This window comes from Pseudodesulfovibrio sediminis, assembly GCF_020886695.1.
Lineage (GTDB): Bacteria > Desulfobacterota > Desulfovibrionia > Desulfovibrionales > Desulfovibrionaceae > Pseudodesulfovibrio > Pseudodesulfovibrio sediminis.
Map to the genome: position 1 here is coordinate 3,708,021 of NZ_AP024485.1, position 53,492 is coordinate 3,761,512.

The window sequence follows — 53,492 nt, forward strand, 5'->3', positions numbered from 1 at the left end:
CACCAACGACGTGTCCAACGAAATGATGCAGGAGATGTCCACTGACGTCCTGACCGATCCCAAGACCGGCAAGACTGAGATCAACTCCAGCTTCAACCCCATTTACATGATGGCCACTTCCGGTGCTCGTGGTAACCAGGACCAGATGCGTCAGCTTGCTGGTATGCGTGGTCTGATGGCCAAACCTTCCGGTGAAATCATCGAGACTCCGATTACCGCATCCTTCCGCGAAGGTCTGTCGGTTCTGCAGTACTTCATCTCCACTCACGGTGCTCGTAAAGGTCTGGCCGATACTGCGCTCAAGACCGCTAACTCCGGTTACCTGACACGCCGTCTCGTTGACGTTGTTCAGGATGTGACCGTATCCGAGATCGACTGCGGCACAGTGGATGGCCTTGAACTCGGCCACTACACCAAGGGCGGTGAAATCAAGCAGCGCTTGGCAGAACGTGTCCTCGGTCGTGTGACCATGTTCGACACCTATGATGAAAATACCGGTGAGCTGGTTATCCCGGCCAACACCATTATTGATTCCAAGTACGCCAAGAAACTCGATGAGTCCGGCGTCAACACCATCACCATTCGTTCCGGCTTGAGTTGTAAATCCAAGCAGGGCATATGTGCCATGTGTTATGGTCGTGACCTTGCTCGCGGCCACCTGGTCAACGTGGGTGAGACGGTCGGTATTATCGCCGCTCAGTCCATTGGTGAGCCTGGAACCCAGCTGACTATGCGTACCTTCCACATCGGTGGTACCGCATCCAAGGAAATTGAATCCTCGAACATCGAGTCCCAGCATAACGGTCGTGTCGTCACGACTCGTATGCGGACCGTTGTCAACTCCGATGGTCACAAGATGGTCCTTGGTAAGAGCTGTCAGGTCAGCATTGTCGACGAACAGGGTCGTGAGCGCGAGAAATACGTGCTGCCTTCCGGTTCTCGTCTGCTGGTGGATGAAGGTCAGGACGTTAAGAAGGGTACACCTCTGGTTGAATGGGATCCGTACATGGAGCCGTTCATTGTTGACGCCAACGGTGTCATCAAGTTCAAGGATATCATTGAAGGCCAGACCGTACAGGAAGACCGTACCTCCAGAGCGTCCTTTACGATTATGGAGTATCGTACCACCAACTACCGTCCTGCTGTCACCCTGATGGGTGAGGACGGAACTCCGGTCAAGCGGCCCGGCACCGACATCGATGCCAACTTCGCCATGCCGGTCGGTGCCATTCTTATGGTCAAGGACGGAGACACGGTTCAGGCTGGTGACGTTATCGCCCGTAAGCCGCGTGAATCCTCCAAGACCAAGGATATCGTCGGTGGTCTCCCGCGTGTTGCCGAACTCTTCGAAGTCCGCAAGCCCAAGGATATGGGCGTTGTCTCTTCCATTGACGGCATTGTCACCTTTGGTCCTGAGTCCAAGGGTAAACGCAAGGTTATTGTCACTCCGGAAACCGGTGATACCAAGGAATTCCTTATTCCCAAGGGTAAGCATATCACTGTTCAGGAAGCTGACTTCGTCGAAGCCGGTGACCTGCTCACGGAAGGTTCTCCGGAACTGCATGACATCCTGCGTATCAAGGGTGAGAAACACCTGGCTCGTTACCTCGTTGAAGAAATCCAGGACGTGTATCGCTTCCAGGGTGTTAATATCAACGATAAACATATTGAAATCATCGTGCGTCAGATGTTGAAGAAGGTCTCCATCCTTGATCCGGGTTCCACCAGCTTCCTCATGGGAGAGCAGGTCGACAAACTCCGGTTCATGAAGGAGAACAGCAAGATCGTTGCCGAGGGTGGTACTCCCGCCGTGGCTGAAACGCTTGTTCTGGGTATCACCCAGGCATCTCTGTCCACTGATTCCTTCATCTCGGCTGCTTCCTTCCAGGAAACCACCAAGGTCCTGACTGAAGCATCCCTGAAGGGTAAATGCGACTATCTGCGCGGCTTGAAAGAGAATGTCATTGTTGGTCGCCTGGTGCCTGCCGGTACTGGCTTCCGCAAATACACCGACTCCGGAATCGCAGTGCCTGAACAGGCCGAGCGTCCTGACAAGTTCCTGGAGGAGCTTGAGGAAAGTCCGTTGCTGGTGGACATGCCGCAGGAATAGTTGCTTAAGATTATAACTCTCCTCGGAGAGTAAATAACTGATTGAAAAGATTGGAGAGGCATGGCCTCTCCAATCTTTTTGGACCACAGAGGCTAAACTGAGTGTCCATTGACCGACGAAATCACTTGACAACGTCGCTCTTTGTGGATTACTTGCGGTCCTCTTTGCGCAATTTTTGCGCGTGGGTAATCTATTAACTAATGATTGGAGGATGAATGCCCACCATTAACCAGCTGATCCGTAAAGGCCGCCTGGCGCAGCCCAAACGGAAGAAGACCCCGGCCCTGATGGAATGCCCTCAGCGTCGTGGTGTTTGCACCAGGGTTTACACCACCACCCCTAAGAAGCCGAACTCCGCGCTTCGTAAGGTTGCTCGTGTTCGCCTGACCAACGGCATGGAAGTCACCGCTTATATCGGTGGTGAAGGCCATAACCTGCAGGAACACTCCGTGGTTCTGATCCGTGGCGGTCGTGTAAAAGACCTTCCCGGTGTCCGTTACCACATCGTTCGCGGTACTCTCGATACCTCTGGTGTTGATGATCGTCGCCGTGGTCGTTCCAAGTACGGCACCAAGCGCCCGAAATAGGTTAGAGCTTTTTCGTAATGCCCGGGTAGGGACGACAAAGTAGGGCGGAGGCTGCCCGAAATAATGTCCACCCGGATGAAATTCAAGGAGAAAAAAATGCCTCGTAAAGGTCCTGTCCAAAAGAGACAGATCCTGCCGGATCCAGTATACGGCAGCAAACTGATCACTCGCTTCATCAACCGTCTTATGTTGGACGGTAAGAAGTCAACTGCTGAAAGAATTTTCTACCAGGCTATCGAAACCCTGGCTGCCAAGACAAACGAAGAGCCTTTGAAGGCCTTTGAAAAGTGCCTGGACAACATCCGTCCGGCCTTGGAAGTCAAGTCCCGCCGTGTCGGTGGTGCGACCTACCAGGTTCCTCTGGAAGTTCGTCCTGACCGTCAGACCGCTCTGGCCATTCGCTGGCTGATCGGCTACGCACGCGGTCGTGGTGAGAAGGGCATGGTTGCCCGTTTGTCCGGCGAACTTCTGGACGCATTCAATAACCGTGGCGGCGCCGTTAAAAAGCGCGAAGACACCCACAAGATGGCAGAAGCTAACAAAGCTTTTGCTCACTACCGCTGGTAGTCACGGAGAAACGAAGTGCCCAGGAAGATCCCCAGAGATAAACAGCGCAATATTGGTATTATGGCCCACATTGATGCGGGTAAGACTACCACTACAGAGCGCATTTTGTTTTACACCGGTGTATCCCATAAAATCGGTGAAGTTCACGATGGTGAAGCGACCATGGACTGGATGGTTCAGGAGCAGGAGCGTGGTATTACCATTACCTCTGCTGCAACCACCTGCATGTGGCGCGATCATCGCATCAACATCATTGACACACCCGGTCACGTTGACTTCACTATGGAAGTCGAGCGCGCCCTGCGCGTCCTGGACGGCGCTGTAGCCGTCTTTGACTCCGTTGCCGGTGTTGAGCCTCAGTCCGAGACCGTATGGCGTCAGGCGGACCGTTACCGCGTTCCCCGTATGGCCTTTGTCAACAAGATGGACCGCATTGGCGCGGACTTCTTCCGTTGCGTTGACATGATGAAGACCCGCCTTGGCGCGAAAGCCGTGCCCGTTCAGCTGCCCATCGGCGCTGAAGACGAATTCGAAGGCGTTGTCGACCTGATTGAAGGCAAAGCATATATATATGATCATAAAGATCATGGTGCCAGCTTCTCCACCATCGATGTCCCCGCAGAACTGCAGGACAAGTATGAAGAGATGCGCACCGAGATGATCGAAGCCGTTGTTGAAGAAGACGAAGTGCTTCTCGATAAGTACATGGCCGACGAAGCGCTGACTCCTGAGGAGCTGCGTGAAGGCGTTCGCAAGGCGACCACCAACCTTGCCATCTGCCCCGTGCTGTGTGGTACTGCATTCAAGAACAAAGGCGTTCAGCCCCTGCTTGACGCTGTTGTTGATTACATGCCTTCTCCGCTCGACATCGAAATCATGAAGGGTATTGACCCTCACTCCGAGGAAGAGATCGAGTGCCCCTGCGACGACGATAAGCCGCTCGCAGCGCTTGCTTTCAAACTTATGACCGACCCCTTTGTCGGTCACCTGACCTTCCTGCGTATCTACTCCGGTAAGATCGTCAGCGGTGACACTGTCATGAACGCTGCCACCGGCAAGAAAGAGCGCATTGGTCGTCTTCTGAAAATGCACGCCAACAAGCGTGAAGAAATAAAAGAGGCATACGCTGGTGACATCGTCGCTGCCGTCGGCCTCAAATACGTAGCCACCGGTGATACCATGTCCGACCTCAAGCACGCAGTCGTGCTGGAGTCCCTTGATATCCCTGATTCGGTCATCGAAGTGGCTATCGAACCCAAGACTAAGGCTGACCGCGACACCTTGTCCGCCGCTCTGGTCAAGCTTGCCAAGGAAGATCCGTCTTTCCGTGTCAAGACTGACGAAGAGACTGGACAGACCCTGATCGCAGGAATGGGCGAGTTGCACCTCGAAATCATCGTTGACCGTCTTCTCAGGGAGTTCAATGTCAACGCAAACGTGGGTGCACCCCGCGTCGCATATCGAGAGACCATCTCCGCACCGAAAAAGGTTGATGTCAAGCACGCCAAACAGTCTGGTGGTCGTGGTCAGTATGGCCACGTTGTCCTCGAAGTCGAACCCAACCCTGAGAAGGGCTACGAGTTCGAAGACGAAATCAAGGGTGGTGTCATTCCCAAGGAATACATCCCCGCTGTTAGTAAGGGCATTGTCGACGCCATGAAGAATGGTATCGTCGCTGGTTTCCCGGTTGTCGACGTGAAGGTCAAGCTGGTTTACGGCTCCTATCACGAAGTTGACTCCAGCGAACAGGCTTTCTACATCGCCGGTTCTCTGGCAATCAAGGAAGCCTGCCGCAATGCAAAGCCCGTACTGCTTGAGCCGATCATGTCGGTTGAAGTAGTGACTCCCGAGGATTACCTCGGTGATGTCATGGGTGATTTGAATGGCCGTCGTGGCCGCGTGGGTGAAATGGAAGCCCGCGCAGGCGTACAGGTTGTTCGTTCTTTCGTCCCGCTGTCCGAAATGTTCGGGTATGCCACGGATCTTCGTTCGAAGACCCAGGGCAGGGCGACATTCACCATGCAGTTCGACCACTACGAAAAGTTGCCGAACAGCCTGGCTGATGAATTGATGAAAGGTACAGATTAACGTAGAGCCTAGGATTTTCCCTTTGCTTGACAGTGCGGCGTCTGGGATGTACTCATCCCGGTCGCTGCAATGAATAGCGTCCTTTTTTTATTTGAGACGCTGGTAAAGATAAATCCTTTGAGGAGAAAGCACTATGGCTGCTTCGATGGCGAGCGATCGCATCAGAATTAAATTGAGATCATACGATTACCGTATTCTGGACAAGGCTGTCACCGAGATCGTTGACACCGCCCGGAATACCGGTGCGGCAATTGCCGGCCCCGTGCCGCTGCCCACCGATATCCATCGTACAACCATCCAGAAGTCTGTTCACGTTGACAAAAAGTCTCGTGAGCAGTTCGAAATGCGCATTCACAAGCGTCTTCTGGATATTCTTGAACCCACTCAGCAGACTGTTGACGCTCTTGGCAAGCTTTCCTTGCCCGCAGGCGTGGACGTCGAGATCAAGCTCTAGGAGTATAGTTATGGCTAAGACTCTCGGATTGCTTGGCAAGAAGCTGGGCATGACTCGCATATTCAAGGACGATGGTACTGTCTGTCCTGTGACCGTAATCGAGGCTGGTCCTTGCCCGGTCATGCAGATCAAGACCAAGGACAATGAAGGCTACAACGCCCTGCAGCTCGGCTATGATGCCATTGCTGAGCGCAAGGTGAACAAGCCCATGAAAGGCCACATGGCCAAGGCTGGCAAAGAACTCTACCGCACTCTCCGGGAATTTCCCCTTGATGCCGTTGAAGAGTATGAGCTCGGCCAGGAAATCACTGTCGACATTTTTGCCGCTGGTGATAAAGTCAAGGTGACCGGTACCTCCAAGGGTAAAGGTTTCCAGGGTGTCATGAAGCGTCACAACTTCGCTGGCTCCCGCGCCTCCCACGGTGCAGAGAAGGTTCACCGCGTTCCCGGTTCTATCGGTAACGCCACCTTCCCCGGCCGTGTCTGGAAGGGCAAGAAAATGCCCGGTCAGATGGGTAATGCACGTGTGACCTTGAGCAACGTGGAAATCGTCGATGTCAGGCCCGAGGACAATGTCCTCCTGGTCAAGGGCCAAGTGCCCGGCCCCAATAACGGCCTCGTGATGATCCGCAAGAACGGCTAAGAGGTATACGTCATGGCTAAAATCAATATTGTAGATCAGAATAATACGAAAGTGGGCGACTTTGAGTTGGCTCCTGAGGTTTTCGAGGTAGAAATCATGCCCGAGATCCTCAACCACGTTGTTCGCGCTCAGCGTGCTTCGGTACGTCAGGGCACCCACGCCACCAAGAACCGTGCTTTGAAGACCGGCGGCGGTCGCAAGCCCTGGCGCCAGAAAGGCACCGGTCGTGCTCGCGCTGGCTCCGTTCGTTCGCCTCTGTGGCGCGGCGGTGCGACCACCTTTGGTCCCCAGCCCCGCGACTACTCCTTCAAGGTAAACAAGAAGGTCCGCAAGCTGGCCCTGAGAATGGCTCTGTCCTCCCGCGCTTCCGAAGAGAAGCTCACTGTGGTCAATGCCATCAATCTCGACGAGATCAAGACCAAGGCCTTCGCCGCTATTGCTGAAAAGCTCGGCATGACCAAGACCCTGATTGTCGCCAAGAACGCTGACAAGAACCTGGAGCTGTCCGCAAGGAACATGCCCCACATCAAGGTCATCGAAGCCGACAAACTGAATGTTTACGATGTGCTGCTTTACCCTCAGCTGGTAATGCTCGAGGCCGCCGCTCAAGACGTTCAAGAGAGGTTGAAGTAATGGATTATTCGAAAGTACTGCTCCGTCCCGTCGTGTCTGAAAAGGCCAACGAGATCAAAGAGCAATCCAATCACGTCTCTTTTTACGTCCACCCCGATTCCAATAAGGTCGAGGTGAAGAAGGCTGTCGAGACTGCCTTTGACGTCAAGGTAGAGTCCGTGAATATCGTTGCTAAGAAAGCTATGCCGCGCATGAAGTTCGGCCGTGCCACTGGTGGTCGGATTTCCGGCTACAAGAAGGCATACGTCAAGCTTGCCGCAGGCGATAAAATCGAAATCTTCGAAGGAGTGTAACCATGGCAACCCGTAAGCTTAAGCCTACTTCTCCGGGGCGCCGGTTCCAGACCATTTCCGACTTTGCGGAAATCACCCGGTCCACTCCTGAGAAGTCGCTGACCAAGGGCCTGACCAAAAAGGCCGGTCGCAACAACAATGGTCGTGTCACCATGCGCCGTCGCGGCGGTGGTCACAAGACTCTGTACCGTATCGTTGATTTCAAGCGCAACAAGGTTGGCATCACTGCCAAGGTTGCCGAGATCGAATACGATCCGAACCGCAGCGCACGTATCGCTCTTCTGCATTACGCAGACGGCGAAAAGCGTTACATCCTGGCTCCTGTCGGCCTGAATCAGGGCGATACCATCCTCGCTGGCGAGGGTGCAGACATCAAGCCGGGCAACGCCATGGCGCTGTCCCAGGTTCCGACCGGTACCATCGTTCACAACATTGAACTGCAGCCCGGTAAGGGTGGTCAGTTCTGTCGTGCAGCCGGTACCTACGCACAGCTGATTGCTAAAGAGGGTAAATACGCTCTCCTGCGCATGCCTTCCGGTGAGGTCCGCAAGGTCCTGGCCACTTGTTGTGCCACTGTCGGTCAGGTTGGTAATATCCATCATGAGAACATCAAGATCGGTAAGGCCGGACGTAATCGCTGGCTTGGCCGTCGCCCGAAGGTTCGTGGTGTTGCAATGAACCCGATCGATCACCCGCTGGGTGGTGGTGAAGGTCGTAGTTCCGGTGGTCGCCATCCGGTGTCCCCGTGGGGTACCCCGGCCAAGGGTTACAAGACCCGGAACAAGAAGAAGGCTTCTTCGAAGCTCATCGTCAAACGCCGCGGCCAGAAGTAGGAGTATATACTAATGCCTAGATCTCTTAAAAAGGGCCCGTTCCTTGACGGTCACCTGATCAAGAAAATCCAAGTGGCTTCTGAAAATCAGGATCGTCGCGTGATCAAGACTTGGTCGCGCCGTTCCACGATCGTCCCTGAGATGGTCGGTATGACTTTCGCTGTCCATAATGGTCGGAAGTTCATCCCTGTGTTCGTGACTGAAAACATGGTCGGACACAAACTGGGTGAATTTTCCCCCACCCGTACCTACTTCGGCCACATCGCCGATAAAAAGAAGTAGGGTAGGAGGACATCATGGAAGCTAAAGCAGTCGCAAAGTTCATTCGCGTCTCTCCGCGCAAGACCCGTATTGTTGCTGAGAACATCAAAGGCAAGGGCGTCGAAGATGCTCTCAACATTCTCCGGTTCACTCCGAAGAAAGCCGCGAAGATTCTCAGCAAGGTTCTCTACTCCGCCGTTTCCAACGCAGAGCAGATGCCCGGAGTCGATGTCGATTCCCTGATCGTTGACACGATCATGATTAACGAAGGTCCGACCTGGAAACGCATTCAGCCGCGTGCCATGGGCCGCGCTTACCGTATTCGTAAGCGTACCAGCCACATTACCATCGTAGTGAAGGAACAGTAGTATGGGACAGAAAGTACATCCTTACGGTTTTCGTCTGGGGTATAACAAGAACTGGCTGTCCCGCTGGTACAGCAGAAAGGACTATCCTGCATTCGTCCTTCAGGACGACCAGGTTCGCAAGTTCGTTAAGAAAAAATTGTATCAAGCCGGCGTTGCACGTCTCGAAATCGAGCGTGCCGGTGGCAAGATCCGCCTGATCATCCACACCGCGCGTCCCGGTATCGTTATCGGTCGCAAGGGTGTAGAGATAGAAAAGCTGCGTGAAGAATTGCGTAGCAAGTTTCAAACTGAATTCACCATTGAGGTCAACGAGATCCGTCGACCGGAGGTTGAAGCTCAGCTCGTAGCTGAGAACATCGCCCAGCAGCTTGAACGTCGAATTGCCTTCCGCCGTGCCATGAAGCGTACGGTGGGCCTTGCCAGGAAATTCGGCGCCGAGGGTATCAAAGTTGCGTGTGCAGGTCGGCTTGCCGGCGCTGAAATCGCACGTGGCGAGTGGTACCGTGATGGTCGTGTGCCTTTGCACACTCTCCGTGCCGACATTGATTACGGTTTTGCCGAAGCAGCTACTACTTACGGCGTAATCGGAGTCAAGGTCTGGATCTTCAAGGGTGAGATTCTGGACAAAGAGGTAGAACAGTAATGCTTGCTCCAAAACGAGTAAAATTCAGAAAGCGGCAGAAAGGCCGCCTCAGAGGCAAGGCCCAACGGGGTAACAGCGTGTCCTTCGGCGATATCGGCCTGAAGGCACTGGAGCACGGAAAGATCACAAGCCAGCAGATTGAGTCCGCTCGTGTCGCCATCATGCGACACATCAAGCGCGGCGGTAAGGTCTGGATTCGCATCTTCCCTGATTTCCCCGTCACCTCCAAGCCCGCGGAAGTCCGCATGGGTAAGGGTAAAGGCGCACCCGACGGTTGGGTTGCACCGGTGAAACCGGGTCGTATCATGTACGAAGTAAAAGGCGTCGACATCGAGCTCGCCAAGGAAGCCCTGAAACGTGCTTCCTACAAGCTCCCGATCAAGACTGCTATCGTTGTGAAGGAGGGTATATAACATGCTTACTTCCAAGGAACTTCGTGAACTGGATGACGCCAAGCTGAACGAAAAGCTGACGGAAACCCGACACGAGCTGTTTTCCATGCGTTTCAAGCATGCCACAGCTCAGCTCGAGACCACCACAGCTCTCAGCGGCGCCAAAAAGACCATCGCCCGTATCCTGACTATTCAGCGGGAACGACAGGGAGCGTAGAGAAATGGCTGAGTTTAAATACCAAGGCAACAAGCGTGTGCTCACCGGCCTGGTGATCTCCGACAAGGCTGACAAGACAATTGTCGTCCGCGTCGAGACCCTGGTGAAGCATCCGCTGCTGAAGAAGTACATTCGCCGTCGCAAAAAATTCATGGCCCATGATCCGGCTAATGATTGCGGTGTTGGCGATAAGGTGCAGATCGTCGAATCGAGGCCCCTGAGCCGCCGCAAGCGGTGGCATCTGGTACAGATCCTCGAAAAGGCCGTCTAGGGTTAGGAGGAAACATGATACAAGTTGAATCCAATCTTGACGTTGCTGACAACTCTGGAGCCAAGAAGGTCCAGTGCATCAAGGTGCTTGGTGGTTCCAAGCGTCGTTATGCAGGCGTCGGCGATATTATTGTAGTGTCCGTCAAAGAAGCCATGCCCCATTCCAAAGTGAAGAAGGGCTCGGTTATGAAGGCGGTTGTCGTTCGCACCAAGAAGGGCTTCGGTCGTCCCGATGGCTCTTACATAAAGTTCGACAACAATTCCGCTGTGCTGCTCGGCACCGGTGGCGATCCCGTAGGTACCCGTATTTTCGGACCTGTGGCTCGCGAACTCCGTGCAGCCGGTTTCATGAAGATCATATCCCTCGCTCCCGAGGTCCTGTAAGGATTTGATGATGAAGACTAAAATTCGTAAAGACGACAAGGTCATGGTCATCGCCGGGAAAGACAAGGGTAAGATCGGCAAGGTGTTGAAGATTCTCAAGAAGCAGGACAAAGTTCTGGTTGAGAAAGTCAACATGGTTCAGCGCCACACCAAGGCGAACCCCTATGCCCAACAACCCGGCGGAATTATCGAGAAGGAAGCCCCTATCCATGTATCCAATGTGGCTATTGTATGCGACGCATGCACCAAGCCCACGCGGGTAGGGTACAAGAAGACTGAAGATGGAAAGAAGGTCCGCTTCTGCAAGAAGTGCAACGAGACCTTCAAATAGGAATCAGTATGACACGTCTCGAACAAGTATATAATGAAAAGGTCGTCCCCGAGCTCCTCAAGGAGTACGGTTATTCCTCTTCCATGGAGATCCCGAAATTGACGAAGATCTCCCTGAACATCGGCCTCGGTGAAGCTAGCCAGAACAGCAAGCTCATCGAACCCGCTGTTAAGGAATTGACCGCCATCGCTGGCCAGAAGGCCGTTGTCACCCTGGCAAAGAAATCCATCGCGCAGTTTAAATTGCGTGAAGGTATGCCGGTCGGTACTCGCGTAACACTGCGCGGCGATGCAATGTGGGACTTTTATGACAAGCTCGTGAGCTTTGCTCTGCCCCGTGTCCGCGACTTCCGCGGCATTCCCGATCGCGGTTTTGACGGTCGTGGTAACTTCACAATGGGTATCAAGGAACACACCATCTTCCCTGAGCTTGACATCGATAGGGTTGAGTTAGTGAAGGGTATGAACGTGACTGTGTGCACATCTGCCAAGACTGACAAGGAAAGCAAGACTCTGCTTGATCTCCTTGGCATGCCCTTTAAAAAGTAGGAGGACGGAAAGTGGCCAAAACAAGCTTACGTGTTAAGGCACGCCGCAAACCCAAGTTCAAGGTTCGCGCCTACAATCGTTGTCCGATTTGTGGCCGTCCTCGGGCTTTTCTGAGGCGCTACGGCATTTGCCGTATTTGCTTCCGCAACAAGGCTCTCGCTGGGGAACTTCCTGGCGTCCGCAAGGCGAGCTGGTAATTAAGGAGAAATGAAATGGCTGTTGTTGATCCTGTAGCCGACATGTTGACCCGCATCCGGAATGCGTATGGCGCTTATCATACTGATGTCGCCGTACCCACTTCCAAGATGAAATCATCCATTGCGGGTATTCTGAAGGAAGAAGGTTATATCACCGACTACGCTGTCGAGGACAGGGGCATCAGTATTAAGCTCAAGTACGCCGCAGGCAAACCGCTCATTACTGGCTTGAAAAAAGTCAGTAAGCCCGGTCGCCGTGTGTATGTTGGTGCATCTGATATCCCCCGTGTCCAGAACGGCATCGGTATTTGTATCGTGTCCACCTCAAAGGGACTGCTCGAGGGCGCCAAGGCCAAAGAGGCCAATGTTGGCGGCGAGCTGCTCTGCGAAATCTGGTAAAGAGGTTCCATAATGTCTCGTATAGGAAAGAATCCCATCGACATCCCTTCGGGTGTTGAGGTGTCTGTTGGAGCCTCCGAGATCCAGGTTAAGGGCCCTAAGGGGACCTTGAAGACTCCGGTCGATCCGACCGTTGAGTATAAGATCGAGGATGGCAAGGTATATGTCTCTCGCGTTGATGATTCCCGCAATGCGCGTGGTCAGCATGGTCTTCGTAGGACCCTGCTTGCCAACTGCGTTGACGGTGTGACCAAGGGCTTCGAGAAGACCCTGGAAGTCATCGGCGTTGGATATAAAGTATCGGTGCAAGGTAAGAAAGTTGTTCTGGCCGTTGGGTTTTCCCATCCGGTCGAGTTCGACCTGCCTGCCGGTCTCGAAGCCAAGGCGGAAGGCATCAAGCTGACCATCTCCGGCATCGATAAGCAGCTTGTCGGTGAAGTAGCGGCTCAGATCCGCCGCGTACGTCCGCCGGAACCCTACAAGGGTAAGGGCATCAAGTACATCGACGAATATATCCGCCGCAAGGCTGGTAAATCCGGCGCTAAGTAGGGGTATAAGTCATGAGCAAAAGCAAGAATGCACAGAGGCTTCGTCGCAAGCCTCGCATCAGAAAGAAAATATCCGGTACCGAGGCACGGCCTCGCCTGGTCGTCTTCCGTTCCAATCAGCATATCTATGCTCAGTTGGTGGACGACGTGAATGGCGTGACCTTGGCATCCACCAGCACTCAGGTGCTGAACAAGGATGGCGAGTCTCTGAAGGCCAACAAGGATTCCGCTGCCAAGGTCGGCAAGGCTATCGCCGAAGTCGCCCAGGCAAAGAAAATCGAAACTGTTGTCTTCGACCGGAATGGTTACATCTATCACGGCAAGGTCAAAGCTCTTGCCGACGGCGCCCGCGAAGCCGGGCTTAAATTCTAGGTAGCTAGGAAAGAAAAATGGAACAGAATGAAAGTGGATTGATTGAAAAAATCGTCTACCTCAATCGAGTCGCCAAGGTTGTCAAGGGTGGCCGCCGTTTCAGCTTCAGCTGCCTGGTGGTCGTCGGTGATGGTGAAGGTGGAGTCGGATATGGACTGGGAAAGGCCAACGAAGTGCCTGAAGCCATTCGCAAGGCGTCTGAACGCGCCAAGAAGAGCATGATCAATGTTCCTCTGCTGGACGGCACCCTTCCGTATGAGGTTCTGGGACGCTATGGTGCAGGCCGCGTTGTTTTGAAGCCTGCAAGCCGTGGTACCGGTATCATCGCCGGTGGTCCCGTTCGTGCGATCATGGAAGCCGTTGGCGTCCATGACATCCTGACCAAGGCTATTGGCACCAATAATCCGCACAACGTGCTGCGTGCCACTATTGCCGGTCTCGAGTCGCTTCGGAGCGCCGAGGAAGTTTCCGCCCTGCGCGGAGTCCCGGTTTCTACTCCGAGAAAGTAAAGGAGATCGCCGTGATAAAAGTTAAACAGATCAAAAGTAAGATTGCGTGCAAGCCTGATCAGGTTAAAACCCTGGAAGCTTTGGGCCTGCGCAGAATCAATCATGTCAAAGAGCACGATGACAATCCTGTTATCCGCGGCATGATCTATAAGGTCAGGCACCTGGTGGAGGTAGTAGAATAATGAGACTGCATGAACTCTACGCCTTCCCGGAAGAGTACAAGAATCGCAAGCGCATTGGTCGCGGCTCCGGCTCCGGCTGGGGTAAAACCTCTGCCAAGGGTCACAAGGGTCAGAACTCCCGCTCCGGCGGTGGTGTTCGTCCCGGTTTTGAAGGCGGCCAGATGCCTCTGGCTCGTCGTCTGCCCAAGCGCGGATTCAAGAATCCCTTCCGTGAAGAGTACGAAGCTGTGAACGTTGGTCGTTTGCTGGCCATGTTCGAAGGCAAGGAAGAGATCACCCTTAAGGACATGTATGACCGTGGCGTTGTTAAAAATGGCGCTCCCGTCAAAGTCCTTGGTACTGGTGATGTCGCAACGGCTGTGACCATTGAAGCTCATCGCTTCAGCGCGTCTGCTGCCGATAAAATTGCCAAGGCCGGCGGCACTGCCAAGGCCATTGAAGCCTAACTCTATTGGTTCGGAAGGGTACTTAGACGATGTCAGGAGTTGATAACATTGCCCGGTTGCCTGAGCTGCGTAACAAGCTGCTCTGGACGTTCGCACTGCTCGCTGTCTACCGGATGGGCATTCACATCCCTATTCCCGGCGTCGATAGTGCTGCGCTGTCCGAGTTTTTCGCACAGGCGCAAAACACCCTCTTCGGGATATTCGACATGTTCTCAGGTGGTGGACTCAGCAAGATGTCCATCTTTGCCCTGGGGATCATGCCGTACATCTCGGCCTCGATCATCTTGCAGCTTCTGACTGTTGTCAGCCCGGAGCTCAAGCGTCTTCAGAAAGAAGAAGGCGAGGCTGGACGAAAGAAAATAACCCAGTATACCAGATACGGGACCGTACTCATTACCATCGTGCAGGGCTTTGCCATTGCCACCGGTCTTGAGTCCATGAGTTCACCCACGGGTGCACCCATGGTCCTGTTCTCCGGTATCGGGTTCAAATTGATGACTATATTGACCCTGACCGCCGGAACCGTGTTCCTGATGTGGTTGGGGGAACAAATGACTGAAAAGGGAATCGGAAACGGTATCTCCCTGATTATCTACGCCGGTATCATCGCGGGCCTTCCGTCCGCGCTGATCAAGACCGTGCAGTTGATGACTCTGGGTGAAATCTCTCTGTTTATCCTGATCTTCCTCCTGGTTGTGATGGCTGCTACGTTGGCCTTCATCGTCTTTATGGAGCGTGGTCAGCGCAGGATTCCGATTCACTATGCCAAGCGTCAGCATGGTCGGAGAATGATGGGTGGGCAGACTACGCACCTGCCCTTGAAGATTAACACCGCTGGTGTTATCCCTCCCATCTTCGCCTCATCCATACTGATGTTCCCTGCGACACTCGCACAGTTTTCGAACAACGAGTTTCTCAAGGATTTCTCCAGTTTCCTGAGCCCTGATTCCATTGTGTACAATCTTTTGTTCATCGGAATCATCATCTTCTTCTGCTATTTCTATACGGCGATCATGTTTGATCCCAAGGGAATAGCAGAGAACATCCAGAAGCAGGGCGGCTTCATACCGGGCATTCGTCCGGGTAACCGCACTCGTGAGCACATCGATAAAGTGCTGGCCCGCATTACTCTGTGGGGAGCCTTGTATGTGTCTGCGGTGTGTGTGCTGCCAATGGTTCTGATTAGTAAATTCAGTGTCCCGTTTTATTTCGGTGGTACTTCTTTGCTGATCGTGGTCGGCGTGGCCATGGATTTCATGGGCCAGATCGAATCCTATCTGATTTCGCGTCAGTATGAAGGTTTGATGGGGAAAGGTAATAAACTGAAGGGCAGGCGTTAACCTTGAAAAAATTCAGGGGAGTCTTCCTTAAGAACGACAAAGAGATTGGCCTCATGCGTGAGGCCAATCGTATTGTTTCCCGGATTCTCGATGAGCTCGGTGAAAACGTCAAACCAGGCGTTTCCACCATGCACTTCGAGGAGATTTGCAGAGCCAGGTGCAAAGAGTACGATGTACGTCCGGCATTCCTTGGGTACCAGGGTTTTCCCTTTGCGCTTTGTTGTTCTGTCAATGAAGAAATAGTGCACGGCTTTCCTTCCGAAGAGCGAATTATTACGGAAGGAGACATTGTCAGTTTTGATATGGGCGTCGTGTATAATGGTTTTTTTGGTGACTCCGCACGTACTTTTGGTGTAGGGCAAGTTGCTGAAGAGACGCAGAAACTCATGGATGTAACTCGTGAGTCTCTGTATAAAGGTATCGAACAAGCCATACCTGGAAACAACCTGTATGACATCTCCGCGGCAATCCAGTCATATGTCGAAGGGTTTGGCTTTGGAATAGTTCGTCGTTTTGTAGGACACGGGATCGGCAGTCATCTTCATGAAAAGCCAGAGATCCCCAACTTCGTCCCCAAGGGCATGACCGGCATTCCTCTAAAGGCCGGGATGGTGCTTGCCATTGAGCCGATGGTCACGGTTGGGACCCACGAAGTTGATGTTCTTGAGGATAATTGGACAGCAGTAACCAAGGACAGGAAACTGTCTGCTCATTTTGAGCATACCATTGCTGTTACCTCCGGCGGACCAAGGATATTGAGTTTGTCTGATTGATCCCATGGAGATGGGAAATTTAGACTTGCTCTTTACAGGAAAACGCTGTATCAGATACAGCTTCGTTTAAAAGGCCACCCCTGAAAGGGGGCGTTGGCATTATTGTTATTTAGACATTGGAGAATGGTCATGAAAGTCAGACCTTCTGTTAAAAAAATGTGTTCAAAGTGCAAAGTAATCAGGCGCAATGGTGTGCTCCGGGTCATCTGTGAGAACCCCCGCCACAAGCAGCGTCAAGGATAGAGGGAAATAACTATGGCACGTATTGCTGGTGTTGATCTGCCGAAGAATAAGCGCATGGATATTGCGCTGACGTACATTTACGGCATCGGCCGGACCATGGCCCTGAAGATTCTCGCTGATACTAAGGTAGACCTGAACACCAACAGTGACAACCTCACTGCTGATGAAGTTTCTGCCATCCGTACCGAGATTGAAAATAATTACAAAGTTGAGGGTGATCTCCGCCGTGAGATTTCCACCAACATTAAACGCCTGATGGACATTGGTTGCTACCGTGGCCTGCGCCATCGTCGCGGTCTGCCCGTTCGCGGTCAGAAATCCAAGACCAACGCCCGTACCCGTAAGGGTCCCCGCCGTTCCGTCATGGGCCGTAAGAAGAAATAAGTTCGTTTACGCGAATATCGTTTAGGTGCACGTCTGCACCTGGACGTTTTATAAGACTTTTATTCAACGGAGATAAAGGCAATGGCTAAACCCCGTCGATCTGGGAAGAAAAAAGAAAAGAAGAACATTCCCGTCGGTATTGCCCATGTGAAAGCCACGTTCAATAACACGATCGTGACTTTTACCGATGTTAAAGGCAATGTCGTCAGTTGGGCTTCCGCTGGTGCTCATTTTAAGGGCTCCCGCAAGTCTACTCCTTTCGCGGCACAGATGGCTGCTGAATCCGCCGCCAAGCGCGCTCAGGATTCCGGCATGCGTACAGTCGGCATTTACGTCAAGGGCCCTGGCTCCGGACGTGAGGCCGCCATGCGCGCCATCAACAACGCTGGTTTCAAGGTGACCTTCATTCGGGATATCACACCGATTCCCCACAATGGTTGCCGTCCGCCGAAACGCCGCAGGGTCTAATTAAGGAGAATTATCGTGGCAAGATATACACAAGCTAAATGCAAGCTGTGTCGTCGTGAGGGCGAAAAGCTCTTCCTCAAAGGCGACCGTTGCTACACTGATAAGTGCGCTTACGAAAAGCGTCCGTACCCCCCGGGACATTCCGGCCGCATGCGTCACAAGATGAGCGATTACGCCATCCAGTTGCGTGAAAAGCAGAAAGTTCGCCGTATGTACGGCGTGCTCGAAGGCCAGTTCCGTATGTACTACCATCGTGCCGACGGCATGAAGGGCGTCACCGGTCACAACCTGTTGATGCTCCTCGAACGTCGTCTCGACAACGTGATTTACCGCCTTGGCTTTGCCAACTCTCGCAACCAGGCTCGTCAGTTGGTGCTTCATGGCATCTTCAAGCTCAATGGCCGCCGTGTGAACATTCCGTCCATGCAGGTTAAAGCTGAAGACGTCATTGAGGTCCGCGAGGAAGCCCGTAAGATCCCTGTGATCAACGAGGCCCAGGAAGTCATCGCTCGTCGCGGTTGTCCCGAATGGCTGGAAAGCGACGGTGCCAACTTCAAGGGCACGGTTAAGGCCATGCCGAGCCGGGACGATATCCAGTTCCCGATCAACGAGCAGCTTATTGTCGAATTGTACTCCAAGTAAATAGGGGACTTCATGCTTATTGAGAACGGCGACAAACTCATCAACACCCGAAATTGGAGCGAACTGGTCAAGCCCGAGAAACTCGTGCGCGATCCCAAGTCCTCCGAAATGTACGGTAAATTCATCTGCGAACCTTTGGAACGCGGCTTTGCCACTACCATTGGCAATGCCATGCGCCGGGTTCTTCTTTCCTCCATGCAGGGGTGTGCCATCGTGTCCGCCACCATTGAGGGAGTGCAGCATGAGTTTACCACCGTACCGGGCGTGCTTGAGGACATGACCGAGGTCGTGTTGAACCTGAAGCAGGTTCGCATGGCAATGACCACGGACGAGCCTCAGCGCTTGGTCCTTGAAGCCAACAAGAAAGGCCAGGTCACCGCTGGCATGATCCAGGAAAATCAGAACGTCACCGTTCTGAACAAGGATCAGCTGATTGCCACACTGACTGAACCTCGCTCCATGAAGATGGAGTTGGAAGTTCGCATGGGCAAGGGCTATGTTCCTGCCGACATGCACGAAGGACTGACCGACGAAATCGGCTCCATGGTCCTCGACGCCAGCTACTCCCCCGTTAAGAAAGTCGCATACTCCGTCGAACAGGCGCGTGTGGGACAGATGACAAACTACGACAAGCTCATCCTCGAAGTGTGGACAGACGGTTCCGTCTCTCCCGAGGATGCCTGTGCATACAGCGCCAAGATCCTGAAAGATCAGCTTTCGGTGTTCATCAATTTCGATGAGCTTTCTTCCGAGACCGCAGAGGAAAAGGAAGATGCCATTGATTTGAACCCCAACCTCTTCAAGTCCATTGATGAACTCGAACTTTCCGTTCGTGCCACCAACTGCTTGAAGGCCGCCAACATCCAGTTGGTTGGTGAGCTGGTTCAGCGCACCGAACAGGCCATGCTCAAGACCAAGAACTTTGGTCGCAAGTCCCTTGACGAAATTCGTCGGGTCTTGGATGCCATGTCCCTCAAGTTCGGTATGACCGTTGAGGATTTTGACAAGAAATACCAGGAATGGTTGAAGAGGAAAGAGAAAAATGAGGCATAGAAAGTCAGGTCGCAAACTGAATCGGACCAATACTCACCGTGCCGCCATGTTCAAGAACATGGCCCGCGCGCTCATGACTTACGAGCAGATTCGCACCACTGAACCCAAGGCAAAAGAACTGCGTCGTATCATCGACAAGCTCATCACCTTGGCTCTGCGCAATGATCTCCATGCACGCCGTCAGGCTTACAAGGTCCTTGGCAGCCATCAGATGGTTCAGCGTCTCTTCGATGAAATCGGTCCTCGCTTTGAGGGCGGCACTGGCGGGTACACCCGCATTATCAAGCTGTCCCAGCCGCGTAAGGGCGATTGTGCACCCATGGTCATCATTGAGCTGACCAAGCTTGCAGCCGAAGCGCCTGCTGAAGAAGCACCTAAGTCTGAAGAAGCATAATTATTAAGAGGGCAGGCCATATGCTTGCCCTCTTTTTTCCTTGTTATTATTGAGATTATCAATGGGAGTAATAGGATGGATTTGAGAAAGCTGGAAGCATTTTGCAAGGTGTATGAGTTGCAGAGCTTTTCCAAAGCTGGTGACATGATGTTTCTTTCTCAGCCGACTATTAGTTCACATGTGGCGAATCTGGAAGAAGAGCTCGGCGTCAAGCTCTTTGATCGACTCGGTCGGTCAGTTATGCCTACTCAGGCCGGAAACGTCCTTTATGGCCGTGCCATGGTCATATTCGAGAATCTGAACAGCGCCAAAGCTTCCATCGAGGAACTCCGAGACCGTGTTGTCGGGGATCTTCAGATAGGGTGTTCCACGATTCCTTCCCACAGCATCTTGCCCCGCCTCGTTTCCGAGTTTTCTGTTAGCTACCCGGAAGTGAGTTTTACCGTCCATACTGGTGATACTTCAGAAGTCGTGAAACGGGTACTCAACGGTGACTGGCCGGTGGGCATAGTTGGTCTTGATCCGGAAGATAGTGACTTACAGAGCTATCTTATTGCAGAGGATGAAACCATGGTGGTGGCTTCGCCTTCCGCTCCATGGTTGATGGATACCGACCAGGAGCTGGCCCTTGAAGCAGTGTTGGCGTTACCGTGGATCATGCGGGAGAGAGGATCGGCGACTCGCATGGCTCTTGAAAGCGCATTGGTCAAAACCGGCAGTTCCTCTCGTTCTCTCAAGGTGCGGTGTCAGGTTGAAGGCACTTGTGAAAGCCTTTCTCACGCGCTCAATGGTGTGGGTGTGTGTTTTATATCAAGACTTGTTGCAGATGACTATCTTGAGCGTGGCAAGCTCGTGCAACTGAAAGTGCCCGAACTCGAAGGGCGCAGAAAATTCTATCTTATCCACCATCGTGGGCGCTATATGTTCCCTGCACTCAAAGCGTTTGTCGAGTTCAACAAATAGTCGTTGATCAAGGTATAAAGATGAGTTCAGGGATGCGCTCTATGAGTCCGCTTTCCTTGAGGTGCCGGTAAAATACGAGCATGCCTTCTTTTTCTTCAGGCCCGAGATCGTAGACAAGTCCTTTGAAATAGGAACTCATTTCCTCGTCAGTCATGCAGCTTTTCTCTGCGGCCATAGAGCAGATTTGAGCCATGTTGGCTGTTCCCCACTCTTTGCCCTTAATCAATTTCTTTGCGGCATCCATCAGCTTTTCTTTGTGCTCTTCCCAGCTCTTGCGTTGTACCAGCCAGACGCCGAATATAAAGGGCAGTCCTGTCAGTTCTCTCCAGGCTTCTCCTAGGTCTATCCTGTGAGGGTATTCCGGGTGATACCGTAGATTGAGCGCTTCGTCACCAATGGCCAGGATCGCATCCGGTCGATCGCCGTTTTGCAGCGCGAAGGATGCGCTGCCGATACTGTAATCGGTCGTGATGTTCCAGTGTTGGGATTGCAGGACGGATAACAGCGCTGCAGAGGTGTGTGTTTGAGAACTGACCAGAATGGTTTTTCCCTCAAGCTCTTCCACGGGAAAGCGGCTCAGCAGCAGAACACTTTGTACGGGTCCCCGGCTACCGATGGCGATGTCTGGGACAAGATAGTATTTTTCTGCATGTCGGGCGTATTCGATGGATGATGCTGCAGAAATATCCAGTTTGCCTTCATCCATCAGTATATTCAATTTGGAAGGCGGTCCGGAAACCACTTCGAAATCGTTTTCGATTATTCCGGATTCAAGCGGGTGATATATGGGCAGGACATTGAGGTATCCGATTCTGCCAAGACGTATAGCCATTAGTCGTTCTCCAGCAGCGTGTAATCCATGGTGCGTTGTCTGGGCACGAAACCGGCCGCGTGTACCAGCCGGTGTATTTCTTCGCGGGTGAGCCTGAAAGCGACACCAGCGGCTTTGACCACGTTCTCTTCAATCATGGTAGACCCAAAATCATTGCCGCCGAAATAGAGGGCGAGTTGGGCGATTTTCGGCCCCATGGTGACCCAGGAAACCTGGATATTGTCCACATTGTCCAGCACCAGTCGAGATACGGCAAGGGTGCGGAGATATTCCACGCTTGTTAGTTTGCGGCAATGCGGCAGCTGCGTGTAGTCCGGTTGGAATGTCCATGGAATAAACGCCGTGAACCCACCGGTGCGATCCTGTGTGTTGCGTACGGAAAAGAGATGCTCCAGTCGTTGGGCGGGTGTCTCTGCGTGGCCAAACATCATTGTGGCGGTCGTGCGCAGCCCCAAGTGGTGGGCTTCTTCCATGACGCCAAGCCATTGACCGGCAGGACATTTATTAGGGGCTACAGCGGAACGGACCTCGTCCACCAGGATTTCCGCACCACCACCAGGGATGGAGTCCAATCCGGCCTTGTGCAGCCGCTCGATAACTTCTGCGGTAGGAATGCCTTCCTTTTCGCTCCAGAAAACGATCTCGGGCGGAGAGAACGCGTGGATGTGGACCGTGTAGTTCTGCTTGATGTAGCGGAGCATATCCTCATACCAGGAGAGCGGTAGGTCCGGGTGGTGTCCGCCCTGCATGAGGATTTGTGTTCCGCCAAGATCAAGCGTTTCCTGAATTTTTTGGCCTATTTCTTCATAGGTCAGTACGTAGCCGCCTTCTTCGTCCAGCCCCTTGTAGAACGCGCAGAATTTGCAGCAGCAAACACAGATATTGGAATAGTTGATGTTCCGATCCACGACATAGGTCACGTTTGGGTCAGGATGCTTTGCCAATCTGACCTGGTGTGCGAGGTGACCCAGATCATGGAAATCTGCTTTGGTGTAAAGCTCCATCGCCTCATCGAAATCAATGCGGCCACCGTCAAGAATCTTTTGGGAAATGATGTTGATTGCCATGATTATACCTCGTTGAAGAAGCCGTCGCGTTCAACGGGGGTGCATCCGCACCCTGTGATCATTTCTTCAAGCTCGATGCGCGTCATGCCTTGTTCAGAGGTGGCTCCGGCTTCATGCCCGATCTTTTCTTCAACGACCGTGCCGTCAAAATCGTCCGCGCCGAACTTGAGGGCGGCCTGTGCCTGCTTCACACCGAGCATGACCCAGTACGCCTTGATGTGCGGGATGTTGTCGAGCATGAGGCGGGAAATGGCGATGGTGCGCAATTCTTCCAGTCCGGTAAGGGGATTCTCGATGCTCAATTGGCTGTTTTCGGTCAGGAAGGGGAGGGGGATGAAGCAGGTGTAGCCGCCGCCACGGTCCTGGGATTCACGCAGGCGGACTAGATGATCGACACGGTCTTCCATGGTCTCTATATGGCCGAAGAGCATGGTGCAGTTGGTCTTCATATCCAGCGCGTGGGCTTCTTCGTGTACCGCCAGCCATTCTTCGGCTGTTGACTTGCGCGGGCAGAGTTGCTCGCGAATGGATTGATTGAAAATTTCGGCTCCGCCGCCGGGGAGCATGTCCAGTCCTGCCGTCTTGAGGCGGGAGAGTACATCCTTTGTTGTCGTTTTTTCCAGTCGTGCGAAATGGGCGATCTCGACCGCAGTGAAGCATTTGAGAATGACGTCCGGATAGCGTTCCTTTATAGCGGACAGGATGTCCTCGAAGTAGGCGAGGGGGAGCTTGGGATGACAGCCGCCAACGATGTGCACTTCACGGGGTGTCAGAGCGGCTCCGTCGAGCTTGACCATGACGTCTTCCTTTGACAACACGAAACCGCCGTCCTGGCCTTCTTCGCGCTGATAGGCGCAGAAGACACATCCGTTGATGCAGATATTGGTGTAATTGACGTGCTGGTTGACCACATAAAACGCCTTGTCCCCGTGCAAGCGGATACGCATCTGATGCGCCAGTGCGCCTACGGCCAAAGGTTCGGGACATTCGAACAGGCGCAGGCCATCCTCGAAGGAGAGTCGCTCGCCGTTTTCTACTTTGGCCCGAACGCCACCAAGGCCCATATTCTTGAAGTAATCGCTTTTGAAAATTTGCATATATGTCTCCCTGTTACGGGGTATACCCGGCGAGCTTGCGCTTTGTGGCGGGTTTCGCTAATTCAGCAAGTGGTCACCATGTATATGGGGGGTTGTACACCCTGTCAACACGGTGTGGAAAACAACCTGCCAAGTGAGTAAAAATGTCTCGAACAACGACTCTCGGATATTCCCCCTGCCCCAATGATACGTATATATTTCATGCCCTGGCCACAGGGCTTGTCCAATGGCCCGGTGAGCTGCATGTCACGCTTGTGGACGTGGAAGAACTGAACGGGAAGGCTTCACGTGGAGAGCTTGATGTGGTGAAGGTCTCCGTGGCTGCCGCAGCCGACATCCTTGATGAGTATGTCCTGCTCCGGGCTGGCGGTGCCATGGGCTTTGGCGTGGGGCCGATTCTGGTGGCAGGAAAGGAGTGTGCCCTGGCCGATCTTGACGGCGCAACAGTGGCCATTCCTGGGCGCAAAACCACGGCAAATCTGCTTTTCGGGCTGGCCTGCCGCGAAGCCGGAATTTCGGTCAAGCTGAAAGAGATGGTTTTTGACGAGATCATGCAGGCTGTGGAGGCGGGAGAAGTGGCCGCAGGTGTGCTTATTCATGAGGGGCGCTTTACCTATCAGGAGCAGGGATTGTTTCGTGTGCTTGATCTGGGCGCCTGGTGGGAAGAGCATACCGGCCAGCCCATTCCACTCGGGGCCATTGCCATCAAGCGCGCTCTGGGAGAGGATACAGCCCGGGCCATGAACGAGGCCATTCGGGCGAGTCTGACGATTGCACGGGATAATCCGACCATAGGTGCGGGGTATATCAAGGAACACGCGCAGGAGATGGATGATGACGTCATCAAGACGCACATCAAGACCTTTGTCACGGATTACAGCATGGACGTGGGCGAGGGCGGGATGGCTGCCGTGAAGCGCCTGCTGTCCGAAGCCGGCTGTACCCGGAATGATATTTTCATTGCCCTTTAAGCGGTCACTTTCTTCTTTGAGGATTTCTCCTGGCTGACGTAGACGCCGATGATGACCAGAATGCTCGCGGCGTACTGAATCCAGTTGAGGCGCTCGTTGAGCAGTAGCCAGCCCAATGCCAGTGTGATGACCGGAATGAGGTTGATGAAGGATGAGGCCTGTCCTGTCGGAATCTTGGACATGCCGTAGTTGTAGAGCCCGTATGCCAGGATGGTTACGAAGACCCCCAGATAGAGAATCGTGGCGATGCCCGTCAAATCAAAGGAAGTAGGAAGGGTGGTTGAGGGCAGGAAGAGCAGCGGGAAAAAGAATATGGCTCCCACAAAAGCCTGAATCATTGTCAGGAACCAGGAGCTGTAGCGGGGCATGAGTCTTTTCATGGCGATCATGTATCCGCAGGCACAGATCATGGCCATGAATTCCAGAAAATTACCGAGCAGCGGATTGGACGCTGTTTCCGTTGATTCTGCCGCAACAGACAGTATTATTGCGCCGGCTATTGCCAGAGAGAAGCCTGTTACGGTGCGGCGGGTCAGCTGCTCCTTCAAAATGAAACGGGCGGCCACGGCGACCATGAGCGGGAGCAGGGCGCAGATCATGCCAGCCTGCGAAGCGTCTGTCTTGGTCAGCGCCAGTGCTTCAAAAACAAAATAGAATCCTGGTTCGCAGATTCCCATGAACAGCAGCAGCTTCCAGTCCCCAGGACGGTAATCAATATTCTTGAACCGTTTGAAGACCAGCAGAAAACATACTGATGCCACGAACATGCGACCAAAGATGACCACCATGGGGTCAAATCTCTGGAAGGCGAATTTCAGGGCGATGAAAGAACTCGCCCAGAGTGTGACCGCAGCCCAGAGGGCGATAAATGCCCTTGTCTTATCTTGCTCAACTTCCACTGATTACACCTCATAGTAATTCAGGCATTGGATAGCATTCTTCATACTGGTTGGGAACGGGGGTGATCATCATATCTTTGGATGATCTCCATCAGAAGAGTAAGGGGAGAAAAGAGAAAAGGGCGCTGTGATATACAGCGCCCTTTTCCTTATATGCTAAAAAAACTCTTGCTTAGTGGGGGCAGACGGCGAGGACATTGACAGGTTTGAAACCGTTGTCCGGATCTTCTGCATAGCGGCAACCCAGGTGGGAATCTTCACGCTTATGTATGATATCATCTTCGGAACCGAGATAATGGGCGCAGTTGTTGTTATTGCAGATCAGGATGACATTCCAGCCGGTTTCCGGCGGAGCGAGCCATGCGCCCATGATTTTGCCGCAGTGCGGACATTCTCTGTCAGGCAATTCAGTAACAATGCCAGCGTATTCATGAATAACCATTGATATCTCCTTGGGTACGGAGGCTCAGCCCCCGAGTGTGTTCAGTGTCATGAAAGATAATTCCGCATTGGCCCACGTCAAGGGGCCGCGTGATTATTTTTCAGGTGCCGGGGGCAGGTTGCGAAGGAATTTGAAAAGGGTGCGCGAATCCTTGGCTGGTTTCCCCTTGGCTTTGGCCCTGCGTACACTCAGGGTAAGCTGACGCAGTCGTTGCCCTTCTTCCGGGTACTGGTCGAACAGTTCCTGCAACAAGTCGTCGTCGCCGTCCACCAGTCTGTCTCGCAGGGCTTCAAGGCGATGGAATTCAGCGGTATTGATGGAGTGTCCCGCTTCAGCTGCTTCAACTATTTCACGTACATGTCCAGTGTTAAAGGTACGCATGAGCTTGCCTACATATTGCAGGTGTCTGCGCTTGGCTTCGTGTTTGGAGATGGTCTTGATGCGGAGAAGAGCTTCCTCCACTTCGGGCGGCAGGCCGGCTTCCTTGACCACGGTATCGCCAAGAGCGGCGAGAGCCAGTCCGAGTTTTTGCAACTCGGCGCTGTCCTTTTTCATTCTGGTACGACTTGGACGGTCATCGACCTCGTCGAATTCTTCGGGGCGGTAATTGCGTTTCTTCTTGCTCATTATTTGTTCAGCTGTGCTGCTGACAGGTCGTTTTCAAGGTCAGTGTAAATTGTCTGGACACCCGTTGTCATGGCTTCAATGAGAGCCTGCGGATTCGGAGTGTCAAAGCCGATGCGCTGGGTGTATGTGTTGGAGAAAACAATGACATTGTTTGCCGTGGATTCGTCCACGACAAAAAATTGCATCTCCACGATTGCGGCTGGTGTGTTGCCGGTATAGTCGCCATAGAGCGAGTTGACAACCCCTTCCAGGGTCAGTCCGGGGACCACCATGCTCCCCGGCTCGATGATGTGCGAGAACAGCCCTGATTCATTGAGCCATTTTTTCAGTTCGGTGGTGAGCATATTGCTCGGGGGCACGAAGAACATGCTGTAGAAATCCGATTCGATACGCCCCTGGGGTTGGCGGTAGATCAACTCACGGGTGTTATAGAGGTCCGAGATCGACAGACGTCTGACCTTGAGCACAAAGTCGTAGCTCTGGGGGGCGGGGGCGGCAGTACGTACAGGGGTGATCTGGTAATACTTCTTGTCCAGAGGCTTGCCGCCCAGCTTGACGCAGGCGGTGGTCACCAGAGACACGGCCAGTAAGAGGAGAAGGATATGGTGGCGTTTCATTGTGATAAACTCCGTTTATTTCTCTTCAGCTTTTGGCGGTTTCGGGGGCGCGCCGAAAAGCATGCCTGAGGGGTAGCGTTTGGCATCTCCAGACAGCTCCTTGACGTTTTGCATGACCTGACGGGTGTCTTCAAGGATAGAGCGGATATTCGCTTCTTCTGATGCAGCAAGTCCGTTCAACCTATTGACAAGATTGTGTATTTTTGCAACAGCGGCCGTCATGTTGCCTGACGCCTCGGAGATGTTCTCCAAGGTGGGGGCGATCTCGTTCATGGCAGCGTCCATACGGGGGTCGGACAGGGTCTTGCTCAGCACTGCGGAGGCCTGTCTGAAGCTTTCGAGCGCCTTCCTCGCTTCGGCGGCCGCTGCGATGAGGTCGTCGGCGGAATCCGTTGTGATCCGATTGATCGATGTTATTGCCCCGGCTGTTTCCGGTATGATGCGGGCCGTGGCCGGATCAGCCAGCAGCGTGTCCATGCGTTTCAACACGGAGTGGGTTTCATCCAGAATGTCCAGCATCCGGTCGCCCGCACGTTGACCGCCCTCGGTCTGCATGATGTCGTTGAGTGTGCCCACGATTGATTTGACGTCGGCGATGATGGACTCAATGTCTTCCTGTTTCAGGCTGCCGATGGTCTTACTGATCTTTGCAATGGCGCCTTCCACGCGGCTCATGGTGCTGGCAGTGGACGGAACATAGGTATATTCGGGTTTCCATGTAATGGACAGCGGTTTGCTGCTTGCGGGGTCTTCATACACGATATTCAGAAAGAGCTGGCCGGTCAGCCCCAGGGAAGTGGGACGGACCCGAAGGCCGCGGGTCACCTGACTGTGCAGGTTCTTTCTGAATTCCTTTTCAGGGATATCGTCAAAGAGGTCCGGGTTGATGTCACATTTGACATAGACGTAGCGGGCCTCACCGCCTTGCGCTTCCTCATATTCGTTGGACACGAAATTGATCACCGACACACGGCCGATATTGACTCCCCGGAGTTTGACGGGTGACCCCACAGCCAGACCGTTGATGGATTCGTCAAAGTAGGTTTCCAGGCCGTAGGTGGTTTCAAAGTATCGTCCGGCGCCCAGAATGATGATCACAGCAATGAGCATGCTGGCACCGACGATGATGAAGACACCTAATTTGAAATAGTCGTTTTTTCGTATCATCCGTATCCTCAGTTTCCTTTGGAGTCCTGATCGGTCATAGGGATTTTCAGTGACGGTTGACGGTGGAAGAAGCGTTTGACAAACAGGTTTTCCGAAGTATCCCGGAGGTGTTTTGGATCACCTTCCGCCACAATGGATTTAACGTCTTTGTCGAGCATGATAACCCGGTCTGCCGTTTTGTAAATGGATTCCAGTTCATGGGTGACGATGACGAAGGTAATGCCCAGATTTCGTGACAGTTCAAGTATGAGTTCGTCAAGTTCGGCACTGGAAATGGGATCAAGACCGGCTCCCGGTTCGTCCAGAAACAGGATGCCCGGATCAAGGGCCATGGCACGGGCAATGGCGGCCCTTTTTTTCATGCCGCCCGATAATGCCGCCGGCATCTGGTAGGCCGCGGCTTCAAGATTGACCATGGCGAGTTTTGATTTGGCCACGATCTCCATGGCCTCACGGGGGAGGGAGGTGAACTCCTCAAGGGGGAGCAGAATGTTTTGTAGCAGTGACATGGAGCCGAAAAGCGCCCCCATCTGATACATGACGCCAAACTTGCGAATGATGGCGTTTCGTTCATCTCCGGTCGCTGACGTCAGCTCGTCGTCACCATACCAGACTTCACCGGCCATGGGGTGGATGAGGCCGATCATGTTTTTCAGCAGGGTGGATTTGCCGCAGCCCGATCCGCCCAGAATGATGAAGACCTCGCCTTTCTTGATATCGAAACTGACATTGTCCACGATGACGTTGTCATCGTACCCGCAGGTAAGGTTGCGGACGCTGATAACGGTTTTCGGCGTGTTCATGATCTTCACCTATATTCCCAGATAGTAGAAGGCCATGGCGAATAGGCCGTCCGCAAAGGCGATGAGGATGATGCCGGAAACAACCGCGCTGGTGGTGGACAGGCCCACGGCGCTGGCTCCGGTCCGGGTCTGCATGCCGCGCAGGCAGCCCACTCCGGCCACGAGAAAACTGAACACGAGAGCCTTTGCCATTCCTCCCCAGAAATCGCTGAAGCTGAGATAGGCAAAGACGCGGGAGGTGAATGTCACCAGCGGGTATCCCAGCGAGAGCATGACCACGGCACCACCCACCAATGATGCCAGGTTGAAGAACATGGTCATCATGGGAATGACCATCATGGTTGACAGGAGCTTGGGCACGACCAGAAATTTCATGGGCGAAAGGCCCATTGTGGTCAGCGCGTCCAGCTCTTCATTGATTTTCATGGTGCCGATTTCTGCGGCAAAAGCCGAACCGGACCGGGCAGCCAGCAGAATGGAGGTCACCAGCGGGCCCATTTCCCGGAACATGACCAGTCCGAGCATGTTGGGCACGAATATTTCGCCGCCGAAACGTTGCAGGCTGATGGCAGACTGAAATGACATGATGAGTCCCATCAGAAAGCCGATGAGAATAATGATGAACAGGGAATCTACACCAACGTTGAGACAGGAAAGAACTACGTCCTTCCAGCGGACCTGTCCCGGTCGGAGAAGCGCCTGAACCAGGAGGGCAGAGGATTCGCCCACAAAGGTGATCATTTCGCGGAGGCCCCACCACAGCTCTCCCGTGGCTTTGCCTATGGCGACAGCGATGCCTCGGCGTTCTTTCTTTTTGTGACTCCAGGAGGGCAGCTCCTTGTCCCAGGTCAGGTTGACGAGTTTCTGATCTTCGTCCCTGAGGTTGTGCAGTGTCAGCTCGCTGCCGGATTGAAGGGCCAGCTGTTTGAGCTTGTGGAGCAGGGCAACACCGGCACCATCAATATACGTAATGGCTGACAGGTCGGCTGCTATGGAACGGACACTGTTCGGCCGCAATGCGTGAACTGCCTTTTCCCAGACGGCAGAGGTGCCCTGGGCATCCAGGCGACCGGCAAAGGCCATGACGAGTCCGCCATCCGTATTCGAGATGGTGACAGCGGTTTTTGATTGTTGGTCAGGTTGTCCAGTCATGCGATTGTGCCGGTTCCCATTGGAAGTCAAAATGCGTTTTATTCGTAATAATATCTGAGGATTTGAGAAATGGAAAGGTTGATATTCTCATTTGGCATTTGATCGGCTGAGAGAACTGTTGACATGGAAAGAAAAGAATATTATTCCTTTTAAGCATGAATAACAGAAAAATCGACAATCTTGATCTGGAAATCCTGAATATACTTCAGGTTGATGGCAAGGTCTCCAACGCCGAGATCGCCCGCAAGGTGGGTAAAGCCCCCTCCGCCGTGCTGGAACGTGTCCGCAAGCTGAAGCAGAGCGGCATCATCAAGGGGTACGAGTGTATTGTTGATCACAAAGCGCTCGGCAGTGGCTTGACCGCATTCACTTCCATTCGCGTGGAAGAGGGCGTCGGCGCCACCGAAGTCGGTCAGCGATTGGCCGAATTTCCCGAAGTGCTTGAAGTCCATTACACCGCCGGTCGTGATTCCTACCTGGTCAAAGTGCGCGTGGAAGATACGGAAGCGCTGCAGGCGACGCTGGCCAAGTTTGGCACGTTGGGACCTGTTCGCGACACGAATTCCACTATTGTACTGACCACAGTCAAGGAATCCAGAGTTATTCCGCTACCCGGTGACGATAAATAGCTATACCTTAAGGAGACTCAGATGACCACTGACATTTCCTCCCTGGATCCGAGAATCATTGCTCGGGGCAGGGAGTTCTTCAAGTCTATTTCCGGCGAATCACCCTCCATCTTCAATAAAGGATGGTGGACTGGCAAGGTGATGGACTGGTCCATGAAGAACGAAGACTTCAAAATACAGATGTTTCGTTTTGTTGACGTGTTGCCCTGTCTCAACACTTCTGAATCTCTTTCTCGGCATATTGAAGAATATTTCGCCACCGATGACGCCAATATCCCGGATGTGCTCAAATGGGGAGCGACCAAGACCAAGATTGGCGGCGGGCTTGTTGCCAAGGTCCTGAACAAGACCATCCGCTCCAACATTGAATCCATGGCGCGACAGTTCATTATCGGTCAGGTTTCCAAGGAAGCGGTCAAGGGCATCAAGAAACTCAGGAAAGACGGCTTTGCTTTTGTGCTCGATCTTCTGGGGGAGGCCACGGTCTCCGAGGCGGAATCCGCTGCCTATCAGGCAGGCTACCTTGAAGTGCTCGAAGCCATCCAGAAGGAACTTGGAAAGTGGAAACCGCTTGAAGGCGGCTCCGGCGATCTGGATTGGGGCCATGCTCCCAAGGTCAATGTGGCCGTGAAGCCGACGGCCTTCTATTCGCAATCCAAGTCAGTGGATCTGGATGGTACGGCCTCAGGCATGATGGAGCGGATCGAACCCATCTACAAGAAGGTCATGGAGATGGGCGGGTTCATGTGCATCGACATGGAGTCGCTCAAGTACAAGGATGCCACCATTGAATTGTACAAACGGCTGCGCACCAAGTATCCCGACTATCCGCATCTCGGTATTGTTTTTCAGGCGTATCTGCGTTGCGTGGACGATGATGTTCGCGGTCTCCTTGATTGGTCTCGAGAAAAGGGGCTTCCCATATCCATTCGTCTGGTCAAGGGAGCGTACTGGGATTACGAAACCGTCATGGCCAAGCAGAACGACTGGCCCGTGCCTGTCTGGACCCACAAGCCCGAGTCCGACATCGCCTTTGAGCGTGTGGCCAAAATGATTCTTGAGAATGCCGACATCTGCCATTTTGCGTGTGCTTCGCACAATATCCGCTCCATCTCAGCCGTCATGGAGACCGCTTCCGAGCTGAATGTGCCGGAAGAGCGGTACGAGTTCCAGGTTCTCTATGGTATGGCCGAACCCGTGCGCAAGGGCCTCAAGAATGTTGCCAAGCGCGTGCGTCTCTATTGCCCTTACGGCGACTTGCTGCCCGGCATGGGGTATCTTGTCCGTCGCCTGTTGGAGAATACGGCCAACGAATCGTTCCTGAAGCAGACTTTCGCCGATGAAGCCGATATGGATGTCCTTTTGGAGAATCCGGAAGTGACCCTGCGTCGGCAGTTGGAAGAGAAATGCGTCACCCCCGAGCCTGAGCAGAGGGATGGCCTTTCCCGTTTCTCCAACTTCCCGGTTGTCGATTTTACCCTTGAGTCCGAACGCAATGCATTCCCTGCATCCATTGCCAAGATCCGCAGTCGGATGGGCGGTGAAGTGCCATTGTTCATCAACGGCAAGGAAGTGCGTACCGATGTTCACCTTGACTCCTACAACCCGGCGGACCCGTCCGAAATTATCGGTTCGGTCTGTCAGGCCGGTGTAGCCGAGGCGGACATGGCCATTGACGCCGCATCCGAGGCCTACCTTTCCTGGCGGGATGTTCCGCCCAGGGAGCGTGCCGAGGTCCTGCTCAAAGCCTCCCAGTACCTCAAGGACAATATTCATGATTTGTCTGCTACACAGGTTTTGGAAGTGGGCAAGCAGTGGGATCAGGCCCACGCGGATATCGCCGAGGCCATTGATTTCCTTGAATACTACGCCCGCGAGATGATTCGTCTGGGCAACCCCCGCCGTATGGGACGTGCTCCCGGCGAGATGAGCCAACTCTTCTATCAGGGCAAGGGCGTGGCCGCTGTCATCGCTCCCTGGAACTTTCCGCTGGCGATCTCCGTGGGTATGGTCTCAGCCGCCATCGTGTCCGGTTGCCCCGTGGTCTACAAACCAGCGGGCATATCCTCCTGCGTTGGCTACGGACTGGTCGAAATGTGGAAGGCCGCAGGGCTGCCCGACGGCGTGTTCAACTACTGCCCCGGTAAAGGGTCGGTCATTGGCGATCATATCGTTGACCATCCGAAGGTTTCCGTCATCGCGTTCACCGGTTCCATGGAAGTCGGTCTGCGCATTCAGGAACGCGCTGCCAAGGTGCATCCCGGCCAGCAGCAGTGCAAGAAGGTCATCGCGGAGATGGGCGGCAAGAACGGGACCATCATCGACGATGATGCCGATCTTGATGAAGCCGTGCTCGGCGTGTTGTACGCAGCCTTTGGATTTCAGGGCCAGAAATGCTCTGCCTGTTCCCGCGTCATCGTGCTCGATGCCATTTATGATCGGTTTATTGAGCGTCTGACCGAAGCCGCCAAATCCGTGAAGCTTGGCCCTTCGGAGAATCCCTCCAACTACATGGGACCGGTGGTGGACAAGGCCGCTCAGGAAAATGTGCTGCGCTATCTCGAAATTGCCGAGAGTGAAGGGAACGTGCTGGTCAAGCACGAGGTTTCCGCGGATCTCAAGGCCACTGGCGGGTGTTATGTGCCACTGACCATTGTGGACGGTATCACCAAGGAACACCGCATCGCGCAAGAGGAAGTCTTCGGGCCGATTCTGTCTGTCATGCGGGCCAAGGATATGGACGAGGCGCTCGATATTGCCAACTCCACCCGGTTCGCGTTGACCGGAGCCATTTATTCCCGCTCCCCGCGCAATCTGGAACGGGCCTTCAATGAGTTCAGAGTGGGTAACCTGTACCTGAACAAGCCCTCCGTGGGCGCATTGGTCGAACGTCACGCATTCGGTGGCTTCAAGATGTCCGGTGTCGGCTCCAAATCCGGCGGTCCCGATTATCTGTTGCAGTTCTTGGATCCGCGTCTGGTCTGTGAGAACACCATGCGCCGTGGCTTCACTCCCATCGAGGAAGATGACGAGTGGGTCAGCTAGAACGCTACTCTCAATAATAAAAGGCCCGGCAGATTCGTCCTGCCGGGCCTTTTTTTGTGAGCAATGGGAAAGTGATTAGATATACAATGTCATTGCGTGCCATTCGGCTCCGCCATGATCTGAGGCGGAGAGGCCGTCATCAAGGAATCCGTGCCGGGAATAGTAGGGGAGCAGGTCTTTCTTGCACAGCAGTTTGATCGTGGACTTGCCGAGTTCGCGGGCCTGTTCGATGAAGTTGCTCATGAGTTTGTCCGCAATGCCCTGGCGTTGATAATTGGGGTGTACGGACAGGGAAAAAATAACGATATGTCGGCCATCAGGATCGTGACCGATGAGCTTCTTGAACTCTTCATCCGAGATGTCTTCTTTGTCAGTGGAGCCTGAATTGACCTGTCCAACCACGTCCCCGTCCAGTTCGGCTACGAGAAATCCTTCGGGATATTCCTCAATACGATTCTGCAGAGAGCTTGTCCATGCGGCTTCGCAAGGGGGGAAACAGTTGGCCTCAATTGTGTGACATGCGGTCAGGTCTTCGGGTTCAACAGTACGAATGATCAAGTTGTTCATGTTAATCCAATTCTATCCCTTCAAGGGTTGATTCAAGTTGTTCCCAGTTCTCATAGGCGATTTCAAGGTCAGACTCAAGGCTTTCAAGGCGCTTTTGGTCGTCAGCCATTACCTCGCCGGAGTTTTTGAAATAATCCGGGGCGGCCATTCTGGTTTGCAGCTCTTCAAGGTCTGTTTCAAGGCTTTCGATGAGAAGCGGTATTTTTTTGAGTTCGGCCTGCTTTTTTTCCAGCTCGAACTTTTCCTTGTAGCTGAGTTTCTGTTTTGCCGGTTTTTTCGGTTTGGCTTCAGGTTTGGCCTTACAGGCTTTGGTTGTTGGCGCCGGAGTGTTCGGACGCTGGCGAATCCAGTCATCATACCCGCCTACGTATTCAGCAACCCACCCATTGCCTTCAAAACCGAAAGTGGAGGTGACCACGTTGTTCAGGAAGGCTCGATCATGACTGACCAGCAGCAGGGTGCCGGGATAGTCCATGAGCAGTTCCTCAAGGAGATCGAGGGTCTCGACATCCAGATCGTTGGTTGGTTCGTCCATGACCAGAACATTGGAAGGGCGAGTGAACAGCCGTGCCAGGAGCAGGCGGTTGCGTTCGCCGCCCGAGAGGACGGAGACGGGCACCTTGGCTCTGTCCGGGGTGAACAGGAAATTTTTCAGGTGACTCATGACATGGAGCTGGTTGCCGTTGATGGTGACGAAGTCGTTGCCGTCAGCCACATTGTGCCGGGCTGATTGAGTCTCATCCAGTTGTTCGCGCAACTGATCGAAATAACTGATTTGCAGGTTCACGCCGTGCCGTATGGAGCCGGATTGTGGCTCCAGTTCTCCCAACAGAATCTTGAGCAGGGTGGTCTTGCCCACGCCATTGGGACCGATCAGGCCCACCTTGTCACCACGCATGACCGCTGCGGAAAAATCGGAGATGAGCGGGGTGTCGTCGAACCCGAAACAGATGTCCGTGGCTTCCACCACCAGTTTGCCCGTACGGTCCGCATCCTGAATGACCATCTTGACCGAGCCGGTCCGATCCCGCCGAGCCTGGCGTTCCTTCCGCATCTGGCGCAGGTCGCGGACCCGGCCCATGTTGCGGGTACGTCGGGCCTTGATGCCCCGGCGAATCCAGGCTTCTTCTTCCGCCAGTTTTCTGTCGAAATTGTGGTTCTGCTTGGCCTCGGCTTCAAGCACTGCGTCCTTGCGTTCCAGGTACGTGCTGTAATCGCAATCCCAGCTATAGAGCTTGCCTCGGTCCAGCTCGATGATGCGTGTGGCCAAGCGTTTGAGGAAGGCGCGGTCATGGGTGACGAAAAGCAGGGTCGTATTCTGTCGCAGGAGAAAATCTTCCAGCCATGAGATGGAGTCGATGTCCAGATGGTTGGTCGGTTCATCCAGAATGAGCAGGTCCGGGTCACTCACCAGGGCGCGGGCCAGGAGCGCACGGCGCTTGGTGCCGCCGGACAGGGAGGAGAAGGATTCGTCGCCATCCAGCTTGAGGTGGGAGAGCACGGTCTCGATGGTCTGGTGATGAGGCCAGCCTCCGGCATCTTCCAGGGCATGCTGGGCGCGTTCCAGGTTGGTGACCTGAGCGTCGTCCGGGTCAATTGATTCGGCCAGCGCCCGGGATGCATCGTGGTAGGCTGACAGGTTTCGTCCTACAGCGCCCAACCCCTGTGCCGCGATATCGTACACCGAACCGTCGAGGTTCTGGGGCACTTCCTGCGGGAGCATGGCCACCTTGGAGCCTCGGGCATAGTCGATACTCCCTTCATCCGGTTTGGTTATGCCTTCGATGATGGAGAGCAGCGTGGATTTTCCCTCGCCGTTTCTGCCTAGTAGGCAGACCCGTTCACCCGGTTCGATTTGCATGGAAATACCGTCCAGCAGAATTGTTCCGGTGAAGTTTATGGATATGTCGTGCAGGGAAACAACGGCCATTTCTGATCCTCAAAGAAAAGGGAGCTGGCGGACCAACCCCCGAATTCATTCAATACATATGAAAGTTACTTGCAGACGTTTTGAAAAGCCTGATGTCGTTCGTCGTAGGGAGGGAAGCCGAAGAAAGCAGAGCCGGACACGAGAATGTCCACGCCTGCCGCCGTCAACTCGGCAGCATTGTCCAGAGTGACGCCACCGTCGATCTGGATGAGCGTGTCGGCCTTGGCTTCAGTGATCATTGCACGCAGTTCCTTGACCTTGTCCAGGCAGAACGGGATGAACTTCTGGCCGCCAAAACCCGGATTCACGGACATGATAAGGACCATGTACAATTGCGGAATCAGGTATTTGATACTCTCAAGAGGCGTGTGCGGGTTGAGTGCCACGACTGGTTTGGCTCCGGTCTCGGCGATTTGGGCACAAACACGTTCCAGATGATCACAGGTTTCAGCATGTACGCAGATGAGGTCTGCGCCAGCGTCGGCAAAATCCTGAATGTATCGGCCAGGCTCCTTGATCATCAGGTGACAGTCGAAAAAGAGATTCGACTTTGCGCGCATGGCTTTGATGATGGGAGGGCCAAAGGTGATGTTGGGCACAAACATGCCATCCATGATGTCCAGATGGACCCATTCAAGGCCGGCAGCTTCCAGCGCTTTCAACTCGGATTCCATGTTGGTGAAATCCGAAGAAAGCATGGAGGGGGATAGAATCATAATGTCAACTCCGCTTCGTCAATTGTGATAGAGGAGGTGTACCCGCTAGTGAGCGTGATCGCAAGTCTTTCGCGTTGACCAAGGCAGAGGATCATACGGACTGTTTTCTTTTTGTGTGAAATGCTCTATAATTCTTGGTATGCGTTGTATTATCAAAATATCACCAGCAATATTGTGGACTTGTCTTGGCCTTATGGGGGTGCTGACGGCGGTCCCGGTTCAGTCTGATGACATCCGTTTTTATGCCGGCAGCCTTGCCCCGATGATACAGTTGGAGCCTGACGGGAAGATTACGGGTTTTTCTGTGGATTTGTTGAAGGAAGTGCTGGCTGAAGCCGGGGAGACTTTTTCGGAAGACATCATTTTGAAAACGAACTGGGGGCGGGCCGTTCATGATGTGGAAGTAACGCCCGGTACTGCATTACTTGCTCTCACTCTCTTGCCGGATCGCCAAGACAGGTTCAAATGGGTCGGGCCTATCAATGAGATACAGATTGGGGTGTTCGGTCGAAAAGCGGATAATCTGGTCATTCGTCATACAGACGATCTGTTCAAGTATCGTATCGCAATGGTACGCAACACGGCTCCCATGCTCATGTTGGTCAATAGTCTCCCCGGGATAGAAGAGCATATTGTGAAGGTCAGCAGTATCAGAACCCAGCTCAGAATACTCCATGCCGGAAGGGTGGACCTGATAATTCAGGCGGTGAAGGCAAGCCGACATCTGATGCAGGAAGAGGGACTGGAGACAGAGGAATTTTCATTGCTGTATCTGGTTGAACCGACGCGCTTGTACTATGGGTTCAACAAGACGACCGATGACGAGTATATCACCCGGTTGCAGGCTGCGTTAGACCGTCTGAAGCGCAAGGCCGTGGATGGGAGGAGTCGGTATGACCGGATCAGAGCGAAGTATTTTTCGGATGAAAATGCGACCCTGGGACCTGTCCAGTCTGATGGGGACTAGGCTCTTTGAGGCGTACTCAGGGCTGGTCGGCAATCAGCCGTTCCGCCGTGTAGCCCAGCAAGCCGCCGAGGACCAGGGCAAAGACCAGAAGTTGAAGTATGCCGCCGGGATTGTTCGGGTAGGTCAGGATTGCGCGCGGAATTGCGGTGATCAGGCCGATAAGCATGCCTGATGCCCAGCTATTCAATGCGTACCGGGTATATGAGATAATGATGCCGAGTCCCAGCCAGTTGATCAGGGTGGCAATGATTGTCTGCCAGGTCACCGTTGTGAACGCCATGGGAATGGCGTCCAGAATGCCTGCTGCAAGACCAAGCAGAAGTACCTTGAAAATCTTGTGCATAGGTACTCCTGCCAGTCCTGCCATTATTTGTCCATCTTGAAGTCGACTTTGATCTTGAACAGCTTGTCCGCAGGCAGGTTCAGCACCTTGATGCCTGTGGCCTCGGTGATGGATGCGAGGATGGCCTCCACTGCGTCCATGTCCGGGGCGATGAGCGCGAACCAGATGTTGAATTCGTTTTCACGCAGATAATTGTGCGTGACGCCATCGTGCTTGTTCACTTCGGCCACGAACTCGTCGATCTTGTCGTCCGGAACGGATGCCGCACACAGGGTGGACTGCCATCCCAAAGCCTTGGACGTGAAGTTGGCGCCCATGCGTCGGATCAGTCCTGATTTCTTCAGGTCGCGCACGCGCTCCAGCACTTCGTCTTCGGAAAGCCCCACCTGCTTGCCGACTTCCTCATACGGGCGGGAAGCCAGGGGGAAGTGGGACTGAATGATATCCAGAATCTGCTTGTCGTAGGAATCCATACTTACTTCTTTGGCTTTTTCTTCGGCTCGTAGGAGCAGAGTGGTTCTTCCTTGAGATAATGGCCCTTCATGGTCTGGGCACGCGCACGGCAGCCGCCGCAGACTTTTTCGTATTCGCAGTGGCCGCATTTGCCGTCGTAGACATCCGGGTTACGCAGATTGAGAAATTCCTGGGAATGTTTCCAGATCTCGGGGAACGGCGTTTCACGCACCTGGCCCGAATCGAGTTCGAGGTAACCGCACGGCTGTACCTGACCACGATGGGAGATGAAGCAGAAACCGATGCCGCCGAGGCAGCCGCGACTGACAGCATCAAGACCGAAGTTGGCAAAGTCGACAGGCGTGCCGTCTTCCTTGGCGCGTTGGCGGAGGATGCGGTGGTAGTGCGGTGCGCAGGTGGCTTTGAGCTGCATGTCAGTGGTTTGGCGGAAATCATAGAACCAGTTGAGTACGTCTTCGTATTCGTTGGCGGTGATGACTTCGGTGCCGAGTTCCACGGCGCGTCCAGTGGGAACGAGCAGGAAAATGTGCCAGGCAGAAGCGCCGAGTTTTTCGCACAGGTCAAAAATGTTCTTGAACAAATGGAGATTGTTCTTGGTGACCGTGGTGTTGATCTGGAACTCGATGCCCACGTCTTTCAAATATTGAATGCCGCGCATGGAGGCGTCGAACGCCCCGATTTCGCCGCGGAATTCATCGTGCTGGGCCGCTTCGGGGGCGTCGATGGAGATGGAACATCGTTCGATGCCAGCGTCTTTCATCTTTTGCGCGGTTTCGGGCGTGATGAGCGTTCCATTGGGGGCCATGACACAACGTAACCCTTTGGCCTTGGCATAGGCGATGAGTTCGTAGACGTCGTGGCGCATCATGGGTTCACCACCGGTGAAGATGATGATCGGGCTGCCCACGTTCGGGAAAGTGTCGATGAGGGCCTTTGCCTCCTCGGTGGAAAGCTCGCCTTCATACGGCTCCGGGTGTGCCTCTGCCCGGCAGTGTTTGCAGGCGAGGTTGCAGGAACGGGTCACTTCCCATGCGATGAGTCGGCATATGGGTGTGACGCCGTCGTCGAGATATTTCTTGGGCGCATGCTCGGCACCGGGGTGCATTTTGCCATGGGGGTGTCCGCCGGGATGTCCTGCGGGCTTGCCTCCGGGATGTGCGCCGGGATGACCTTCGGGGGGACAGCCACCAGGGTGGCCTTTGGGATGTTCGCTCATATTATTTCAATACCTTGAGTACGTCTTCAGTGAAGTAAGTGAGAATGAGATCTGCCCCGGCACGCTTGAACCCGGCCAGAGACTCCATGACCACTCCCATCTCGTCAATCCAGTCGTTCTGGGCGGCGGCCTTGATCATCGAATATTCGCCGCTGACCTGATAGACGGCCACGGGAGTGTCGAAAGTATCGCGCACCATGCGGACAATGTCGAGATACGGCTGGCCGGGCTTGACCATGAGGATATCCGCGCCTTCTTCGAGATCGGCCACGGCTTCGCGCATGGCTTCACGGACATTGGGCGGGTCCATCTGGTAGGTCTTGCGGTCTCCGAACTGGGGTGCGGACTCCGCGGCCTCGCGGAAGGGACCATAGAATGCGGAAGCGTATTTCACCGCATAGGACATGATCGGGGTGTTGATGAACCCTTCCTCGTCCAGAGCAGCGCGGATGGCGGCCACGCGGCCATCCATCATGTCGGACGGGGCGACCATGTCGGCTCCTGCCCGGGCCTGGGCCACGGCAGCCTTGGCCAGTAAATTCAGGGTGGGATCGTTCTGAACGTATTCGTTCTTCACCAATCCGCAATGGCCGTGGGAGGTGTATTCGCACAGACAGGTGTCGGCTATGACCACCAGCTCGGGCCAGGTGTCCTTGAGCAGGCGAATGGCCTTCTGGACAATGCCCTTGTCATCATAGGCTCCGGAACCAACATCGTCCTTTTCAGCAGGAATACCGAAAAGGATACAGGCCTTGAGACCGTCGGCAACGGCTTCACCGACCTTGATTTTCAGTTGCTTCAGGGAGAGTTGGTACTGGCCGGGCATGGAGGAAATTTCCTTCTTGAAGGAATCATCATCCGTTTCAACCACAAAATAGGGCATGATCAAATCGTTTGCAGTGACAGCGTTCTCACGAACCAGCTCGCGCATGGCCAGGGAGCTTCTCAAACGACGACCACGAAAAAAATCAGAGGGGATCATATCTTCTCCAGAAATAGAAATCTCAATTTGAATACTTCTATACCCGTTTTCTTGGGTCGCGCAAATGCGAGCAGGGTGAGCGCATGCACAGCGTCGACGCCGAAGGCGGGGCGACAAAAGTTCTGGAAGGCTTCCGGGGGATCTCTTTCAAAAGATCCCCCGGAAGCCTGAGGCATTCTTGTCTTACAGCTTCTCGCCGGTGATTTCTTCGTCGGTGAGATAGCAGGCTGGGTCTTGTGCCCAGAAGTCATCGTAGTAGGCTTCGGCGCGGGCGCGGAAGTTACCGCCGCAGATGTTCAGGAAGCGACACTTGGCGCAACGGCCGCCAACGTGAGGACGCTTGTCCTTGAGTTTGTGCAGCAGTTCGATGTTCGGGTCGGTCCAGATTTCGGAGAACGGGCGTTCCAGCACGTTGCCGAAGGTGTGGTGACGCATGAACTGATCAGCGTGCACCTTGCCGTCCCAGGAGATACAGCCGATGCCGCGTCCGGTGGAGTTGCCCTCGTTCATCTTGAGCAGCTCAAGCACTTCCTTGGCGCGTTCGGGGTCTTCCTTGAGCAGGCGATAGTAGACGTGCGGGCCGTCAGCATGGTTGTCGACGGTCAGGACTTCCTTGGGCAGTCCCTTGTCGAACAACGCGCGGGTACGATCCATGATCAGATCGACGACATCGCGGGTCTCCTGATGATTCAGGTCTTCCTTGATCAGCTCGGAACCACGGCCGGAGTAGACCAGGTGGTAGAAACAGATACGGGGAATGTCCATGTCCTCGATGAGATCGAAGAGGTGGGGAACTTCAACAGCGTTGCGCTTGTTGATGGTGAAACGCAGGCCGACTTTGAGTCCCTCGGCCAGGCAGTTCTCAACGCCTTTGAGCGCCTGCTTGTAGGAGCCGGACACGCCACGGAATTTGTCGTGGACCTCTTCGTTGCCGTCGATGGAAATACCGACGTAGGAGAGACCGACTTCCTTCAGCTCCCGAGCCTTGGATTTGGTGATGAGTGTGCCGTTGGTGGAAATGACAGCACGCATACCCTTGGAGGTTGCGTACTTTGCCAGGTCGACCAGGTCCTCGCGGACCAGTGGCTCGCCACCGGAGAACAGCATGACAGGTGCGCCGAACTGGGCGAGATCATCGATCATTACCTTGGCTTGTTCGTTGGAAATGGGGTCTTTGTGGTCGCTGGGATCAACCGCATGGGCGTAACAATGTACACACTTGAGGTTGCAACGTTGTGTCATGTTCCAGACAACGACGGGCTTTTTGTCCTTGGAGAATTGAAGAAGGTGGGACGGCAGCTGCCCGGATTCGCGGTTGTAACGCAATGCGTCGGATGATTCGACAGCACCACAGTAAAGTTTCGAAATTCCTATCATTTAATAAACCTCTCAGATGAAATGAAGGTTTCAGGTGGCACACATGTTTGCACGTAAAAAAAGCGAAAAAAAAAGGGCCGGAAAGACCCTTGATCGCGCTTCCGAATGGGAAGATAAGAATTATACCCAAAAAGTCAAGAAGTCATTGTTCAGCTTACTCTGCCAGACGTATTTCAACACGTCTGTTTTTGCGTTGTTCTTCGTCGGTCAGCCCCTTGTTCAGGGGGCGGGTTCTCCCGTATCCCATGGTTTTTACGTGGGCCGGGTTCACTGACCATTTACTGACAAGGTACGCCTTGACCGCCTCGGCACGACGTTTGGACAAGGCCAGATTATATTCGTCATTGCCCTTGGTGTCCGTGTGGCCGCCGATGACGATGGATTTGCCTTTGAGCTCATCGGAGTTCAGCGCCTGCCCCAGAGAATCCAGAAGCGGGTATGACTGTTCCTGGATGGTTGCCTTGTCAAAATCGAACAGGACATCCAGATTCACACCACGCGCGTTTGTCCCCAGGGTTTGTTCAGGGGGGAGGTCCCGCTCCGAATTCATGGCCGCATTGCGCGGAGCGTTCATGGAGGATGTGGAGTCGCCAGCGAGTTCACTCTTGATTTCAGCTTCGGTCTCAACTGTTTTGAAATGGGCAAACGGTGACGGCAGCCATGCGGCGACGGGTATGGTCATATCCTTGGCAATCGCGCGAATGATCTTGTTGAATCCGCTCTCGCTGAGGCGGTATTCATGTCTGAAATAGATGTAGTCATCGGGCATCTTGTCTTCAATCCTGCCGGATTGCATCATGGTCCAGATGAGCTGCCCGCTGCCGGTAGAGTAAATGTCGAGCTGGATGGTGATGGCTGTGTCATCGAGGGTGTGCCCTGCATAGAAGTAGGGCACCTTGCCCAGAATCAACACGTCGGCCCCGCGTCTGCGAGCGGTGTCCATGGCTGTCTCAAGCCCCTGATAGCGGTCGTTGGTCCCGAATTCCATGGTCGGGAAAAGGCGCTCTTCGGTCCAGACATTGAAAAATATCTGCCCGAACGAGTTGGACAGAGCCGCGTGATCCGGAGTGCGCTGCTGAATGACAAAGGGGTGAAAGTAGGCTGTCAGCGGGGTGTACTGTTTGCCTTTGGGGTGAACGGAAACCTGCAGTGGCGATTTCCTGACAGGAGAGTTGGAGTACACGACAGTCTGATCCGTGAGTGACGGATCAACGTATGCACACGCAGGCAGTATGAGTAACAGAGCGAAAATTAATGCTTTTTTCATGACAGTCACCGGCTAAGTGTTACAACCGATCCGATGGTCGCGCCAAGTCCGTGACGCGGTCGGATTGTACTGAGCAGTTAAAAGCAATATGTATGCCGGAAAACCTACTGTATTGTCTGGGTCGGCGCAGGGGCTGATTCTATGGATTCCAGGAGTTGTTCGCGGGACTCCTTGAGGCCCTGGCGCAGGAGCAGTCGTTTACCCGTGGTGAGTCGTTTGAATTCTGGACGGTCAACCAGTTTTGACAGGCGGTCCATCTCTACCAATACATTACGGATGAGCTTCTGAATGTCCCGTTCGCGCGGGTTCAACTGTGCGGCGAGGACGGCCAGGTCACGTATCTCCCCGGCCATCTTCTTGAAGGTGTAAGGATCGACTTGCTTCGCAAGCTTTCTTTGTGCCTTGAACGCCTCAATCTTTTCCTTAAGCCATCCGAACATAGAGTGCTCCTACATGGTCGCCAACTGGGATTGCATCATCAGGATGGAAACAATGGCAAGGAGCAGGAATGGGACGATCATGACCGGGATGACCTTGGTATACGAGATCTTGTGAATATGCTTCATGCCGATGGCTGTGAGGACAAGACTCCAGATGCCGCTCAGTAATGCGACGCCCATGTATACCGTTGAGTTGAGCATGGGGATAATGGCGAGTATCGCCGGTGTATAAGCATAGGAAAAGGCCCGGAAAGTGCCTTCGAACCCCTTGTTGTTGCTGCGGATAAGGGTCAGGAGCAGAGAGTAGAGACCTGCCATGGCATAGGTCAGAACGGCGACTGCGGCCGGAGTAAGCAGTAGCTCGAAAATGCCGGATGTCAGGTCATAGGGGACCGGGACAAAGCCTTCAGAGGAAGGCATAAGGCTTATGGACAACCCGGCGCTGCCGTAGCCGAATTGAACTACGGCCTGGACCATGCCCACCAGTATGGCGTAGGTTAGCGGTTTGGCAACGCCGCCGCCAACGGGCATGACCGAGAAGAACACACGGGGTGAAAACAGGACCAGTTTGATGGTCATGAACAGGCCATGGAAGAAACCATAGCGGTCCAATTGTTCAAAGGGGGGTGGTACCTGCATTTGCGACAGGCCCATGTCATCTTCATCCGTACCGTCGTCATCAAACTGTGCCGGGTCCGGGAAATCCTCGTTGAATTCTCCTGTCCAGCCTTCCACGGGCTGTTGGTCGTCCGCTTGTTGAGACTCATAAGATTCGTAAACAGCAGGCTTTTCCTGAGCAGGAGGTGTGTACGCCGGTCGTTCCGGCTCGGAAGGGTGTGAGACCGAAGCTTCCGATGCTGGCGGATTGTCTACTGTGCTGCGTTCCTCGGGAGGACGCATGCGGTCCAGTCGTTCCCACAGTCCTTCATCGGTTTGCTTTTCTTCGCTCAGCGTATTGATGAGCGGGAGTTGTGCCTGTGCCTGACTGTCGGTCTCTTCTTTGGACGCCGTGGCAGGTGCGGGAGCGGTGTCGGGTTCTGGTGCAGCGACGGACTCGGGGGTAGGCTCCACAGGGTCTTCAATGACGAACTCTTCTTCCGGCAGTTCGCGAAATTTGAATTTCGTCTGGCATTTCGGACAGGTGGCTACCATTGACCGAGCGGGTATCTTGGTTTCGTCCACTTCACGGGCGAATTTACATTCAGGACATATTATCTGCATTGTCGATCCTTGAAAGGCATGATTATTGTTAGCAAGTGGTCGTAGCTATTTTGTACGCAACAATCAAGTTGTCTGCAAACATGTGTACAGTTATGCGGGATTATTTTCCAGCAGAAGCATCTGCAGGGACCCCATGATGAAAGAGGCTTCGGCCAGCAGTTGGCGGGAGATAGAAGGGTAATCCTCATTCAACACATGGTGCACCCCTTCTCCTGCTTCATCAAATCGCTTGAGCTTGGCTGCCAGTTTTTCCGGCGTCTTGCGCAGTCGGCTGTAATGCAGGATCGGGGCATCCAGAAGCAGGGCGGTGCGGCCTTCGATACCGGCCAGCCGTTCGTGGACAGGGCGTTCATAGCGCACGGTCTCCCGATTGCGGAAGAGACGGAGCTGTAGGTCTGGCCACAATCCATAGCCCACCTTGCACCCGGATTCGTCGGGGTAGAACGTCATGCGCGGAAAATAGCACGCCTCCAGTCTTTTTACGAGCATGCAGGCCGTGAACAGGCCCCACACGTCCTCGCTGAACATTTCGTCTCCATCCAGAGAGAGGACCCAGTCGCCGGAACAGGCGTCAAGCATCCGGTTGCGTTGGGAGGCGAAGTCATCGAGAGGGTGGGCCATGTTGGTGATGGGGGCGGCGCAGGAAAATTCTTTGTCCGGTATTTCTTCACTGTCCCAGACCACGACGATCTCTTTTATCCAGTCCGGGAATTGGCTGAAAAATGTATCCAGCTCCGGCTCGTTCGGGTTCAGGATTACCCCGACAGACAGATCCGGAGCCTGGACGCCGACATGGCTCAGGTAGGAGCTGTTGATGGCCTGATGCGGTTTTGCGCTCATGAAGAGCCGTTGGAGCGACTGGAAATGCTTGCGGTCTTCGTCGGTCAGGGAGGGATTGAGGACAAGCGTGGCATTGTCCGGAGTGACCCCGTCCAGGGCAAGCAGATAGAGCTGTGCCCACAAAGAGATATCCCCGATGACAGAGGTGTTGCCGTCGCTCTCTGCCCATGCCGGATTGTCCTGCAAAAAGCCACGTATGGCATCCAGGTTGGTTTCACAGATGATGATGGTGGACGCTGGCAACGCCTCGGCCAGCGCCAGGGCATGCTCACCGTTGCCCAGCCCGAAGAGGACGACTTTCTCAGAGCAGCTTTTAGCCACAATCTTGAGCGTGCGGTCCACAAAGGCGAGGATGTCGTCTGATGCTGAAGGGGCGGGCTTTGGCGCGTCGTTGTCTTTGAAAGCAAAGGCAAGGACAGCGTTGGTATATTCGGTGGTCAGGGTACTCATTGCATGATTCCTTTATGGTGGAGAAGGTCTTCGTATACCGCCTCAAGTCGGCGGGTAATGGTTTGCGCCCGGTAGAGTCGGCTGGCTTTTTCCTGTCCGGCCACACCCATTCGGCGGGCTTCTTCGGGGTGGGAAAAAATATATTTCAGCGCGTTGGCGTATTCTTCAGCGGTTCGTGCGATCAATCCAGTGACCGCATGTTCGACCAGTTCGAGTTGGGCGTTATCCTTGAGGCCTTCAGAGGGATGGGTGATCACCGGCAGCCCGCAGGCCATGGCCTCGGCAATGACCAGTCCGAAGGATTCACCGGTGTCGTTTGCGTGGGCCAATACCGAAACTCCATTCAGAAATTCAGCGATCTCGCCGTCAGTCTGCACGGGATCGTGAAAGCACACGTTTTTGGAAAGGTCGTTTTCATGAACATACTCCATGGCCTCGGGAATACCGCCGATGATGTGATATCTGAAGTTCGGGATATCACGGACAAGTTGGGGCAGGAAATTCAGGGCAAGGGGTGACCATTTCCCTGGATCGGCCCGGGATATGCGTCCGGCGATGGGCAATGAAAAATCGCGCTCGGGGAGTGCGTGGTCTTTGAAAAAATCCGTATCCACAGGATTGTAGAGGAAGCCGTACCGATCAGGGTTCGCAGTGGCGCCGGTGGTGGTGGCGAAGCGTTCCAGACAGAAGCGGGACACGAACAGCGTACGGTCAATGACAGAGGCTGACGGACTGGGGTCATGGCGGCCGAAGACATTGGTCTCGACAACCACGGGGATGCGGGCGCGCTTTATGGTCGTGAGCATTTTTGGTTCGGCCCATCCTGCACGGTGAATATGGACTATCCGGGGCCTGAAACGGTCGAGGACATCAAGCAGGTCCATGCCGATATAGGTCTCAATGCCGAGGGCGCGGATTTGCGCACCGCGTTCACCGTCTTGCGGACTGTATACTGCTGGCGAGAACCGTTTTTGATCAAGGTTGGCAACGAGCAGTTGCATTACCTTTTCAGTGCCGCCAAGGCCTAGCGAATTGGCTATGTGGAGAACTCGGACAGGGGATTCAACCATGGATGAAGGGTGACATATGCTCATCCCGTTGTAAACCTGTGCGGTCATTCTGAAAGAAGAAAACCGGCCCCGTATGGGGCCGGTTTTCTTACCTGTTGGCGTTGGTATATGCGTTGGCTGCGCGGAGTTTGGCTGCGTTGGCGCCTGTGCGGATTTTAAGCGGCGGCTGTGGTGCCGGAGTGGCTGGTTGACTGGGTTGCGCGGATTCAGCACCCTTTGGCGTGGCCGTTTTGGGTGGGGCGCTTGGTTCCGGCGTGGTCTCCTGCATTGTCGGGGCAGGCGGCGTTATCGGCGGAGCAACCGGGCGAGGTGGAATCGGTGCCGTTTGCTTCACGGTTTGCGTCGGCGCTTTCTTCCCGTCATGGATGGGAACGATCTGGGCATAGGCCGAACGAAGCCCGTCCAGAATCTGGATGACTTCATCGATCATCTTGTTGTCCAGACGGATGTTGGCCTTGATCAGCTGGTTGTTGCAAAACATGTAGAGCTGCCCCAGTTTGGGCGTGATCTCTCCGCCTTTGTCTTTGTTCAGGCATTCAGCCAGCTCATGGACGATGGCCATGGCCTTGGAAATATAGATACCCTTTTTGGCGAAGTCTTTGTTGTCAATTTCGATTTTTGCCCGTTTGAGAAACTTGATCGCTGCTTCGTAAAGCATGATCAGGAGTTCACCCTGGGTAGTGGTCTCGACCTGGGTCGCCAAATACGCCCTTGCTGGGTTGGCCATTAATATATCCTCCTCGTTCTATCCTACGAAGACAGTTGTGCTATTGAAGAATCCAGCTGTCCCTGTGTAAGCTGGTATTGACCAAGCAGTGCGTCAAGACGTGCAAATTTGAGTCGCAAATTCTGTTCCATTTTTTCAATTCGCTTCTCTTCATACTTAATCTTGGTGTCAATGGAATCCATGATGTCTCTGTAGTTGTCCTGCAGGACAGCCAGAGGGCCACCTTCGTGTGTGATTTCACTATACGGCTTGGTCAGCTCGCTGAGTTCATCAATCATCTCACCGGTTTTACCGGTCTTGATGCTAATTTCTCCGCTGTGTGTCCCGGCTGTTGTGTTGTCCAGACGGATTGCCATACCAGTAGCTTCACCGGTTAGGCCAGTGATTTCCCAGCCCGAAATAGATGCTTCTTCTCCATTGATGGTCGCACTTGTTATCTGTGTGCCATCGCTCACAATTTCCACCTCGTATAGACCGGCCTTCGTGGTCCCTTCAATGGAGGACTTGTAGGTAAAGTCTGGAGAAGCGCTTTCTCCAATGGCTTGGGCGGAAAAGAGTTCGGCGACTCCAGTAGGATCATCACTGATCGCCTCGGCAAGCTTTTCATAATCAATTGTCAAAAGGCCGTACGTGGGAGAACCGTCCTCGGCATCGGTTAGAATGCCCAACTGTGATAAACTTGCGTATTTGTCGCCCAAGAGGGTGTCCTGGTCATATGGCTTAAAGCCAAGCCCGATTTCAGCTGTGATATTCTTCAGCTTCTGAGACACCATATCGACACCATAGTTGCCGGTCAGAACAGCGCCTTCGCCTTCATCATTGACTTTGGTCATGGCGATGACCTGTGCACGTACCATGTTGATCGCCTGAACTATGCTCGTGACATTGTCCTGCATGGACTGTTGGTCCGTGGTGATTGTCAGGCTGACAGTTTCACCGGGGCTGGCGTCCTTTAGGTTCAGCGTCAGTCCTTCGATCACATCGTCGACAGTGTTGGATGATCGTTCGATCCAGCCTGCATTGGAAGCTGGGAAGCCGTTTACCCGGACCTGAGAGTTCTGTGCATTCTGGGTCTCGGTAAAATCACCTGATCCGAAAATGATGGAACCGGCATTTGAGATGACCACTTGATTGTCTGCACCCTGATCCATGCCGTTGATTTGCAAATGGTATACTGAGCCATCGAAAATTGTGCTGGCCCGGATGTGTTCTTTGGAATCCGGGTGATTGTTAATTATGTGGACGAAACCTTCAAGGGTCGTTCCGGCTGCAATATCATTCAGGGTATAGCTTGTGCCACCATAAGAAAAGGTGAACGAAGTGTCGGCAGAGGTGACGGATGAGGTCAGTGAGTTGGCCCCGGAAGTCGTGATGAGTACATCGTTGGTGGCCAGTTGTCCGATTTCAAGTGTGTGGCTCGCTTCCTGAGCCTTAGCATTACCTGTAGCCAGGACCAGATCCGTGTTGGAACTTGATACAGCCTTGGTCATGAATTCGTTGACGGAGTCGTAGTTCTGCAAGGTGGTCTTCAAGGTGAGCATCTGGGTGTTCAGTTCCTTGAAGTACTCATTCTTGAGTTCCCAGGAGGCTTTCCAGTTCTCCAGGCGCACTACACGGTTCTGCTCAACCTTGACGAGGCCGTCAATGAGTGAGTTGAAGTCGGTTCCGTTACCGAGGCCTGCGAAGTTGATCGCGCCAGATGTATACGTGCTATCAGACATGGCTTTTCCTACTTATCGGAATATTTTTCCCTATACATTAGGTCGCCATTGTACTTGCAATCCTGGTGCCACAGAGGAGCAAGTCATACCCTCCTGAAAACAAAGGGCCGGACTCCATTGAGGAGTCCGGCCCGAACTGTCGCTATAAAGCGATGCGATTCATGACTAACCGATGAGGGACAGAGCCATTCTCGGCAGGGAGTTGGCCTGGGCCAGCATGGAAACTGCGGCCTGCGTCATGATCTGGTTGCGGACGAACTCGGTCATCTCGGTGGCGACGTCAACGTCGGAGATACGAGATTCAGCGGCCTGAACGTTTTCAGCCTGGATTTCCAGAACCGAAACGGTGTTTTCAAGCCTGTTCTGCAAGGAACCGAGGTTGGCGCGAATCTTATCCTTGGAAATGATCGCGGTGTTCAGAACATCCAGGGATGTCTGTGCCAACTGCTGGGTCGAGATCGAAGCACCTGCGCCGGTACCTGCGCCGAGGCCAACGCCGAGGGCAGAAGCGGTCGAGTTGTTGATCTGGACGTAGTAGTAGTCTTCCGCAGAGTCGTTACCGGTACCGAAGTGAACCTTCAGCTTACCTGTGGCCTTGAGGCCGGAACCATCATGTGTGGAGCCGGACAATGCGCCGTTGAGCAGGTAAATGCCGTTGAAGTCGGTCGAGTTGGCGATACGGGTGATTTCCGAAGCCATGGCCTGATACTCGGAGTCGATGATCAGACGCTGGTCAGAGTTATAGGTACCCGTGGAGGCCTGCATGGCCAGTTCCTTCATACGGATGAGCTTTTCATCGATAACGCCGAGTGCGCCGTCAGCCGTCTGAATGAGGGAGATAGCGTCGTTTGCGTTACGGATGCCCTGATGCAGGGATGAAATGTCAGCGCGCATGAGCTCTCGGACGGCCAGACCAGCTGCGTCGTCAGAAGCTTGTGTGATGCGCAGACCCGAAGACAGACGACGGGTCGATGATTCCAGGGCGCCGAACGAAGTACTCAGGTTGCGAGATGCGTTCATTGCCATCAAGTTGTTGTTAATAACCAGTGCCATAATTTCCTCCTTGAAATTGTTGCGGCTTCCATGCCTAAAGTTTATGCGCCCAGCGTTTTGATTTTGCCGGGTAAACTTTTCGCTTGTTGATCTACTCATCGTCAGACTGGCGAAAAACTTTAGGGCCTATGAACGTTTTTTATTGTTTGCAAAACAAGGGGGATGGGGCGTGAAACAGCGTGCCGCATTTCCATAAATGGCGCGGTTTTTCATGCTATCGAGCAAGCAGGGAGAAAGTGATGGGACGAGCTTTTGAAAAAAGAAATAAAATCAGGGCGTAGGAGAGGCGATGTTTATGACTGGCGCATGACGTCCAGAAGATGGCGCAGCCGGAGTTCGTATGTGTGTTCAGCGAGGATGCGTTTTCGTGCGGCGTGCGCAATGGCCTGCCGTGCCGTCTTGTTTCGCAGAAATTTATCGATGAGTTCGGGAATCTCGTCGATTTTTTCAAAGACAACAGCCTCTGTTTGCAGATCAAAGAGATGTTCCATCTCCTTTCTGTAATCGGTAATCAGAAAGCCCCCGCATGCCGGGACGTCAAAGACGCGCTGATTGACCGCGCCCACCATCTGACGGCTGGTGCAGTTGAAGTTGACTTTGGAGGCCGGATAGAAGGCCGGAAGCTCCATGTAATAGTCCAGCCGGGAGATGGCGTTCCAGCCGTGTGCCGGGAGCAGGTGTTTCCAGCCCCGGTCGCCGACAATGGTGGGCGAGAACGGGAGGGTCTTTTCAACGCAGGCCAGTCTGTATTGCCGTGTGGCTTCCCAGGTGAGCAACGACTCGCAAGCCAGCCGGTTTTCCATGGTGGGCAGCGCGTTGAGTGCGGCGAACCAGTCGGGATGGTGCTGTTCAAGGTATCGGGCGACCAGGGTTTCCCCTGAACTGCCATAGGCGCGGGCCACGGCCGCATAGTCTCGGGCCAGCTCGGCAGGGAGCGCGGCCTGCGACAGGCTGTCGGCCACAGGTCTGGTCATTGAGTTGCCCACGAAGGAAACATCGCAATTCCACTGCGTGGACACTTTTCCGGGAGTGAAGCTCTTGGGATCAGTGGCCAGCGGCAGATAGTGGATGCGGGAAAATCCTTTGGCCCGTATGGTGTCGATATTTCCTGCGTCAAAGGTGAAGATGGTCGTGTTATCCGTGCCGGGGTGGGCGTAGTCAAAGAGAATCAGATGAGGATTGTCCACGAACCAGGAGGCCAGGGGGAGACCCAGGTCGTCCAGAAGCCCGGCCAGTTTACCTTGGCGATCCAGTCCGAAATGGTTGACCGTGAGCACGAAATCCGGCTTGAAATCGATGATCGCCTTGAGAATGGCTTCGATGAACTCCTGACTTCCTTTTTCTCGGTTATCCAATGAGATCGCCCTGTGTTCAATGCCCATGCCGTCCAGAGCGGCGAGAATCTCGTGGCATAAAAAATACCTCGAATCAAAGAACAGCACCCGCGGAAGGGCATGCTGAAATTTGGGGTAGTGAGTCTGACTCCAGAAGTCCGGCCTTGGTGCTGCTTTGATGGTGTCGTTCAGTGCGCCGTAGTAGTCGCGGTCTAGTCTGAGGTAGAGTGGAAAGATCACTGGCGCCAGTGAGAGGTCGCCATTGGCGGCCTGAAAATCATGGATACGCGTGAGTGCGTCGCGTGGGTTTGCGTCGTCGACCCAGAGCAGGTTCGGAGATTGAGTGCATCTGGTTTTGACTGTGGTAACGTCAAGGATCGAGGTTTCCCGATCCACGACAATAACCGGAAGGCCTCGTTGCAGCAGGGCTTCCAGGCATATGCCCAGTCCCGATCCCATAAGCACCGGTATGGTGTCGTCTGCGATTTCCGTTGCCATGGCTGCTTCGCGGTCAGCCCCTTTGCGGCCCCACAGGTGCCAGGTCTTGCCCAGGATGTGAATACGGACATCTGAAAGAGGACCGTTGAGAATGGGTTCTGCTGTGTAGGGGGTATGGACCATGGGTTCAATCTGTACTGCAAACAGGACAGGTCAGGCAAGGCGTCTTTCTTATATATGATATGTACGGCTACGGCAGGCTGGGGAATGGTGGGTCGGCGTAGTGCGACATCCTGTGTGTTGCGACGCCGGGGATCGCCGTATCCAGTGAAGGTCCGGGGTCAGGCAGATGCAGGGGCGCATTGTCAAAGAGTGCCGGTTGCAGCGTCCGGCAGAGTTCGCTGGCGCGGGATGCGGCTTCTTCCATCATGCCCGCGAGTGTGGCTGTCTGTGCTTTCCCGGTCATTGGATGGGTG

The 53,492-nt window shown here is 53.9% G+C and carries 66 protein-coding genes (2 of these 66 cut by a window edge); 38 read left to right on the forward strand and 28 right to left on the reverse strand.

Features of this window, described 5'->3' with window-relative positions; translation table 11 throughout:
• From rpoC to SRBAKS_RS17645, 34 genes are all read left to right on the forward strand, one after another.
• Positions 1-2,110: the 3' portion of a DNA-directed RNA polymerase subunit beta' gene (rpoC, locus tag SRBAKS_RS17480; RefSeq protein ID WP_229592191.1), read on the forward strand. Its footprint begins 2,045 nt before the window's first position; the window shows 2,110 of its 4,155 coding nt (coding positions 2,046-4,155); its start codon lies off the left edge, out of view; its stop codon occupies positions 2,108-2,110.
• A 215-nt stretch (positions 2,111-2,325) separates the two neighbouring features.
• Complete coding sequence (gene rpsL, locus SRBAKS_RS17485; protein WP_229592193.1) at positions 2,326-2,697, forward strand: 30S ribosomal protein S12; 372 nt, start codon at positions 2,326-2,328, stop codon at positions 2,695-2,697.
• A 96-nt stretch (positions 2,698-2,793) separates the two neighbouring features.
• Positions 2,794-3,264: a 30S ribosomal protein S7 gene (gene rpsG / locus SRBAKS_RS17490; RefSeq protein WP_229592195.1), complete on the forward strand. Its 471-nt coding sequence runs from the start codon at positions 2,794-2,796 to the stop codon at positions 3,262-3,264.
• A 15-nt stretch (positions 3,265-3,279) separates the two neighbouring features.
• On the forward strand, positions 3,280-5,352 hold the full coding sequence (fusA, locus tag SRBAKS_RS17495; protein WP_283816498.1) for an elongation factor G: 2,073 nt from the start codon (positions 3,280-3,282) through the stop codon (positions 5,350-5,352).
• A gap of 133 nt (positions 5,353-5,485) precedes the next feature.
• Positions 5,486-5,806 carry a 30S ribosomal protein S10 gene (gene rpsJ, locus SRBAKS_RS17500; RefSeq protein ID WP_229592197.1) on the forward strand — a complete coding sequence of 107 codons (321 nt, stop codon included), beginning with the start codon at positions 5,486-5,488 and terminating at the stop codon, positions 5,804-5,806.
• A 10-nt stretch (positions 5,807-5,816) separates the two neighbouring features.
• A complete protein-coding gene (gene rplC, locus SRBAKS_RS17505) occupies positions 5,817-6,449 on the forward strand; it encodes a 50S ribosomal protein L3 (protein ID WP_229592199.1) in 633 nt (210 codons plus the stop codon).
• 12 nt (positions 6,450-6,461) lie between these two features.
• Complete coding sequence (gene rplD / locus SRBAKS_RS17510; RefSeq protein ID WP_229592201.1) at positions 6,462-7,082, forward strand: 50S ribosomal protein L4; 621 nt, start codon at positions 6,462-6,464, stop codon at positions 7,080-7,082.
• Positions 7,082-7,375 carry a 50S ribosomal protein L23 gene (rplW, locus tag SRBAKS_RS17515; RefSeq protein WP_229592203.1) on the forward strand — a complete coding sequence of 98 codons (294 nt, stop codon included), beginning with the start codon at positions 7,082-7,084 and terminating at the stop codon, positions 7,373-7,375. The genes rplD and rplW overlap by 1 nt, the downstream gene beginning before the upstream one ends.
• Before the next feature lie 2 nt (positions 7,376-7,377).
• Positions 7,378-8,208 (forward strand): 50S ribosomal protein L2, encoded by an 831-nt coding sequence (gene rplB / locus SRBAKS_RS17520; RefSeq protein ID WP_229592205.1) that lies wholly within the window; start codon positions 7,378-7,380, stop codon positions 8,206-8,208.
• Positions 8,209-8,220: 12 nt separating this feature from the next.
• Positions 8,221-8,490 carry a 30S ribosomal protein S19 gene (rpsS, locus tag SRBAKS_RS17525; RefSeq protein WP_229592207.1) on the forward strand — a complete coding sequence of 90 codons (270 nt, stop codon included), beginning with the start codon at positions 8,221-8,223 and terminating at the stop codon, positions 8,488-8,490.
• A 14-nt stretch (positions 8,491-8,504) separates the two neighbouring features.
• On the forward strand, positions 8,505-8,837 hold the full coding sequence (gene rplV, locus SRBAKS_RS17530) for a 50S ribosomal protein L22 (protein WP_229592209.1): 333 nt from the start codon (positions 8,505-8,507) through the stop codon (positions 8,835-8,837).
• Position 8,838: 1 nt separating this feature from the next.
• Positions 8,839-9,480 (forward strand): 30S ribosomal protein S3, encoded by a 642-nt coding sequence (rpsC, locus tag SRBAKS_RS17535; protein ID WP_229592211.1) that lies wholly within the window; start codon positions 8,839-8,841, stop codon positions 9,478-9,480.
• Positions 9,480-9,893, forward strand: coding sequence for a 50S ribosomal protein L16 (rplP, locus tag SRBAKS_RS17540; RefSeq protein ID WP_229592213.1), 414 nt, complete (start codon positions 9,480-9,482; stop codon positions 9,891-9,893). Before rpsC ends, rplP begins: the two co-directional genes overlap by 1 nt.
• Before the next feature lies 1 nt (position 9,894).
• Positions 9,895-10,089: a 50S ribosomal protein L29 gene (rpmC, locus tag SRBAKS_RS17545; RefSeq protein WP_229592215.1), complete on the forward strand. Its 195-nt coding sequence runs from the start codon at positions 9,895-9,897 to the stop codon at positions 10,087-10,089.
• Between the two features lie 4 nt (positions 10,090-10,093).
• Positions 10,094-10,360 (forward strand): 30S ribosomal protein S17, encoded by a 267-nt coding sequence (rpsQ, locus tag SRBAKS_RS17550; RefSeq protein ID WP_229592217.1) that lies wholly within the window; start codon positions 10,094-10,096, stop codon positions 10,358-10,360.
• A 14-nt stretch (positions 10,361-10,374) separates the two neighbouring features.
• Positions 10,375-10,743 carry a 50S ribosomal protein L14 gene (rplN, locus tag SRBAKS_RS17555; RefSeq protein WP_229592219.1) on the forward strand — a complete coding sequence of 123 codons (369 nt, stop codon included), beginning with the start codon at positions 10,375-10,377 and terminating at the stop codon, positions 10,741-10,743.
• A 7-nt stretch (positions 10,744-10,750) separates the two neighbouring features.
• Positions 10,751-11,074, forward strand: coding sequence for a 50S ribosomal protein L24 (rplX, locus tag SRBAKS_RS17560; protein WP_163808123.1), 324 nt, complete (start codon positions 10,751-10,753; stop codon positions 11,072-11,074).
• 8 nt (positions 11,075-11,082) lie between these two features.
• Positions 11,083-11,622 carry a 50S ribosomal protein L5 gene (gene rplE, locus SRBAKS_RS17565; RefSeq protein WP_229592221.1) on the forward strand — a complete coding sequence of 180 codons (540 nt, stop codon included), beginning with the start codon at positions 11,083-11,085 and terminating at the stop codon, positions 11,620-11,622.
• Between the two features lie 11 nt (positions 11,623-11,633).
• Positions 11,634-11,819 (forward strand): type Z 30S ribosomal protein S14, encoded by a 186-nt coding sequence (locus SRBAKS_RS17570; RefSeq protein WP_229592223.1) that lies wholly within the window; start codon positions 11,634-11,636, stop codon positions 11,817-11,819.
• Positions 11,820-11,834: 15 nt separating this feature from the next.
• Complete coding sequence (rpsH, locus tag SRBAKS_RS17575; protein ID WP_229592225.1) at positions 11,835-12,218, forward strand: 30S ribosomal protein S8; 384 nt, start codon at positions 11,835-11,837, stop codon at positions 12,216-12,218.
• A gap of 12 nt (positions 12,219-12,230) precedes the next feature.
• The gene (gene rplF / locus SRBAKS_RS17580; protein ID WP_229592227.1) at positions 12,231-12,767 is read left to right on the forward strand and encodes a 50S ribosomal protein L6; all 537 of its coding nucleotides are present in this window, start codon (positions 12,231-12,233) and stop codon (positions 12,765-12,767) included.
• Positions 12,768-12,778: 11 nt separating this feature from the next.
• A complete protein-coding gene (gene rplR, locus SRBAKS_RS17585; RefSeq protein WP_229592229.1) occupies positions 12,779-13,138 on the forward strand; it encodes a 50S ribosomal protein L18 in 360 nt (119 codons plus the stop codon).
• A 17-nt stretch (positions 13,139-13,155) separates the two neighbouring features.
• Complete coding sequence (gene rpsE / locus SRBAKS_RS17590; protein ID WP_229592231.1) at positions 13,156-13,647, forward strand: 30S ribosomal protein S5; 492 nt, start codon at positions 13,156-13,158, stop codon at positions 13,645-13,647.
• Positions 13,648-13,658: 11 nt separating this feature from the next.
• The gene (gene rpmD, locus SRBAKS_RS17595; protein WP_229592233.1) at positions 13,659-13,829 is read left to right on the forward strand and encodes a 50S ribosomal protein L30; all 171 of its coding nucleotides are present in this window, start codon (positions 13,659-13,661) and stop codon (positions 13,827-13,829) included.
• Positions 13,829-14,275, forward strand: coding sequence for a 50S ribosomal protein L15 (rplO, locus tag SRBAKS_RS17600; RefSeq protein WP_229592235.1), 447 nt, complete (start codon positions 13,829-13,831; stop codon positions 14,273-14,275). Before rpmD ends, rplO begins: the two co-directional genes overlap by 1 nt.
• A 29-nt stretch (positions 14,276-14,304) precedes the next feature.
• A complete protein-coding gene (gene secY / locus SRBAKS_RS17605) occupies positions 14,305-15,615 on the forward strand; it encodes a preprotein translocase subunit SecY (RefSeq protein ID WP_229592237.1) in 1,311 nt (436 codons plus the stop codon).
• 2 nt (positions 15,616-15,617) lie between these two features.
• On the forward strand, positions 15,618-16,388 hold the full coding sequence (gene map, locus SRBAKS_RS17610) for a type I methionyl aminopeptidase (protein ID WP_229592239.1): 771 nt from the start codon (positions 15,618-15,620) through the stop codon (positions 16,386-16,388).
• Positions 16,389-16,517: 129 nt separating this feature from the next.
• Complete coding sequence (rpmJ, locus tag SRBAKS_RS17615; protein ID WP_014324049.1) at positions 16,518-16,631, forward strand: 50S ribosomal protein L36; 114 nt, start codon at positions 16,518-16,520, stop codon at positions 16,629-16,631.
• Between the two features lie 12 nt (positions 16,632-16,643).
• Entirely contained in the window at positions 16,644-17,015 is a 372-nt protein-coding gene (rpsM, locus tag SRBAKS_RS17620) for a 30S ribosomal protein S13 (protein WP_229592241.1), read from the forward strand.
• Between the two features lie 81 nt (positions 17,016-17,096).
• Entirely contained in the window at positions 17,097-17,483 is a 387-nt protein-coding gene (gene rpsK, locus SRBAKS_RS17625; RefSeq protein ID WP_229592243.1) for a 30S ribosomal protein S11, read from the forward strand.
• A gap of 15 nt (positions 17,484-17,498) precedes the next feature.
• Positions 17,499-18,125 (forward strand): 30S ribosomal protein S4, encoded by a 627-nt coding sequence (rpsD, locus tag SRBAKS_RS17630; protein WP_229592246.1) that lies wholly within the window; start codon positions 17,499-17,501, stop codon positions 18,123-18,125.
• Between the two features lie 12 nt (positions 18,126-18,137).
• Positions 18,138-19,178, forward strand: coding sequence for a DNA-directed RNA polymerase subunit alpha (locus tag SRBAKS_RS17635; protein WP_229592248.1), 1,041 nt, complete (start codon positions 18,138-18,140; stop codon positions 19,176-19,178).
• The gene (gene rplQ / locus SRBAKS_RS17640; protein WP_229592250.1) at positions 19,168-19,572 is read left to right on the forward strand and encodes a 50S ribosomal protein L17; all 405 of its coding nucleotides are present in this window, start codon (positions 19,168-19,170) and stop codon (positions 19,570-19,572) included. Before SRBAKS_RS17635 ends, rplQ begins: the two co-directional genes overlap by 11 nt.
• A gap of 75 nt (positions 19,573-19,647) precedes the next feature.
• A complete protein-coding gene (locus SRBAKS_RS17645; protein ID WP_229592252.1) occupies positions 19,648-20,535 on the forward strand; it encodes a selenium metabolism-associated LysR family transcriptional regulator in 888 nt (295 codons plus the stop codon).
• 7 nt (positions 20,536-20,542) lie between these two features.
• On the opposite strand, the gene SRBAKS_RS17650 is transcribed toward SRBAKS_RS17645, so the two are convergent.
• Genes SRBAKS_RS17650 through mqnE form a run of 3 tightly spaced genes read right to left on the reverse strand, consistent with a single transcriptional unit; the run spans position 20,543 to position 23,531 of the window.
• Positions 20,543-21,367 (reverse strand): menaquinone biosynthetic enzyme MqnA/MqnD family protein, encoded by an 825-nt coding sequence (locus SRBAKS_RS17650; protein ID WP_229592254.1) that lies wholly within the window; start codon positions 21,365-21,367, stop codon positions 20,543-20,545.
• Complete coding sequence (mqnC, locus tag SRBAKS_RS17655; RefSeq protein ID WP_229592256.1) at positions 21,367-22,434, reverse strand: cyclic dehypoxanthinyl futalosine synthase; 1,068 nt, start codon at positions 22,432-22,434, stop codon at positions 21,367-21,369. Before mqnC ends, SRBAKS_RS17650 begins: the two co-directional genes overlap by 1 nt.
• Before the next feature lie 2 nt (positions 22,435-22,436).
• Positions 22,437-23,531, reverse strand: a complete 1,095-nt coding sequence (gene mqnE / locus SRBAKS_RS17660) for an aminofutalosine synthase MqnE (protein WP_229592258.1) — start codon at positions 23,529-23,531, stop codon at positions 22,437-22,439.
• A 143-nt stretch (positions 23,532-23,674) separates the two neighbouring features.
• On the opposite strand from mqnE, the gene SRBAKS_RS17665 reads away from it, so the two are divergent.
• Positions 23,675-24,502: a 1,4-dihydroxy-6-naphtoate synthase gene (locus SRBAKS_RS17665; RefSeq protein WP_229592260.1), complete on the forward strand. Its 828-nt coding sequence runs from the start codon at positions 23,675-23,677 to the stop codon at positions 24,500-24,502.
• On the opposite strand, the gene SRBAKS_RS17670 is transcribed toward SRBAKS_RS17665, so the two are convergent.
• From SRBAKS_RS17670 to SRBAKS_RS17700, 7 genes are all read right to left on the reverse strand, one after another.
• The gene (locus tag SRBAKS_RS17670; protein ID WP_229592262.1) at positions 24,499-25,401 is read right to left on the reverse strand and encodes a DMT family transporter; all 903 of its coding nucleotides are present in this window, start codon (positions 25,399-25,401) and stop codon (positions 24,499-24,501) included. The genes SRBAKS_RS17665 and SRBAKS_RS17670 overlap by 4 nt on opposite strands.
• A gap of 172 nt (positions 25,402-25,573) precedes the next feature.
• The gene (locus tag SRBAKS_RS17675) at positions 25,574-25,843 is read right to left on the reverse strand and encodes a hypothetical protein (protein ID WP_229592264.1); all 270 of its coding nucleotides are present in this window, start codon (positions 25,841-25,843) and stop codon (positions 25,574-25,576) included.
• Between the two features lie 93 nt (positions 25,844-25,936).
• Positions 25,937-26,470 carry a ribosome biogenesis factor YjgA gene (yjgA, locus tag SRBAKS_RS17680; RefSeq protein WP_229592266.1) on the reverse strand — a complete coding sequence of 178 codons (534 nt, stop codon included), beginning with the start codon at positions 26,468-26,470 and terminating at the stop codon, positions 25,937-25,939.
• A complete protein-coding gene (locus SRBAKS_RS17685) occupies positions 26,470-27,087 on the reverse strand; it encodes an ABC-type transport auxiliary lipoprotein family protein (RefSeq protein WP_229592268.1) in 618 nt (205 codons plus the stop codon). The genes yjgA and SRBAKS_RS17685 overlap by 1 nt, the downstream gene beginning before the upstream one ends.
• A gap of 15 nt (positions 27,088-27,102) precedes the next feature.
• Entirely contained in the window at positions 27,103-28,254 is a 1,152-nt protein-coding gene (locus tag SRBAKS_RS17690) for an MlaD family protein (protein ID WP_229592270.1), read from the reverse strand.
• A gap of 8 nt (positions 28,255-28,262) precedes the next feature.
• On the reverse strand, positions 28,263-29,057 hold the full coding sequence (locus SRBAKS_RS17695; protein WP_229592272.1) for an ABC transporter ATP-binding protein: 795 nt from the start codon (positions 29,055-29,057) through the stop codon (positions 28,263-28,265).
• A 9-nt stretch (positions 29,058-29,066) separates the two neighbouring features.
• Positions 29,067-30,209, reverse strand: coding sequence for an ABC transporter permease (locus SRBAKS_RS17700; protein ID WP_229592274.1), 1,143 nt, complete (start codon positions 30,207-30,209; stop codon positions 29,067-29,069).
• A gap of 155 nt (positions 30,210-30,364) precedes the next feature.
• Between SRBAKS_RS17700 and SRBAKS_RS17705 the strand changes: the two genes are divergently transcribed.
• Both SRBAKS_RS17705 and SRBAKS_RS17710 read left to right on the forward strand, forming a co-directional pair.
• On the forward strand, positions 30,365-30,838 hold the full coding sequence (locus SRBAKS_RS17705) for an Lrp/AsnC family transcriptional regulator (RefSeq protein WP_229592276.1): 474 nt from the start codon (positions 30,365-30,367) through the stop codon (positions 30,836-30,838).
• Positions 30,839-30,859: 21 nt separating this feature from the next.
• Positions 30,860-33,883, forward strand: a complete 3,024-nt coding sequence (locus tag SRBAKS_RS17710) for a proline dehydrogenase family protein (RefSeq protein WP_229592278.1) — start codon at positions 30,860-30,862, stop codon at positions 33,881-33,883.
• 75 nt (positions 33,884-33,958) lie between these two features.
• Here the strand turns inward: SRBAKS_RS17710 and SRBAKS_RS17715 are convergent, their stop codons facing one another.
• The 3 genes from SRBAKS_RS17715 to rpe all read right to left on the reverse strand — a co-directional run bounded on the left by SRBAKS_RS17715 (position 33,959) and on the right by rpe (position 37,096).
• Entirely contained in the window at positions 33,959-34,450 is a 492-nt protein-coding gene (locus SRBAKS_RS17715; RefSeq protein WP_229592280.1) for a GNAT family N-acetyltransferase, read from the reverse strand.
• A 1-nt stretch (position 34,451) separates the two neighbouring features.
• Positions 34,452-36,380, reverse strand: a complete 1,929-nt coding sequence (locus SRBAKS_RS17720) for an ATP-binding cassette domain-containing protein (RefSeq protein ID WP_229592282.1) — start codon at positions 36,378-36,380, stop codon at positions 34,452-34,454.
• 65 nt (positions 36,381-36,445) lie between these two features.
• Positions 36,446-37,096, reverse strand: a complete 651-nt coding sequence (gene rpe / locus SRBAKS_RS17725) for a ribulose-phosphate 3-epimerase (RefSeq protein WP_229592284.1) — start codon at positions 37,094-37,096, stop codon at positions 36,446-36,448.
• Positions 37,097-37,289: 193 nt separating this feature from the next.
• Between rpe and SRBAKS_RS17730 the strand changes: the two genes are divergently transcribed.
• Positions 37,290-38,063: a substrate-binding periplasmic protein gene (locus SRBAKS_RS17730; protein ID WP_229592286.1), complete on the forward strand. Its 774-nt coding sequence runs from the start codon at positions 37,290-37,292 to the stop codon at positions 38,061-38,063.
• 16 nt (positions 38,064-38,079) lie between these two features.
• Here the strand turns inward: SRBAKS_RS17730 and SRBAKS_RS17735 are convergent, their stop codons facing one another.
• The 15 genes from SRBAKS_RS17735 to SRBAKS_RS17805 all read right to left on the reverse strand — a co-directional run.
• Entirely contained in the window at positions 38,080-38,406 is a 327-nt protein-coding gene (locus tag SRBAKS_RS17735) for a hypothetical protein (RefSeq protein ID WP_229592288.1), read from the reverse strand.
• A 23-nt stretch (positions 38,407-38,429) separates the two neighbouring features.
• A complete protein-coding gene (ahbA, locus tag SRBAKS_RS17740; protein WP_229592290.1) occupies positions 38,430-38,879 on the reverse strand; it encodes a siroheme decarboxylase subunit alpha in 450 nt (149 codons plus the stop codon).
• A gap of 2 nt (positions 38,880-38,881) precedes the next feature.
• Positions 38,882-40,096 (reverse strand): heme b synthase, encoded by a 1,215-nt coding sequence (gene ahbD, locus SRBAKS_RS17745; RefSeq protein ID WP_229592292.1) that lies wholly within the window; start codon positions 40,094-40,096, stop codon positions 38,882-38,884.
• A 1-nt stretch (position 40,097) separates the two neighbouring features.
• The gene (hemB, locus tag SRBAKS_RS17750) at positions 40,098-41,078 is read right to left on the reverse strand and encodes a porphobilinogen synthase (protein WP_229592294.1); all 981 of its coding nucleotides are present in this window, start codon (positions 41,076-41,078) and stop codon (positions 40,098-40,100) included.
• Positions 41,079-41,261: 183 nt separating this feature from the next.
• A complete protein-coding gene (ahbC, locus tag SRBAKS_RS17755; protein WP_229592296.1) occupies positions 41,262-42,455 on the reverse strand; it encodes a 12,18-didecarboxysiroheme deacetylase in 1,194 nt (397 codons plus the stop codon).
• Between the two features lie 154 nt (positions 42,456-42,609).
• Positions 42,610-43,722 (reverse strand): OmpA family protein, encoded by a 1,113-nt coding sequence (locus SRBAKS_RS17760; RefSeq protein WP_229592298.1) that lies wholly within the window; start codon positions 43,720-43,722, stop codon positions 42,610-42,612.
• 104 nt (positions 43,723-43,826) lie between these two features.
• Positions 43,827-44,162: a hypothetical protein gene (locus SRBAKS_RS17765; protein ID WP_229592300.1), complete on the reverse strand. Its 336-nt coding sequence runs from the start codon at positions 44,160-44,162 to the stop codon at positions 43,827-43,829.
• A 9-nt stretch (positions 44,163-44,171) separates the two neighbouring features.
• Complete coding sequence (locus SRBAKS_RS17770) at positions 44,172-45,383, reverse strand: YIP1 family protein (protein WP_229592302.1); 1,212 nt, start codon at positions 45,381-45,383, stop codon at positions 44,172-44,174.
• Positions 45,384-45,473: 90 nt separating this feature from the next.
• On the reverse strand, positions 45,474-46,673 hold the full coding sequence (locus tag SRBAKS_RS17775; RefSeq protein WP_229592304.1) for a glycosyltransferase family protein: 1,200 nt from the start codon (positions 46,671-46,673) through the stop codon (positions 45,474-45,476).
• Positions 46,670-47,743, reverse strand: a complete 1,074-nt coding sequence (locus tag SRBAKS_RS17780) for a glycosyltransferase family 4 protein (RefSeq protein WP_229597019.1) — start codon at positions 47,741-47,743, stop codon at positions 46,670-46,672. Before SRBAKS_RS17780 ends, SRBAKS_RS17775 begins: the two co-directional genes overlap by 4 nt.
• An 88-nt stretch (positions 47,744-47,831) precedes the next feature.
• The gene (fliS, locus tag SRBAKS_RS17785; protein ID WP_229592306.1) at positions 47,832-48,470 is read right to left on the reverse strand and encodes a flagellar export chaperone FliS; all 639 of its coding nucleotides are present in this window, start codon (positions 48,468-48,470) and stop codon (positions 47,832-47,834) included.
• Between the two features lie 23 nt (positions 48,471-48,493).
• Positions 48,494-50,191 carry a flagellar filament capping protein FliD gene (gene fliD / locus SRBAKS_RS17790; RefSeq protein WP_229592308.1) on the reverse strand — a complete coding sequence of 566 codons (1,698 nt, stop codon included), beginning with the start codon at positions 50,189-50,191 and terminating at the stop codon, positions 48,494-48,496.
• Positions 50,192-50,356: 165 nt separating this feature from the next.
• Positions 50,357-51,244: a flagellin N-terminal helical domain-containing protein gene (locus tag SRBAKS_RS17795; RefSeq protein ID WP_229592310.1), complete on the reverse strand. Its 888-nt coding sequence runs from the start codon at positions 51,242-51,244 to the stop codon at positions 50,357-50,359.
• A gap of 293 nt (positions 51,245-51,537) precedes the next feature.
• Positions 51,538-53,199, reverse strand: coding sequence for a CgeB family protein (locus SRBAKS_RS17800; protein ID WP_229592312.1), 1,662 nt, complete (start codon positions 53,197-53,199; stop codon positions 51,538-51,540).
• Between the two features lie 67 nt (positions 53,200-53,266).
• Positions 53,267-53,492 carry the final stretch of a zinc dependent phospholipase C family protein gene (locus SRBAKS_RS17805; RefSeq protein WP_229592314.1) on the reverse strand. The gene runs 749 nt beyond the window's last position, so only the last 226 of its 975 coding nucleotides appear in the window; the start codon falls outside the window, past its right edge; the stop codon is at positions 53,267-53,269.

What these genes read in the sequence shown, in the direction of transcription:
- SRBAKS_RS17710 (WP_229592278.1), top strand. Translation starts at nt 30,860, where the DNA reads ATGACCACTGACATTTCCTCCCTGGATCCGAGAATCATTGCTCGGGGC.
- SRBAKS_RS17645 (WP_229592252.1), top strand. Translation starts at nt 19,648, where the DNA reads ATGGATTTGAGAAAGCTGGAAGCATTTTGCAAGGTGTATGAGTTGCAG.
- SRBAKS_RS17650 (WP_229592254.1), bottom strand. Translation starts at nt 21,367, where the DNA reads ATGGCTATACGTCTTGGCAGAATCGGATACCTCAATGTCCTGCCCATA.
- rplR (WP_229592229.1), top strand. Translation starts at nt 12,779, where the DNA reads ATGAGCAAAAGCAAGAATGCACAGAGGCTTCGTCGCAAGCCTCGCATC.
- SRBAKS_RS17700 (WP_229592274.1), bottom strand. Translation starts at nt 30,209, where the DNA reads ATGACTGGACAACCTGACCAACAATCAAAAACCGCTGTCACCATCTCG.
- rplV (WP_229592209.1), top strand. Translation starts at nt 8,505, where the DNA reads ATGGAAGCTAAAGCAGTCGCAAAGTTCATTCGCGTCTCTCCGCGCAAG.
- SRBAKS_RS17685 (WP_229592268.1), bottom strand. Translation starts at nt 27,087, where the DNA reads ATGAAACGCCACCATATCCTTCTCCTCTTACTGGCCGTGTCTCTGGTG.
- SRBAKS_RS17665 (WP_229592260.1), top strand. Translation starts at nt 23,675, where the DNA reads ATGTCTCGAACAACGACTCTCGGATATTCCCCCTGCCCCAATGATACG.
- rplF (WP_229592227.1), top strand. Translation starts at nt 12,231, where the DNA reads ATGTCTCGTATAGGAAAGAATCCCATCGACATCCCTTCGGGTGTTGAG.
- fliD (WP_229592308.1), bottom strand. Translation starts at nt 50,191, where the DNA reads ATGTCTGATAGCACGTATACATCTGGCGCGATCAACTTCGCAGGCCTC.
- rpsC (WP_229592211.1), top strand. Translation starts at nt 8,839, where the DNA reads ATGGGACAGAAAGTACATCCTTACGGTTTTCGTCTGGGGTATAACAAG.
- SRBAKS_RS17800 (WP_229592312.1), bottom strand. Translation starts at nt 53,199, where the DNA reads ATGGTCCATACCCCCTACACAGCAGAACCCATTCTCAACGGTCCTCTT.
- ahbA (WP_229592290.1), bottom strand. Translation starts at nt 38,879, where the DNA reads ATGGATTCCTACGACAAGCAGATTCTGGATATCATTCAGTCCCACTTC.
- rpmC (WP_229592215.1), top strand. Translation starts at nt 9,895, where the DNA reads ATGCTTACTTCCAAGGAACTTCGTGAACTGGATGACGCCAAGCTGAAC.
- rpsS (WP_229592207.1), top strand. Translation starts at nt 8,221, where the DNA reads ATGCCTAGATCTCTTAAAAAGGGCCCGTTCCTTGACGGTCACCTGATC.
- rpsL (WP_229592193.1), top strand. Translation starts at nt 2,326, where the DNA reads ATGCCCACCATTAACCAGCTGATCCGTAAAGGCCGCCTGGCGCAGCCC.
- rpsM (WP_229592241.1), top strand. Translation starts at nt 16,644, where the DNA reads ATGGCACGTATTGCTGGTGTTGATCTGCCGAAGAATAAGCGCATGGAT.
- rpe (WP_229592284.1), bottom strand. Translation starts at nt 37,096, where the DNA reads ATGATTCTATCCCCCTCCATGCTTTCTTCGGATTTCACCAACATGGAA.
- rplO (WP_229592235.1), top strand. Translation starts at nt 13,829, where the DNA reads ATGAGACTGCATGAACTCTACGCCTTCCCGGAAGAGTACAAGAATCGC.
- rplE (WP_229592221.1), top strand. Translation starts at nt 11,083, where the DNA reads ATGACACGTCTCGAACAAGTATATAATGAAAAGGTCGTCCCCGAGCTC.
- SRBAKS_RS17765 (WP_229592300.1), bottom strand. Translation starts at nt 44,162, where the DNA reads ATGTTCGGATGGCTTAAGGAAAAGATTGAGGCGTTCAAGGCACAAAGA.
- rplX (WP_163808123.1), top strand. Translation starts at nt 10,751, where the DNA reads ATGATGAAGACTAAAATTCGTAAAGACGACAAGGTCATGGTCATCGCC.
- SRBAKS_RS17770 (WP_229592302.1), bottom strand. Translation starts at nt 45,383, where the DNA reads ATGCAGATAATATGTCCTGAATGTAAATTCGCCCGTGAAGTGGACGAA.
- fliS (WP_229592306.1), bottom strand. Translation starts at nt 48,470, where the DNA reads ATGGCCAACCCAGCAAGGGCGTATTTGGCGACCCAGGTCGAGACCACT.
- rpsJ (WP_229592197.1), top strand. Translation starts at nt 5,486, where the DNA reads ATGGCTGCTTCGATGGCGAGCGATCGCATCAGAATTAAATTGAGATCA.
- SRBAKS_RS17635 (WP_229592248.1), top strand. Translation starts at nt 18,138, where the DNA reads ATGCTTATTGAGAACGGCGACAAACTCATCAACACCCGAAATTGGAGC.
- ahbC (WP_229592296.1), bottom strand. Translation starts at nt 42,455, where the DNA reads ATGATAGGAATTTCGAAACTTTACTGTGGTGCTGTCGAATCATCCGAC.
- SRBAKS_RS17675 (WP_229592264.1), bottom strand. Translation starts at nt 25,843, where the DNA reads ATGGTTATTCATGAATACGCTGGCATTGTTACTGAATTGCCTGACAGA.
- rplW (WP_229592203.1), top strand. Translation starts at nt 7,082, where the DNA reads ATGGATTATTCGAAAGTACTGCTCCGTCCCGTCGTGTCTGAAAAGGCC.
- rpsG (WP_229592195.1), top strand. Translation starts at nt 2,794, where the DNA reads ATGCCTCGTAAAGGTCCTGTCCAAAAGAGACAGATCCTGCCGGATCCA.
- secY (WP_229592237.1), top strand. Translation starts at nt 14,305, where the DNA reads ATGTCAGGAGTTGATAACATTGCCCGGTTGCCTGAGCTGCGTAACAAG.
- SRBAKS_RS17730 (WP_229592286.1), top strand. Translation starts at nt 37,290, where the DNA reads ATGGGGGTGCTGACGGCGGTCCCGGTTCAGTCTGATGACATCCGTTTT.
- SRBAKS_RS17780 (WP_229597019.1), bottom strand. Translation starts at nt 47,743, where the DNA reads ATGGTTGAATCCCCTGTCCGAGTTCTCCACATAGCCAATTCGCTAGGC.
- yjgA (WP_229592266.1), bottom strand. Translation starts at nt 26,470, where the DNA reads ATGAGCAAGAAGAAACGCAATTACCGCCCCGAAGAATTCGACGAGGTC.
- rpsQ (WP_229592217.1), top strand. Translation starts at nt 10,094, where the DNA reads ATGGCTGAGTTTAAATACCAAGGCAACAAGCGTGTGCTCACCGGCCTG.
- mqnE (WP_229592258.1), bottom strand. Translation starts at nt 23,531, where the DNA reads ATGCAAATTTTCAAAAGCGATTACTTCAAGAATATGGGCCTTGGTGGC.
- SRBAKS_RS17690 (WP_229592270.1), bottom strand. Translation starts at nt 28,254, where the DNA reads ATGATACGAAAAAACGACTATTTCAAATTAGGTGTCTTCATCATCGTC.
- rpsK (WP_229592243.1), top strand. Translation starts at nt 17,097, where the DNA reads ATGGCTAAACCCCGTCGATCTGGGAAGAAAAAAGAAAAGAAGAACATT.
- SRBAKS_RS17695 (WP_229592272.1), bottom strand. Translation starts at nt 29,057, where the DNA reads ATGAACACGCCGAAAACCGTTATCAGCGTCCGCAACCTTACCTGCGGG.
- rplC (WP_229592199.1), top strand. Translation starts at nt 5,817, where the DNA reads ATGGCTAAGACTCTCGGATTGCTTGGCAAGAAGCTGGGCATGACTCGC.
- ahbD (WP_229592292.1), bottom strand. Translation starts at nt 40,096, where the DNA reads ATGAGCGAACATCCCAAAGGCCACCCTGGTGGCTGTCCCCCCGAAGGT.
- rplN (WP_229592219.1), top strand. Translation starts at nt 10,375, where the DNA reads ATGATACAAGTTGAATCCAATCTTGACGTTGCTGACAACTCTGGAGCC.
- hemB (WP_229592294.1), bottom strand. Translation starts at nt 41,078, where the DNA reads ATGATCCCCTCTGATTTTTTTCGTGGTCGTCGTTTGAGAAGCTCCCTG.
- mqnC (WP_229592256.1), bottom strand. Translation starts at nt 22,434, where the DNA reads ATGGCAATCAACATCATTTCCCAAAAGATTCTTGACGGTGGCCGCATT.
- rplD (WP_229592201.1), top strand. Translation starts at nt 6,462, where the DNA reads ATGGCTAAAATCAATATTGTAGATCAGAATAATACGAAAGTGGGCGAC.
- SRBAKS_RS17760 (WP_229592298.1), bottom strand. Translation starts at nt 43,722, where the DNA reads ATGAAAAAAGCATTAATTTTCGCTCTGTTACTCATACTGCCTGCGTGT.
- SRBAKS_RS17735 (WP_229592288.1), bottom strand. Translation starts at nt 38,406, where the DNA reads ATGCACAAGATTTTCAAGGTACTTCTGCTTGGTCTTGCAGCAGGCATT.
- SRBAKS_RS17795 (WP_229592310.1), bottom strand. Translation starts at nt 51,244, where the DNA reads ATGGCACTGGTTATTAACAACAACTTGATGGCAATGAACGCATCTCGC.
- rpsH (WP_229592225.1), top strand. Translation starts at nt 11,835, where the DNA reads ATGGCTGTTGTTGATCCTGTAGCCGACATGTTGACCCGCATCCGGAAT.
- rpsE (WP_229592231.1), top strand. Translation starts at nt 13,156, where the DNA reads ATGGAACAGAATGAAAGTGGATTGATTGAAAAAATCGTCTACCTCAAT.
- SRBAKS_RS17720 (WP_229592282.1), bottom strand. Translation starts at nt 36,380, where the DNA reads ATGGCCGTTGTTTCCCTGCACGACATATCCATAAACTTCACCGGAACA.
- rpmJ (WP_014324049.1), top strand. Translation starts at nt 16,518, where the DNA reads ATGAAAGTCAGACCTTCTGTTAAAAAAATGTGTTCAAAGTGCAAAGTA.
- SRBAKS_RS17775 (WP_229592304.1), bottom strand. Translation starts at nt 46,673, where the DNA reads ATGAGTACCCTGACCACCGAATATACCAACGCTGTCCTTGCCTTTGCT.
- SRBAKS_RS17705 (WP_229592276.1), top strand. Translation starts at nt 30,365, where the DNA reads ATGAATAACAGAAAAATCGACAATCTTGATCTGGAAATCCTGAATATA.
- rplB (WP_229592205.1), top strand. Translation starts at nt 7,378, where the DNA reads ATGGCAACCCGTAAGCTTAAGCCTACTTCTCCGGGGCGCCGGTTCCAG.
- SRBAKS_RS17715 (WP_229592280.1), bottom strand. Translation starts at nt 34,450, where the DNA reads ATGAACAACTTGATCATTCGTACTGTTGAACCCGAAGACCTGACCGCA.
- rplQ (WP_229592250.1), top strand. Translation starts at nt 19,168, where the DNA reads ATGAGGCATAGAAAGTCAGGTCGCAAACTGAATCGGACCAATACTCAC.
- rplP (WP_229592213.1), top strand. Translation starts at nt 9,480, where the DNA reads ATGCTTGCTCCAAAACGAGTAAAATTCAGAAAGCGGCAGAAAGGCCGC.